This window comes from Lentzea sp. NEAU-D7 (genome assembly GCF_026242055.1).
Classification (GTDB): Bacteria; Actinomycetota; Actinomycetes; order Mycobacteriales; family Pseudonocardiaceae; genus Lentzea.
The window spans coordinates 1-57,151 of record NZ_JAPJDL010000028.1 but is presented as its reverse complement, the minus strand read 5'-3'; the positions used below and the strand labels follow the sequence as shown (position 1 = coordinate 57,151).

Below are 57,151 nucleotides of genomic sequence, written 5' to 3'. Positions count from 1 at the left end.
GCGAAGTGCTGGAAGGGGTTGGTGGAGGCGTACGGGCGGGTGCCTGATCCTCCGCGCGTGATGGCCTACGCGCTGTTGCACGTCTACTCCAACATGCCGAAGTACATGCGTGAGATGCCTGAAGGGGATTCGTACGACGAACTCGCCGTGCGGTGGTTCGGGCAGTGAGTGAGCCAACCGGCTGTATCGGGGACGGATCCAGTGAACGACCTCGTAGACTGGACCGAACGCGAGAGGAGGTCGCCATGTCACAGCCGTATGTCGTGCGGTACGTCGGCGGTCCCCTCGACGGCAGGGTCGACTCGCTGCCGTCCACGCCCGAGGATCCGAAGCAGACCGTGACGTACGTGCACCTGCACGGCGGGCCCAAGATCGTGCATGTGTACGACCTGTCGTACGCCGTCGAGTACGGGTGCGAGTACCGGCTGCGCGTCGTGGAGATCGAGCAGGCCGAAGAAGCCTGAGAGCGCTCTCACGCCTCGTCCGGCCTGATGATGATCTTGTTGCCGACCCTGTGCTCAGAATTGTCGGGGGTGTAGGGCATGCTGGGGCACAGGTGTTCGAACGGGGAGGCAGCGCGATGGCGAAGAAGAGCGGGCTGTCGGCGGAGGACGTCGTCGACCTGCGCTCGCAGTTGGACGGCGGCAGTCAGCCGATGGTGTGGTTCACAGCGGCCGCGGTCGGCATGGAGGAGGGCAGGTCGGCGAAGCTGCTGGCCGTCACCGACCCTCCCGAGGGCGACTTCATCCAGGTCCGGCCCACCGGCTCGAAGGACGAGATGTCCTTCTCCCCGGCCGAGCTGACGCTGGAGAAGCCGCCGCCCCGCAAGAAGCCGGCGACCCCGCCCCCGGCGCAGCCGGAGCCGCCGCGGGAGACTGAGGTCATCCACCCCTACGTCCCGGAGGCGCCGGTGAAACCCGCGGCCCCCAAGCCGAAGCCCGCACCCGCTCCCGCCGAGCAGGCGCCCGCGAAGCCCGCCGCCCGCAAGCAGTCCGCGAAGACCACCTTCCCCGAGGTCACGATCACGCTGGTGACGACGGGCGAGGGCGAGTGGGCCGTGGAGGTGCTGCAGGGCACCCGCAGGACTGTTCGCCCGACACCGGTGCCGCCCGCGCAGGTCGCCCAGGCCGCGAAGCTGCTCACCCCCGAGGTCTCCGAGATCGTCGAGGGCGTTCTGAACGCGGCGCGTGCGCAGCAGCTCGCCCGCGTGGAGCAGCTGCGCGCCGAACTGGAGGCAGCCCAGAAGGCCCTGGAGGAGCTGGGCGCGTAGCGCGATCACGTGCTGCGACGCCCCGGTGGTTGTCCGCACGCGTTCGGGTGAGAGGGGTTCCCAGGGCTGGTGCCGGGGCGGACCGTGAGGTGCGCGGATGTCCCGCGCAGGTCCGGCTTGGAGGACGGGGAGGCCCTGATGGGTACGTGTGGGTGCTGTTCCGGGTGCACGGGGCCCGGCTGCGGCTGCTGTTCCAGCTGCTGACACGAAGATTCGCGCGGGGAGCTGTTCGCGTCGTGGTCGCGCGAGCGGCTCCCCTCTACGTTTTCGGCGCAGCCTTCACGCCTCTTCCGCGCCCGGACTCGAGTCGGTGTGGCCGAGCGCCTGAAGCTGCCGGCTCACGTCCGCGGCTTGGGGTGCGCCGAGATCGTCGAGGATGGCGAGAGCGTCCGTCCACGCCTCGCGCGTCCTGCCGGTCCTGCCGGTGCGAAGCATGATCTTCCCGAGGCAGTGGAGGATCTCCGCTTCTCCGCGCCGATCACCGATCTCCCTGCGCACGACCAGCGACTGCTCGTACGCCTGCGTGGCGTCGTCCAACCGGCCGAGTTGCTCGTAGGTGGCTCCGATGCTGTGGAGGGCGAAGCCCTGTCCGTGCAGATCGCCGATCTCCCGCCTGAGCGCGAGCGACCTGGTCAGGTGGTCGAGGGACTCCTCGAAACGCCCGAGATCGCGATAGGTCGAGCCCAGCCTGTTCAGCGTGACGGCTATGCCGCGCTTGTCGCCGCGTTCGAGCCGGATCGCGAGCGCTTCCCGATGGCAGTCCAGCGCGGCGTCGCAGCGTCCCTGCTTGCGATAGGTGGAACCGAGCATGTCCAGACTGCCGGGAGTGCTGGCGATGTCCCCGATGCGCCGGCGAACGGCCAGGGACTCCGAGAAGAGCGCGGCTGCCTGCTCGTAGTGCTGGAGGTCGTAGTGCGCCACGCCGAGCGATCGGACGATCCAGGAACGGTTGACGTCGTCGCCCGTCAGCCGGGCTGATGCCATCCCGATCTCGTAGGTGGCGATCCAGTCGGTCCAGGGTTTGCGCAGGTCGTAGTAGCTCCACAGAGCTCGGGGGAACTGCGCTGCCAGCGCGTGTTCGCCGAGCTGGGCCGCGTGGCGGACCGCCGCCGACAGGTTGGCGGCCTCGGTCTCGCACCACGTCAGTGCCTCGTCCCGGGAGTGGAAGGGCGGAGCGGTGACCGGCGGTTCCGGCAGCTCGGCGATCGGGGCCGTGAACAGCGGCAGGAGAAGACGGTCAGCGGTGCGCGCTGAGTGGAGGTAGAAGACGAGCATCCGGCGAGCCGCCTCCAGGCGCACCTCGATCGGGTCTTCCGTCTCGGCGAGTTCGGTCGCGTAGAGGCGCAACACGTCGTGGAATCGGTATCTGCCGGGAGCGCTCGCCTGGATCAGATGCGAGCCCGCGAGTGTCTGCAGGAGCCGCTTCGCCTGTGGCAGGTCCACATCGGCGAGCGCGGCCGCCACTGGCACGCCGAAGTCGGGTCCGGGGTGCAGTCCGAGCAACCGGAAAAGCCGGGAGACGGGCTGCGCCAGACTGCGGTACGACCAGGAGAAGACCGCGCGGACGGCGGTGCTCTCGTCCTGGCCGTCGTCGCTCGCCAGCCGGTCGAGGCGGCCTCGCTCGTCTCTCAGTTCGTCGGCGAGCTCGCTCAGGGGAGACCGGGTTCGGCCGCGGCCCGCTCGCCCGCCACTCGCAGCGCCAGGGGCAGCCGGCCGCACTGGTCGACCAGCGTCGCGGCCGCGTGCGGGTCGGCTTCGACGCGTCGGGCACCCGCGAGATCCCGAAGCAGGTCGAGGGAGTCGTTGTGGGACAACAGGTCCAAGGTCAGTCGCTGTGCGCCGTTGCGAGCGACGAGACCGGCGAGGCCGCTGCGGCTGGTGATGAGGGCGAAGCAGGTGCCGGAGCCGGGGAGGAGAGGGCGCACCTGGTCCGGGGAACTCGCGTTGTCGAGCACCACGAGCATCCGGCGGCCGTCCAGCAGCGACCGGTAGAGAGCAGCCTGGTCGTGAAGTCCCGGCGGAACGGCGTCACCGGACACGCCCAGAGCGTGGAGAAAGCCTTCCAGTGCCCGAGACGGCAGGACCGGTGCGTCCGACGAGTATCCGAGCAGGTCGACGTACAGCTGGCCGTCGGGGAAGCGGTCGCGGACGCGGTGTGCCCAGCGCACGGCCAAAGCGGTCTTGCCGACACCCGCGGTGCCGGCGATCGCGCAGACGACCACGGCCGCAGGCGCCGCGGGCTCGTCGTGCAGCAACGCGTCGAGCTGCCGCAGTTCTTCTTCCCGTCCGCTGAACTGCCGGATGTCGGCTGGAAGCTGATGCGGTGCCACCAGGCGGATGGACGGCTGGGGCTCGTGCAGGTACAGATCACCGTGCACGTCGTGGATCTGCATGACGTTGCTCGCGCGACCACGGAACTGGTTCACCGGCGCATCGCCCATGCCGCAGCTCCGATCCTGACCGCCGCCCGCCCGCGGGGTCGCGTTCCTGCCGAGGTTACGGAGTTCCCGGCACCACGCCGAAGGCTCTCACCGCTGATCAGCCATGTGGCGGATCAGCGGTGGCGCGGACGTCCGGGGAGCCTCGGTCAGGGCGGGCAGACGGTGCCGTTCGACGGCACCTTCGCGTCGATCAGGTAGTCGCGCACCGCCGTGGTCGCGCAGCCGGACAGGGTCAGCGCGCCGTGCCCGCTGCCCTGCCACCCGATCAACGACGACCCAGGCAGCCGCTGCGCCGTGTGCTCGGTGCCGGGCGCGGGGGTGGAGAGGTCGTTGGCCGTGCTCAGGACCACGATCGGCGGCGCGCTCTTGAGGGCGTCGACCTTCTCGGCCTTGGGCGGCGGGAACGGGTTGCAGTGCAGCAGCATGCGGGCGAACACGGCGCCGAACATCGCGTGCTTCGACTGCCAGTCGGCGGTGAGGGCCTTCACCCGATCCGGTGGGATGCGGGTGGCGGTGTCGTTGCAGCCGATGATCAGGCCGGCGTCGAAGCGCGGCGGGTTCTCGTCCAGGTCGTTGACCAGCGGTTCCAGCAGGGCGAACAGGCCCGTGCTGTCACCGGCGCGGGCCTTCACCACGGCGTCGGCCAGTGCGGGCCAGCGGGCCCGGTCGGCCAGGCCCGCCAGGATCGCGTTGAGGGCCGAGCCCGGGGTCAGGTCCACGTACTCGCCGCGCACGCGGCCGGTCCGCAGCTGGGTCAGGAGCGCCATGACGTCCTCGCGCGGGTTCGCGAGCGCGCAGCCCCTGGTCTTGCAGTCGCGGGCGAACGCGTCGAACGTCGCCTCCGCCGCGACGGCGCGGGACTCCAGGACGCCCACCTGGTCGAGCGCCGGATCCGGGGCGCCGTCGAGGACCGTCCGGCCGATGCGGTTCGGGTAGCGCTGGGCGTAGGTCGTGATGACGCGCGAGCCCTCGCCCAGGCCGATGGCGTTGAGGCGGTCGGTGCCCAGGTAGTCGCGGAGGCGTTCGAGGTCGGCGGCCGCGCGCCACGAGTCGAACGCGGTCAGCCGCCCTTCGAGGTCGAGCACGCACTCCTGCGACGCCTCGCCCGCGGCGACCACGAGGGTCGACTGCTCGGCCTCGGCCGGGTCGTACTCGACGAGCTGTGCGCGCGTGGCCTGCGGTACGCACGCCATGCCGTCCGAACGGCCCGTGCCCCGCCGATCCACACCGATGATCGTGAACGTGCTGAGGAGCTCCTTCGGCAACGCCGCCGCGAGCCGCGCGGCCTTCAGCGTGCCGGGCTCACCGCCGGGGTCGTTGACCACGACCAGCGCGCTCTTGCCCGTGCCGACGCGCGTCAGCGCGATGCCGATCGTGCCGCGGCCGGGGCGTCCCGGCGGGTCGAGCACGGTGGTCATGCGCGCGCATTCGTACTTCAGGTCGCCCTGCGGGGCGTCGGCGCCGAAGCGGTCCTTCATCTGCTCGTCGCACGGCGACCACGGCAGCGAGTCCGTCCTGTACTCGCCCAGCGGGGGCACTGGCTGGGGCCCGGCGAGCGTGCTCTGGTCGACGGGCTGGTCGCCTTCGCCCTTGACCGCGATCACCGGCCTGGTCGAGGGCCCCGCGCTGCACGCCGTCAGCACGCTCACTGCCAGTAGGGCCAAGGCAGCGCGACGCACAGATTTCCTCACTCTCGTTCACACTCCGGGAAGCTGAGCCTCGCACGCCACAGGTGAGAATCCAGTGAGTCAGGATGGGTGCATGGCTCACGCTGATCGGCTTCCCGTCGCTCGTCTCATGGGCGGCATCCCGCCGACGGCGCTCGTGCTCCTCGGCATCGTCAGCGTGCAGGTCGGCGCCGCGTTCGCGAAGCAGTTGTTCACGGTCGCGGGTGCGGCGGGCACGGTGACGTTGCGCCTGGTCATGGCCGCCTTGGTGCTGGTCGTGATCTGGCGTCCGTCCATCCGGCTCGACCGCCGCACGCTCGTCACCGTCGCCACCTACGGCGCGGTGCTCGCGGCGATGAACCTCTGCTTCTACGCGGCGCTCGACCGCATCCCGCTCGGCGCGGCCGTCACGATCGAGTTCCTCGGGCCGCTCGCGGTGGCCGTCGCGGGCTCACGGCGCTGGCTCGACGGCGTGTGGGTGTTGCTCGCGGGCATAGGCGTGGTGCTGCTCACGGGCGTGCAGGGCGGTCTGTTGTGGACAGGTGTGCTGTTCGCGCTGGCCGCGGGCGCGTGCTGGGCCGCGTACATCCTGGTGACGGCCAAGCTCGGCAGCCAGACGACCGACGGCAGGGGCCTCGCGCTCGCGATGGTGGTCGGGGCGGTGATCGCGCTGCCGTTCGGCGTCGGCTCGGCCGGCACGGCGATGCTGGACCCGGTGGTGCTCGCGGCGGGGTTCGCGGTCGCGCTGATGTCGTCGGTGATCCCGTACTCGCTGGAGCTGGAGGCGTTGCGCCGCATGCCGCCGCGCGTGTTCGGGATCCTGATGTCGATGGAACCGGCGGTCGCCGCGGTCGCGGGTCTGCTGTTGCTCGGCGAACACCTCAAACCGGCGCAGTGGGCCGCCGTCTGCTGCGTCGTGATCGCGTCGATCGGTGCGACCCGCTCGGCCAGGCCGGACGTCTAACGGGCCCGGAGCTCGCCCTTCAGCACCGACGCCACGTCGTAGCGGGCCGGGACCTCCAGCTGGTCGTAGCGGCACGACAACGGCTCGCGATCCGGCCGCCACCGCGCGAACTGGCCGTTGTGCCGCAACCGCACCGGCTGCTCGCCCTCGGTCTGCGTGTAGTGGATCTCCAGCACCCTCTCGGGACGCAGCGCCACGTACTCGGCCTGCTTGCCGCGCCACCGGTTGATCTCACCGGGAATCCGCTGACCCGGCGCGGGATTCGCCCACGGGTGGTCTCCCGTGGTGATCAACGGCGCCAGCTCGGCCGCGAGCTCCCTGCGTTCGGCGGCCTTGAACGAGCCGCAGACGCCGATGTGGTGCAGCACGTCGTCCGAGTCGTAGACGCCGAGCAGCAGCGAGCCGACCGCCGTGCCGGGCTCGGTGTCCTTGTGCCAGCGCAACCCGGCGAGCACGACGTCGGCGGTGCGGGCGTGCTTCACCTTGATCATCGAACGCTTGCCCGGCGTGTACGGCCCGTCCGACGGCTTGCCCATCACACCGTCCAGCCCCGCGCCCTCGAACAGCGTGAACCACTGCCGCGCCGTCTCGACGGACGTCGTCGCGGGCGTCACGTTCAGCCCGGGCAGCTTCAGCAGCGCCTCGCGCCGCGCGATCGTCGGCGACTCCAGCAGCACCTCGGACCCCAGCGCGAGCAGGTCGAAGGCGACGAACGTGGCCGGGGTCGACTCCGCCAGCATCGTCACCCGCGAGGCCGCCGGGTGGATGCGCTCGGACAGCGCGTCGAAGTCCAGCTCGTCGTTCTTCGCGACCACCAGCTCGCCGTCGACGACCACGCGGTCCGGCAGCACGTCCAGCATCGAGGCGACGACCTCGGGGAAGTAGCGGTTGAGCGGCTTGCCGCTGCGCGACTGCAGCAGCACCTCGTCGCCGGAGCGGAACACCACGCAGCGGAACCCGTCCCACTTCGGTTCGAAGAACAGGTTCGCGTCGTCCGGGATCCCGTCCACCGCGGCGGCGAGCATCGGCTGCAGAGGTGGCGTCAGCGGTAGGTCCACGCGCACATCCTGCCTCTTCAGCTGGAATTCCGCCGCTGGTACCGCAGCAACAGCACGTCGTCCGCGCGCAGCACCGACGCCAGTGCGAGATCCACGGGCGGGATCACCGGACCGTGCGCGATCCGCGCCGAGTCACCCACCGCGAGCAGGGGCGACACCGTCAGGTTCAGCGCGTCCACCAGGCCGGCGGCCACCATCGACCCGAACAGCCGCGGCCCGCCCTCGAGGTCGATCCGGTGCAGTCCCCGTGCCGCGAGCTCCTCGACCGCCACGCCCAGGTCCACCTCGGTCTCCCCGGCGATGATCACGTCGGCGGGCAGCGCGGGCATCCGGGCGGCCTCGGTCGTGATCACGATCGGCGGCACGGCGGTGTCGGTGAACAGCGGCAGGTCCGGCGTCAGCGACCCGCGTGCCGTCACCACGGCGATCGGCAACGGCCTGGCGCGCCTCGCGCCCCGGTAGCCCTCGGCCAGCACGGTCGCCGAGCCCACCAGCACGACGTCGGCGAGTTCTCGCCCGAGCAGGTAGATCCGCCGGTCCGCGGGCGAGCCGAGCCCGGCGGACCGGCCGTCGACCGACACCGCGCCGTCCACGCTGGACACGAAGTTCGCGGTGACCCAGGTCCGGTCGGGGGGATAGCCGTACAGCGACTCGAGGGCTGTGTCGGTCATCTCAACGCCTGGTGAGGGCCACAACATCTCCACCGGGCCATCCCATCACGCCGATAAGCTGCGGGCATGCGCTTGTCCGACCGGGATCCCCAGATCGGTGCCGACGAACTGATCGAGGGCCTGGTACCGCCACCGAGGTTCGACTCGGTCAGCTTCGACACCTACATCCCGAACCCAGAAGAGCCCTCGCAGGCCGCCGCGGTCGAGGCGGGCCGCCTGTTCGCCGCGCAGGTCAGCACGCGTCGCAGGAAGTGGTCGCTGTTCGGGTCCAGGGACTCCGACGAGGGCAAGCTCGGCCTCTACCTCGACGGCGGCTTCGGCGTCGGCAAGACCCACCTGCTCGCCTCGCTCTGGCACGCCGTGCCCGGCCCGAAGGCGTACGGCACGTTCGTCGAGCTGACGAACATGGTCGGCGTCCTGACTTTCCCCGAGGCCGTGAAGAGGCTGTCCGGCCACAAGCTGCTCGCCATCGACGAGTTCGAGCTCGACGACCCCGGCGACACGATGCTGGTCACGCGCCTGATCAAGGAGCTGATCGCGGCCGGCGTGCACGTCGCGGCCACCTCGAACACGCTGCCGGACAAGCTCGGTGAGGGCCGGTTCGCCGCCGCCGACTTCCTGCGCGAGATCCAGTCGATGTCCTCGAAGTTCGACGTCGTGCGCGTTGACGGCCCCGACTACCGCCACCGCGGTCTGCCCGAGGCCCCGGCGCCGATGTCGGACACCGACCTGGTCGTCAAGGCCTCGAACACCGAGGGCTCGACCCTCGACGACTTCGACGACCTCTGCAAGGCGCTCGCCCGCATCCACCCGTCGAAGTACGGCCGGCTGCTCGACGGCGTCACCGCCGTGCACCTCAAGGACGTCAAGCCCGCGCCCGACCAGAGCGTCGGGCTGAGGCTCGTGGCGTTCGGCGACCGGCTCTACGACCGCGACATCCCGGTGGCGGTGTCGGGGCAGCCGCTCTCGGAGCTGTTCACCGAGGAGATGCTGCGCGGCGGTTACCGCAAGAAGTACCTGCGTGCCGTCAGCCGATTGGTCGCGCTTTCTCGGGTTTGACTCCGGCGGCGTTCGAGTATCCACTGGGTGGCGGGCGGGAATGATGACGTCCCGACGTCCTCCGGAGGCACTGATGCTGAGTGAAGCCGAACGCCGCTCGCTCGAGGAGATCGAACAGCGGCTGCTCGCGGACGAGCCGAGACTCGCCCGCACGATGAACCGCCAGGTGCGCCCCTGGCTGTTCTACTCCCTCCTTGTCGTCTTCGGCGGTCTCACGGTGCTGCTGACGGTGATCGGCGCGCTCGGCCCCGCCTTCCAGTGCCTGCTGGTCACGTCCGGCGTGCTGGTGCTGCGCAGGTACCCGCTCCGCCTGCGCTGATCGGAAACTCGCTGGCGTTCCCGTTCGGCGACCCCGACCATCACGGGCGTGGGTTATCTGGAGGCGAACGGCCTCGCGTACGTCCTGCCCGACGGCAGGGAGCTGTTCCGCGACGTCTCGTTCAAGGTGAGCGGCGGGACCGTGGTCGCGCTCGTCGGCGCGAACGGTGCCGGCAAGACGACGCTGCAACGGATCCTGTCGGGGGAGCTCGCCCCGAAGCAGGGCAGCGTGCACGTACAGGGCGGGCTGGTGGTGATGCCGCAGTTCATCGGCTCTGTGCGCGACGACTCGCTGGTGCGCGACCTGCTGCTGTCGGTCGCCCCCGAAGCGTTGCGAGTGGCGGCGAAGGAGCTCGACGACGCCGAGCTCGCGTTGATGGACACCGACGACGAAGCCGCCCAGATGCGGTACGCGAACGCCCTCTCCGGCTACGGCGAGGCGGGCGGGTACGACATCGAGGTCCTCTGGGACACCGTCACCGTCGCCGCCCTCGGCCTGCCCTACGACCGGGCCCGGTTCCGCGAGGTCCGCACGCTCTCCGGCGGTGAGCAGAAGCGGCTGGTCCTGGAGACCCTGCTGCGCGGCCACGAGCAGGTCCTGCTGCTCGACGAGCCCGACAACTACCTCGACGTCCCCGGCAAGCGCTGGCTGGAGGACCGTCTTCGCGCCACCGACAAGGCCGTTCTCGTCGTCAGCCACGACCGTGAGCTGCTGTCCACCGCCGCGACGCACGTCGTCACGGTCGAGGCGCGTTCCGCGTGGACGCACGCGGGCTCGTTCGGGACGTGGCACGGCGCCCGGGCGAAACGCATCGACAGGCTGCTGGAAGACCACCGGCGCTGGAACGAGGAGCACGAACGGCTCAAGGACCTCGTCCGCACGCTCCAGCAGCTGGCCAAGTCCTCCGAGGTGATGGCTCAGAAGTACCGGGTCATGGCCGCGCGCCTCGAACGGTACGAGCAGGCGGGCCCGCCGCCGGAGATCCCTCAGGACGAGAAGGTCACCCCGCGCCTGAAAGGCGGCCGCACCGGCGTTCGCGCGATCACGTGCGAGGACCTGGAGCTGACCGGGCTGATGAAGCCGTTCTCCCAGGAGATCTTCTTCGGCGACCGGGTCGCGGTGCTGGGCGCGAACGGCTCCGGCAAGAGCCACTTCCTGCGGCTGCTCGGCGGCGACGACGTGAAGACCACCGGCAGGTGGAAGCTCGGCGCACGGGTCGTGGCGGGCCTGTTCGCGCAGACGCACGAGCACCCGGAATGGCTCGGCCGCACGCTCGTGGACATCCTCTGGCACGGCGAGGGCCAGCGCGGCGGCAAGGACCGGGGCGCGGCGATGTCGGTGCTGCAGCGCTACGGCCTGCACCAGGCGGGCGACCAGCGGTTCGAGAACCTCTCCGGTGGGCAGCAGGCGCGGTTCCAGATCCTGCTGCTGGAACTGTCCGGGGCGACGCTGCTGCTGCTCGACGAGCCGACGGACAACCTCGACCTCGCCTCGGCGGAGGCCTTGCAGAACGCGCTGAACGACTTCGAGGGCACGGTCGTCGCGGTCACGCACGACCGGTGGTTCGCGAAGTCTTTCGACCGGTTCCTGCACTTCCGGGCGGACGGCCTGGTGTCCGAAGTGGACGAACCGGTCTGGACGTAGCGGACCTATGTGCAACTCCGCTTGTCGATCGTCAGCCTGCTCGCGGTGGTGGTGAGCCTCCTCGGCTTCGCCGCTCCGGCCTCGGCGGTCAATCGGATCCTCGATCAGGGGGTGTGCGACGCGCGCACCGACTTCACCGCGTTCTTCCGCCACCACGACGTGAAGGACAAGTACTGCTACAACAACTCGGGCCCGGACATGCTGTTGCTCGAGCTGGACGGCATCACGTGGTTCAACGCCGGTGCGAACAGCGGCTGGTTCACCTTCTGGGACGCCGCCGACGGCCAGACCAAGGTGCACACCTTCAACAAGGGTGATCAGACCGGCTGCACGCAGTGCAGGATCGAGTACCTGTACCTCACCAAGTGACAGGCGGGGAGGGGCGAAGTCGACGCGGTCACAGCTCCCAGCTGACGAAGGCGCCGTCGTCGACCGCCCCGCCCGCCTTCCGGTAGGTCGCCTGCGCCGCCGTGTCCCCGGCGGCGGTACCGGTCCACATCGCGTAGCAACCCCGTTCCACCGCAAGGACCTTCAACGCCTCGACCAGCGCGGTGCCGATGCCGCGGCGCAGGAACGCGTCGTCCACGCCCAGCTCGTAGAGGAACATCTCGGTGCCCTTGTCCGGGTGCGTGGTCTCCACCCCGGAGACGAACCCGGCGGGCTGGTCGCCGATGTAGGCGATCAGCAGGTGGCTGTGATCCTGCGCCAGGAACCGGGCGGTCGCGTCCGGCCGCGGCGGCGCGTCGAACAGGTGCGCGGCGGCGAACACGTCGTCGGCGGAGGCGGCGCGGCGGATCTTCATACCGCCAGGCTAGGTCAACTCCGGAGTGAGGGCCTGAAGGCGCGTCAGCGGACCTCGGCGGTCGCGGGCAGCTTCCCGTTCTTGACCAGCCTGGCCAGCTCGGCGTGGTCCGCCTCGGTCTGGTCGGCGTAGTCGAACGCGTACTTGGCGAAGGCCTCGTCCAGGTCGTCGCCGTCGCCGTTCTGGAAGTACCCGGCCAGCAGCCGCGGGTCGAGGGACCGGGTATGCGCGCGGGCCAGCAGCGCGCCTGCGAAGCGGCCGTAGTCGTCGAGGTCGTCGCGCTTCAGCGTGGTCGCGTCGATCTCGCCCTTGCGGTTGCGGAACTGCCGCACGATGAAGTGCCGGCCCTCGATCGTCGTCCAGCCCAGCAGGATGTCGGTCTCCGCCTGCACGAGCCGCGCGCCGTGCACGATCCGCTTGCCCTCGTGCTTGGCGGGCTCGGCGGGCAGGAACGGTTGCAGCGCGGACGGCCTGGCCTCCTTGGCCTGCAGCACCAGGGCCTCGGAGCCGTTGCCGTGCAACAGGATCAGGTAGTTGCGCAGGCCGACGCTGCCGGTGCCGACGACGCGGAACGCCACGTCCGACACGCCGTAGCGCATGATCAGGTTCGTCCGCGACTCGCGCAGGGTGTCCACGTAGGACGGCAGCGCGGCGATCACGGCCGCCTTCGTCGGGGGAGTGGCCTCGGTGAACGTGGGCGGGTTCGTGACGAAGCGCCACTTCTCGCCGTCGTGCGTGGTCCACTTGGCCGCGAACCTCGCGCTGGTGTTCCTGCGCGACTTCTCGGCGGCCTTGGAGAAGTCGTTGAGCAGGTCGTCGGCCTTCACCTTCGACAGCGTGGACTCGTCGCCCAGAGCGGTCCACGAGTCCATGAACGGGATCTCGGCGAGGTGCCGGATCGTGCCCCGGTACGCCCTCACGGCGTCCTCGGCGGCGTCGCGGCAGCCCTTGTCCGACACGCCGCCCACGCGCCCGGCCAGCACCAGCGAGGCGACGAGCCGCTTGAGGTCCCACTCCCAGGGACCGGGCAGCGTCTCGTCGAAGTCGTTGATGTCCATGACGATCTGGCCCTCGGGCGTGCCGTAGAGGCCGAAGTTCGCTGCGTGTGCATCACCGCACAGCTGAGCGTGAAGGCCCGTCGAGCAACCGGCGGCGAGATCGCCCGCCTGCAGCCCGGCCGCGCCGCGGAAGAACGCGAACGGGTTCTGGAGCATCCGGCCGACCCGCAACGGGACGAGGTGCTCCAGCCGGCCCTCGTTGCTGGCGCGCATGAACTCCAGCACGGACGGTCGCGAGCGCGCCAGCGACATCGCTCGGTGCGCCTTGAAGTCCACTGAGGACCGCAGTGCGCGCCCCTCGGCGTAGACCTCTTCCGGCTCAACCCATCTGCCCAGCGCGGCAGCGGCCTCAGCACGCACCCGTTCACCCATAAGAGTCATGATGCATGCGGCGGACGGCCCAGGTGGCCCGTCCGCCGCATTTGTGACCTGGCTATGAGTAGAAATCACCCTAAACGGGACGAACAACCTCGGCGATCGCTCGCACACCCAGGTCGATCTCGTCCCGCGTGATCACCAGCGGCGGCGCGACGCGCAACGTCGAGGCGTGCGTCTCCTTGCAGAGCACGCCGCGCGTCGCCAGAGCCTCCGACGCGGCGCGGCCGACCGGGCCGCCGGGCGCGATCTCGACGCCGGCCCACAGCCCGCGCCCGCGCACCTCGGCCACGCCGTGACCGACCAGCTTGTTCAGCTCGGCGTGCAGGTACGCGCCCATCTCCCGCGAGCGCTGCTGGAACTCGCCGGTCGCCAGCAGCCCCACGACCGCGCGGCCCACGGCGCACGCGAGCGGGTTGCCGCCGAACGTCGACCCGTGCTCGCCGGGCTTCAGCACGCCCAGCACCGCGCGCGACCCGACCACCGCGGACACCGGCAGGATGCCGCCGCCCAGCGCCTTGCCGAGCGTGTACAGGTCGGCGCGCACGCCCTCGTGGTCGAGAGCGAACAGCTCGCCGGTGCGGCCGAGGCCGGACTGGATCTCGTCGGCGATCATCAGCACGTTGTTCTCGTCGCACAGGCGGCGGATCCCGGCCAGGTACCCGGCGGGCGGCACGACGACGCCGGCCTCACCCTGGATGGGCTCCAGCAGCACGGCGGCCGTGCGCGGCGAGATGGCGGACTCGATCTCGTCGAGCGCGCCGTACTTGACGACCTTGAAGCCGGGGGTGAACGGGCCGAAGTCGTTGCGCGCGGTCTCGTCGGTCGAGAACGACACGATCGTCGTGGTGCGGCCGTGGAAGTTGGAGCCGGCGACGATGATCTCCGCCGTGCCCTCCGGCACGCCCTTGACCTGGTACGCCCACTTGCGCGCGACCTTGATCGCGGACTCGACGGCCTCGGCGCCGGAGTTCATCGCGAGCACCATCTCGGTGCCGGTCAGGGCGGCCAGCTCGCGGCAGAACGGGCCGAACTGGTCGTGGTGGAACGCGCGGCTGGTGAGCGTGACGCGGCCGAGCTGCTCGACGGCGGCGGCCACCAGGGCGGGGTGGCGGTGCCCGAAGTTCAGCGACGAGTAGCCGGACAGGAAGTCCAGGTAGCGGCGTCCCTCGACGTCGGTGACCCACGAACCCTCGCCGTGCGAGATGACCACCGGCAGCGGGTGGTAGTTGTGCGTGCTCCATTCCTCGTCGAGGGCGATGTAGTCAGCGCTAGCCAGGTTCATGGTTCCCGCGGTGTGGTGGGCAGCGATGGCGGTCATCCTCCAAGGCTAAGGGGGTCTACAAGCGATATCGACCGTGAAGCGTTGCGCACTGCATCAGTTTGTTGCGTAGATTCATCAATCAGTGGTTGTTGCTTGCACAGCGGGCGGAATCAGCGGTGAATCGCTACGGTCAGATGATGGCGAAGAAGTCGGTTCGTGACGCGCTGCGACTCGAAGAGGTGGATCTCTCCACCCTCGACCCCGCCGGCCGGCCCGTCGGTCCCGGGAACAAGAAGGAGGCGGCCGAGGACCTGGCCGCCACCGGGGCCGAGCTGGACGGGCTGCAGGAGGCGCTCTACGCGGAGAACTCCCGCGCGGTCCTGCTCGTCCTGCAAGGCATGGACACCTCGGGCAAGGGCGGCGTGGTCCGCCACGTCCTGGGCCTGGTGAACCCGCAGGGCGTGCGCATCGCGTCGTTCAAGAAGCCGACCGCCGCCGAACTGCGCCACCACTACCTCTGGCGCATCCGCAAGGTCCTGCCGGAGAAGGGCCGCCTCGGCGCGTTCGACCGCTCGCACTACGAGGACGTGCTCGTGCCGAAGGTCGAGCGCCTGATCACCGCCGCCGAGCTGCGCACCCGCTACAAGGAGATCAACACGTTCGAGCGCGAGCTCGCGGACTCCGGCATCACGCTGATCAAGTGCTTCCTGCACATCTCGCCGGAGGTCCAGAAGGAACGGCTGCTCGCGCGGCTGGACGACCCGAGGAAGAACTGGAAGTACAACCCGGCCGACATCGACGTCCGGTCGAAGTGGTCCAAGTACCAGGACGCGTACATCCAGGCGTTGAAGAACTGCCGGGACACGCCCTGGTACGCGATCCCGGCCGACCGCAAGTGGTACCGGAACTGGGCGGTCAGCAGGCTGCTGCTGGAGACCCTGCGCGAGATGGACCCGAAGTTCCCGCCGCCCGCCTTCGACCTCGAGGCCGAGAAGGCCCGGCTGATCGCGAACGACCCGTTGCGCTAGACGCAATCTTGATTGCACCTATTGCCTGACCGCAGTGGTCTGGGCCAGTGTGGGCTGCACCGCCGCCGCAAAGGTACATCCGGAGGTGCGGACGTGGGTGTGGACCGGCGACGTTTTCTCGGAGCCATGGGCATGGGAGCTGGACTGCTGATGACCGGAGGAACCGCTGAGGCGGCAGCCGCCACGCGGAGAGTGTTCTTCGGCGCCTACACGACGTGGAGCGGCGGCGCCAAAGGCATCGGCATCGGCACCTACGACAGCGTGACCGGGCAGCTGAAGTCGACCGGCGTGATCAGCGGCGTGGTCAACCCGTCGTTCGTCATCGAGTCGCGCGACGGCAGGTTCCTCTACGCCGTCAACGAGAACACCCAGGGCGAGGTCACCGCGATCAACGCGGCCACGCTGAAGGTGATCAACAAGCAGGCCACCGGTGGCGCCGACCCGTGCCACCTGACGCTCGACCCGTCCGGGAAGCACCTGATCACGGCCGACTACTCGTCCGGCTCGCTCAGCGTGTTCCCGGTCAACGCGGACGGCAGCCTCGGCGCGCGCACGCAGAAGGTGCAGCACAAGGGGTCCGGGCCGAACAAGGAACGCCAGGAAGGCCCGCACGCGCACCACATCGTGTTCGACACGGCCGGCAGGTACGCGGCGGCGGTCGACCTCGGCGCCGACTCGGTGTTCGTCTACTCGTTCACCGGCGGGAAGCTGACCCAGGTCTCGCAGGCCAAGGTCAAGCCGGGCGCCGGGCCGCGGCACATCGCGTTCCACCCGGACGGCAAGACCGCCTACGTGGCGAACGAGCTGGACTCGACGATCGTGACCTGCGCCTACGCGAACGGGACGCTCACGCCGGGCCAGGTGCTCAAGACCGTGCCGTCCGGAGGCCCGACGAACTACCCGGCCGAGGTGCTGGTCTCGGCGGACGGCAGGTACGTCTACCTGTCGAACCGCGGGCACGACAGCATCGCGCTCTTCGCGGTCACCGGTACGGGGCTGACGATGGCCGGCACCACCGCCGTCGGCGGCAAGTACCCGCGGCACATCACGTTCGACCCGACCGGGTCGTTGTTGTTCGCGGCCAACCAGAACTCGAACAACGTGACGTCGTTCGCGGTGGACAAGGCCACAGGCAGGCTGACCCCGTCCGGCACGCCGCTGCAGACCGCGATCCCGGTCTGCGTGCTGCCGACACGACTGGGTTAACGCACTTCAGGTCCACCGTCCACAGTGGTACTCCGGGTTCATGGGTCTTGTGGCTGGAGTACTCGCTGTCGCTTTGCTGGCGCCCGTGCCGGTCGCCCCGGAGTACGTCGCACTCGGCGACTCCTACGCGTCCGGCGCGGGCGCCGGTTCCTATGTGGACGGCTCGTGCCGCCGCAGCGCCCACGCCCACCCGGCGTTGCAGGGCGAGGAGTTCCCGTCGTTCAAGTTCGTCGCGTGCAGCGGAGCGACCACGAGGTCGCTCAGGTCCCAGGTCCGGGCGCTGACACCGAACACCACGTTCGTCACGATCACCATCGGCGGCAACGACCTCGGGTTCGCGGACGTGCTGACGACCTGCACCCTGAGCGGTGACAGGGCCTGCGCCGAGAAGGCCGGCACGGCGGTGGAATTCATCCACGCGCAGTTGCCCGGCCGGCTCGACACGACCTACGCCACGATCAAGGAGGCGGCACCGCACGCCAGGCTGGTCGTGGTCGGCTACCCGCGGCTGTTCACACCGGCCGACGACTGCCGGACGATGTCGAGTGCCAAGCGCGCGGTACTCAACGACGCCGCCGACCAGCTGTCCGACGAGATCGCGAAGGCGGCCGGACGCGCCGGCGCGCGGTACGTCGACGTGAGGGAAGCGTTTGCGGACCACGGTGTGTGCGCGGACGAGCCGTGGATCACCGCGCTGGTCGACCCGACCGCCGACTCCTACCACCCGAACAGGGCCGGGCAGGCCGCCTACTTCAGGGCGTTGACTTCCGGCCTCGGGTGAGTGCGCACTCGTCGTTCGTGGAGGCCCACCGAACGGCGTTCGCGGCGCTCAGCGCCCCGACCCGCGTCGAGGCCCCAGGGCACGGTGAAGGCCTGGGAGCCGCCGGTGCGCCTGCTCGCCTGGCACCTGGGTGGTGACCGGGATCACGACCCGCACCCGGCGCGCGACGGTGTGGGCGGGCTGGGGCGGAATCCTGCTCGGCTTCCAGGCGGTCTTCGTGTGATCATGCGCCAGTGGATGTGGCAGGGAGTTCTCTGAGAGAGGTCACGGCCACCCGGTACGTGACGCCGTTCCGCGAGGGCGGGTCGATGCCGGGGCTGGTCGAGGCCGACGACCTGGGTATGTACGTGGTGAAGTTCCGCGGCGCGGGGCAGGGCGTGAAGGTCCTCGTCGCCGAGGTCGTCGTCGGCGAGCTCGCCCGGCGGCTGGGCTTCCGCATACCCGAGATCGTCCTGGTGCACCTCGACGCGGAGCTGGCACGCGCGGAACCCGACCAGGAGGTCCAGGAGCTGCTGCGCGCGAGCGGCGGCCTCAACCTCGGGCTCGACTACCTGCCTGGCTCGTTCGACTTCAACCCGGTCGTGCGCGACCCCGGCGCCAACCTCGCGACGAGGCTGCTCTGGTTCGACGCGCTGGTGCTCAACGTCGACCGCAGCTGGCGCAACCCGAACATGCTGCTGTGGCACCGCGAACCGTGGCTGATCGACCACGGGGCCGCGCTGTACTTCCACTACTCGTGGAGCGAGGAACGACCGGCCACGAAGGACTACCGGTACGACTCGTCCGACCACGCGATGCTGCCGAACGCGGGCGCTCTGTCCGAAGTGGACGGCGAGATGGCCGGGAAGGTCACGCCGGAGCTGCTCGACGAGGTGCTCGCGCTCGTTCCCGACGAGTGGCTCGAAGGCGATCCGGCCGAACTGCGCCGGCGCTACAAGGACTTCTTCACCTACCGCCTGACCAACCGCGGCTGGGTCGACTCGCTGGAGGCCGCGCGTGCCGCACGTGTTTGAGTACGCGCTGCTGCGGGCGGTACCGCGGCAGGAGCGTGGCGAGTTCATGAACGTCGGCGTCATCGTCTACTGCGCGCCGCTGGGCTTCCTGTGTGCGAAGACCTATGTGGACGGTGAGCGGCTGCGGGTGCTGGACCCGCACCTCGACGTCGAGGTGCTGGAGAGCAGCCTCGCGCACCTGACGAACTCGTGCGACGGCAGCGCCGCCGCCGGTCCGGTCAGCCGCACGACGGTGGGGCAGCGCTTCCGCTGGCTGACCGCGCCGCGCAGCACGATCGTGCAGACCTCACCGGCTCACACGGGCTGGACCGACGACCCGTCGGCCGAGGTCACCCGGCTCTTCGAGGCGTTGGTGCTGCCGCCCCGGTAGGTTCCTCGCAACCTGAGACGGCGAACGACGTCCTCAGTTGCAAAGCGAAACTAATGCGATCGGGGTTGGCGACACATGAGCGCTGGGTATCACCACGGCTACCAGCAGCCGCGGCGTCCCATGCCGCCGCAGCGGCCGATGAGGAAGAAGAGGCGTCCGGGACGCGTCATCCTGGTGCTGCTGCTCGTCCTGGTTCTGGGCACCGTCGGCTTCGGGTTCTACGTCGACTCGACGCTGACGCGGATCAACGCGCTGCCGGACTACGAGGGCCGTCCCGCCGAGACGCCGGGCACCACCTGGCTGCTCGTCGGATCGGACGCGCGAGAGGGCCTCACCCAGGAGCAGAAGGACGCGCTGGCCACCGGTGACGCCGCCGGACGGCGGACCGACACCATCATGATGCTGCACCTGCCGGACAACAGCGCCGCCAAGCCGGTCCTGCTGTCGATTCCGCGCGACTCCTACGTCTCGATCCCGCAGAACGGCCGCAACAAGGTCAACGCGGCCTACGCGTTCGGCGGGCCGCAGATGCTCGTGCAGACCGTCGAGGGCGCGACCGGCGTGCGGATCGACCACTACATGGAGATCGGCTTCGGCGGGTTCTCCGACATGGTCGACGCGGTCGGTGGCGTCGACATCTGCCTCGACCAGCCGATCAAGGACCCGCTGGCCGGCATCGACCTGCCCGCGGGCTGCCAGGAGCTCGACGGGCCGCAGGCGCTCGGGTTCGTGCGGACCCGCGCGTTCGCGACCGCCGACCTGCAGCGCGTGCAGAACCAGCGCAAGTTCCTGTCGGCGCTCTTCGAGAAGGTGAAGAGCCCCGCCACGCTCGCGAACCCGTTCCGCGTCATCCCGCTGATGAACGCGGCGTCCGGCTCGGTGTCGGTCAACGAGGACGACCACGTGTGGCACCTGGCGAGCGTCGCGCTCAACATGAGCGACGCGACGAGCGGCACGGTGCCGGTCGGTGGCACGCCGACGGTGCCCGGTGCGGGCTCGGTCGTGCAGTGGAACAAGGAGAAGGCGTCGCAGCTGTTCGACCTGATCAGCAAGGATCAGCCGGTCCCCGCCGAGCTGATCGCGCCGCCGAAGTAGTCCCCGTTACGACTTGACGGGCTCGGGAGTGGGCTCCGAGCTGGTCGAACCGGCCTCCTGTGCGATGCCTTCGAGCTCGCGCAGGAGGTCGTCGTAAATAGGCGTTGTGGACATGGTGTAGCCCCCTCTTGCGGATCTTCCCCCGTTCAGGTGACGGGAGCTTACGCCCCTGTACCCCGTCCATTCGCCAGATATGCCTCCAAGACGCTAAATGTTGGCTAAAGCCATCTTGTGACCAGGCGTTATGTGGGCCTGCCACATGTTGATCACCGCGGGTGACGCCTACCGTTTCCGGCATGTCGAGTGTCACGGGTCACAGCGCGCTGGTCACCGGAGCCGCGAGCGGCATCGGCCTGGCCTGCGCCCGCGCACTGGCCTCCGCGGGTGCCAAGGTTCACCTGGCCGACCGCGATCCCGGAGTTCTGGCGGTGGCTGAAGAACTCGGCGGTGTCGGCCACGTGCTCGACCTCACCGGTTCCGTGGCCGCGTTGCCCGGCGAGATCGACATCCTGGTCAACAACGCCGGCGTGCAGCACGTCGCGCCCATCCACGAGTTCCCCGCCGAGCGCTTCTCGGCGATGGTCGAGCTCATGCTGGGGGCCGCGTTCCGCCTCACCCGGCACGTGCTGCCGCACATGTACTCACGGGGCTGGGGACGGCTCGTCCACATCTCCAGCGTGCACGGGATGCGCGCGTCCGCGTTCAAGTCCGCCTACGTCGCGGCCAAGCACGGCCTGGAGGGCTTCTCCAAGGTCGCCGCCCTGGAAGGCGCTCCGCACGGCGTGACGTCGAACTGCGTGGCGCCCGGCTACGTGCGGACCCCGCTGGTGGAGAAGCAGATCGCGGACCAGGCCAGGGTGCACGGCATCTCCGAGGCGGACGTCTCGTCGCAGATCTTCCTGCAGCGCAGCGCGGTGAAGCGGCTGATCGAACCCTCCGAGGTCGCCGACGCCGTGCTGTGGTTGTGCGGCAACAGTTTTGTCACCGGTACGTCGTTGGCCGTCGATGGCGGCTGGTCAGCTCAATGAGGAGTTGTCGATGATCAAAAAAGTGGTAGGCGCCTCGCTCATCGGGACGACCGTCGAGTGGTACGACTTCTTCCTCTACGGGTCGGCCGCCGCCCTGGTGTTCAACAAGCTGTTCTTCCCGACCGCGGACCCGCTGACGGGCACGCTGCTCGCGTTCACCACGTACGCGATCGGCTTCCTGGCACGGCCGCTGGGTGGTCTCGTCTTCGGCCACTTCGGGGACCGCCTGGGGCGCAAGAAGCTGCTGGTGTTGTCGTTGCTGCTGATGGGTGGCGCGACGATGCTGATGGGCGTGCTGCCGACGTACGCGTCGGTCGGTGTTCTGGCGCCGTTGCTGCTGACCTTCCTGCGGCTCGTGCAGGGCTTCGCGCTCGGCGGCGAGTGGGGCGGGGCCGTGCTGATCGTGTCGGAGCACGGCGATCCCGCGCGGCGCGGGTTCTGGGCGTCGTGGCCGCAGGCCGGCGTGCCGTGCGGCAACCTGCTCGCGACCGGTGTGCTGGCGGTGCTGGCGGCCGTGCAGTCGGACGCGGACTTCCTCGCGTGGGGCTGGCGGATCCCGTTCCTGCTCTCCGGTGTGCTCGTGGCGATCGGGCTGTGGATCCGGCTGTCGGTGTCCGAGTCGCCGGTCTTCCTGGCGGCACAGGAGAAGGCGGCGAAGGAGAGGGGCCCGGAGCCGGAGAAGGCGCCCGCGCTGGAGCTGCTCAAGCACAACTGGCGCGAGGTGCTGATCGCGATGGGCGCGCGGTTCGCCGAGAACGTGTCGTACTACGTGATCACGGCGTTCATCCTGGTCTACGTGGTCACCGGCCTCGGCCTGTCGAAGTCCGTGGGCCTCAACGCGGTGCTGATCGCCTCGGCGGTGCACCTGGTGACGATCCCGGTGTGGGGCCACCTGTCCGACCGGTTCGGGCGGCGGTCGATCTACCTCGTCGGCGCGGTCGGCATGGCGGCGTGGATCTTCGCGTTCTTCGCGCTGCTCGACACCAGGGACCCCGTGCTGATCACGGTGGCGACGACGGTCGGCCTGGTGCTGCACGGCGCGATGTACGGGCCGCAGGCGGCGTTCTTCTCGGAGCTCTTCGGGACGCGGGTGCGGTACTCGGGTGCGTCGGTGGGCTACCAGCTGGCGTCCATCGTGGCGGGCGCGCTGGCACCGTTGATCGCGACGGCGCTGCTGCAGGCGTACAGGTCGTCGTTCCCCATCGCCGTCTACGTGTTGATCACCTGCGTGATCACCGTGGTCGCGATCGCGCTCGCCCGCGAGACCCGTGGTGCGGACCTGGAGGAACATGACAGGGTTGGGGTGTGACACGACGGCGTGAGGCCGAACTGGCGGCGTTGTTCGAGACCGCGTCCGAGCTCGCGGGCATGCGCGACCCGGACGCGGTTCTCCGCTCGATCGTGCGCAGGGCCAGGACCCTGCTCGGCACGGACGTCTCCTACCTGTCGATGAACGACCCGGCCGGCACCTACATGAGGGTGACGGACGGGTCGTTCTCGCCGTTGTTCCAGAAGGTCAGGCTGGGGCTCGGCGAGGGCCTGGGCGGGCTCGTCGCGCAGACCGCCCGGCCGTACGCGACGTCCGACTACTTCGCGGACGCCCGGTTCAACCACACGAACCCGATCGACTCGGCGGTGCGCGACGAGGGCCTGACGGCGATCCTGGGCGTGCCGCTCAAGCTCGACTCGAAGGTCATCGGCGTGCTGTACGCGGCCGACCGGACCACGCGCGAGTTCCCCGCCGAGGAGGTCGCGCTGCTGCAGTCGCTGGCCGACCACGCGGCGATCGCCATCGACACGGCGTCGTTGTTCGCGACGATCCAGTCGCACAACGAGGCCATGAAACGGGCGGAGGAGGCGCACGACCGGCTCACGGACCTGGTGCTGCGCGGTGGTTCCTCGGCCGAGGTCGCGGCGGCGGTGGGGGAGCTGCTCGGCGGGCCGGTCGAGGTGCTCGACGCCGTGCCTCCCGCCGCCGTGCGGGCGAACGGGCGGGCGGTGTTGCTGTCCGGCGTCTGGGTGTGCGCTGTGCTGGCCGGCTCGGAGCTGCTGGGCGGGATCGCCCTCTCGGGCCGCCCGGACCTGTCCGACGCGGACCGGCGGGTGTTCGAGCGGTCGGCGGCGGTGACGGCGTTGTTGCTGCTGCTGCGCCGGACCGTGGCCGAGGCGGAGAACAAGGTCCGCGGCGAGTTGATCACCGACATCCTGGACGGCCGCGACGCCGCCGGGCTGCTCGCGCGGGCGCGCCGGGTCGGCGTCGAGCTGAGCGACCCGCACGTGGTGCTGGTGGCGGACGGGAACCTGTCCGGAGCCACCCACTACGCCTCCGTCCACAGGGGACTGGCCGGGTCGCGCGGCCGGGACGTCGTGCTGGCGTTGCCGTCGGTGTCCACGCACGTCGCCCGCGAGGTGGCGAAGGCGCTGGACGCGACGGTGGGCGCCTGCGGGCCGGTCGCGGGGCCGGTGGCGATCGCGGCGGCCTACGAGGAGGCGCGGCGGTGCCTGAAGGCGTTGCGGCAGCTGGGCCGGGACAAGGACGCCGCGACGATGGCCGACCTGGGGTTCGTCGGCGTGCTGCTGGGCGACAGGGCGGACGTGTCCGGGTACGTGCGTTCGGTGCTCGGGCCTGTCCTCGACTACGACTCCGAGCGCGGCACGGACCTGGTGCACACGCTGGAGGTCTACTTCCGCTGCGGCGCGAACCTCAGCCGTGCCAAGGCGGAGCTGCACCTCCACGTCAACACCGTCACGCAACGGCTCGACCGGGTCTCGTCGTTGCTCGGCGACTGGCAGTCGCCGGACCGCGTGCTGGAGGTGCAGCTCGCCCTGCGCCTACTTCGCCTGCAGGGGTAGCGGCTCCCCGGCCGGCACCGCGTCGCCCGCCGCCGCGTCGGAGTTGCCGAACGGCTTGGCGATCAACATGTAGACCAGGCCGATGCCGACCACGAGCGCGCCGCTGAGGATCACGACGTAGTTGTCGTACCAGGGCGCGTCCGGCGTGCGCGGCCACACCATGTTCACCATCGCCGCGACGCCGTACGCGAGCGCCAGGACGTTGACGGCCAGGCCCCACCGGCCGAGCGTGAACTCGCCGGACGGCGTCCAGCCCTTGAGCCGCGCCCGCAGCGCCGCGAACACCACCATCTGGAAGCCCAGGTAGATGCCGAGCGTCGCGAACGACACGATCTTGTCCAGCGCGTTCGTGGACAGCATCGACGCGAACACGATGACCACCGGGACGACCCCGGCGAGCGCGAGCGCGTACGGCGGGATGTGGCGCTTCGGGTTGAACTTCGCGAGCGCCCGGTGCCCGAAGATCATCTTGTCGCGGGCGTAGGAGTACGTGAGACGGGACGCCGCCGCCTGCAGCGACATCGTGCAGGACAGGAACGAGATCAGCACGACGGCGATCACGATCTTGTAGCCGACCGGGCCGAACGCGTTCGTCAGGACGTTCGTGACCGGGTCGGCGTCCTCGCCGCTGATGACCTTGCCGAAGTCCGGCACCGCCAGCAGCAGCGACAGGCACGCGAACGTGGCCGCCGCGCCACCGATGTAGATGGTGCGGCGCATGGCCTTCGGGATGACGCGGCCGGGGTCCTTGACCTCTTCCGCGGTGTCACCGCACGCTTCGAAGCCGTAGTACTGGTAAAGACCGATGATGCCGGCCGCGAAGAACGCCGGCAGGTAGCTGCCCGACCCCTCCGCGCCGAAGCTGTCGAACAGCACGCCCAGGCCGTGCACGCGGTTGTCGACCAGCAGCCAGACGCCGACCACGAGCGCGCCGACGATTTCCGCGGCGAACCCGAAGATGGCGGCCCACGACAGCACCTTCGTGCCCGCGTAGTTGATGAGCGTGGAGACCACGACGATCGCGATCGCGCACAGCACGGTGTTGCCGACCGTGGCCGTGTACCCGAGAAGCGTTGCCAGATATGGACCCGCGCCGTAACTGACGGACGCGATGGTGACCAGCAGGGCGATCATGTACACCCAGCCGGTCATCCACGCCCAGCGCTTGCCCCACAGGCGGCGTGCCCAGGGGTACACGCCGCCGGCGACCGGGTACTGCGCCACGAGCTCGCCGAAGACGAGCGCGACCAGGAACTGGCCGATGCCCGCGACGACGAAGCTCCAGATCATCGGCGGCCCGCCCAGGGCGAGGGCGACACCGAACAACGTGTACGTGCTGACCACGGGGGAGAGGTAGGTGAAGCCCAGCGAGAAGTTCGCCCAGGGACTCATGTCCCGCTTGAACTCCGAGGTGTAGCCGAGATCCTTGAGCCTGTCTTCCGCTGTCGCCGTCACTCACGCCTCCTTGATCAGGTCCGCGGCGCGTTCTCCAATCATGAGCACCGTGACCATGGGGTTCACGGTGGGCATGGTCGGGAACACGGACGCGTCGACGACCCGGAGGCCTTCGAGTCCGATGACCTTCAGGTCACCGTCCACAACGGACCCGATGGCGCAGGTGCCCGCCGGGTGGTAGACGGTGTGGGCCGCTTTCCGGCCGTACTCGGACAGCGCCTCGTCGCTCGTGACGTCCGGGCCCGGTGCGATCTCCCGCTTGAGCCACGACTTCAGCGGCTCCTGCTCGGCGATCCGGCGCGCGATCCGGAAGCCGTCGACGAGGGTCTGCTCGTCGTAGCCGTCGGGTTCGGTGAAGTAACCGAAGTCGAGCGCCGGCTTCTCCGCGGGGTCGCTGGACTTCAGCCACAACCTGCCCCTGCTGTGCGGCCGGGGGATGTTCGGCGTCATGCACACCCCGTGCTCCACCTTCGGGTAGCCGAGGCGTTCCGTGTTGGTGGTGAACGGGATCTGGTAGAAGTGGAACATCAGGTCCGGTCGCGGGTCGGACTCGTCGCGCCGGATGAACAGACCGGCGTCGGAGTCCATCACCGAGTTCTCCGGCAACGGCTTCGTGGTCTCCCAGACGATGACCGACTCGGGGTGGTCGAGCAGGTTCTCGCCGACACCGGGCAGGTCGTGCTTCGGCTCGATGCCGATGCTGCTCAGGTGCTCGGCGTCGCCGATGCCCGAGAGCATCATCAGACGCGGCGTGTCGATCGCGCCCGCGCAGAGCAGAACCTCCTTGTCGGCCTCGACGTAGCCCTTGTCGGTGTGCACGCCGATCGCGCGGGTGCCGTCGAACTCGATCCTGCTCGCCCAGGTGTCGAGCAGCAGCGTCAGGTTCCTGCGCTCCAGGACCGGGTGGACGTAGGCGGTGCTGGCGCTGGACCGCTGGTTGTTCTTCTCCGGGTGGTAGGCGATGGAGAAGAAGCCGACGCCGTCCTCGAAGGGCCGAGCGTTGAAGTCGTCGATCTCCGGGACGCCCGTGGCCTTCTTCGCGGCCGCCACGAAGTCCTTGGCGATCGGGTTCCTGTCCTTCTCCACCACCGGGATGATGTTGAGCTGGACCTTGTCGTAGTACGGGCCGACCGCGTCCCACGTCCAGCCGTGGCCCCAGCCGTCGAGGTCCTGCGGCAGCGGCTGGAAGCAGATCAGCGTGTTGTGGCTCGAACACCCGCCGAGCACCTTGGCGCGGCTGTGCCGGATGTGCGAGTTGCCGCGCGGCTGCTCGACCGTCGGGTAGTCGTAGTCGTACTCGGTCTCCAGCAGGTTGATCCAGTTGCGCAGGTTCAGGATCTTCTCGTCGCCGACGTCGGAGGGACCGCCCTCGATGACCGCGACCGTGACGTTCTCGTCCTCGGTGAGTCGTGCCGCGAGCACGCAGCCCGCCGTACCGCCGCCGACGATCACGTAGTCGTACGCGGTCACTTGGAGTCCCTTCGCGCGAACCAGTTCTGGGCTTCAGGCTTGAGGTTCTGGTACACGTGCTTGGGCTCGGTGTACTCGTGCAGGCCCGCAGTGCCGAGCTCGCGGCCGACGCCGGAGCGCTTGAAGCCGCCCCACTCCGCCTGCGGCAGGTACGGGCCGAACTCGTTGATCCAGACCGTGCCGTGGCGGAGCTTCTTCGCGACGCGCTGCGCCTTGTCCAGGTCCTGGCTCCAGACGCCGCCGGCGAGGCCGTACTCGGTGTCGTTGCCGAGCGCGACCGCCTCGTCCTCGGTCTCGAAGCGCTCTGCGGTGATGATCGGGCCGAACGTCTCGTCCTGGACGAGCTTCATGTCCCTCGTGCAGTCCGCGTAGACCGTGGGGCGGAAGAAGAAACCCTTCTGCAGCTCGGCTTCCTCCGGACGCCCGCCGCCCGCCTTGAGGGTCGCGCCCTCCTGCCTGGCGACCTCGACGTAGCTCTCGACCTTGGCCCGGTGCTCGGCGCTGACGAGGGGACCGGACTCGGTGTCCTCGTCGAACCCGTTGCCCAGCTTGATGAGGTCGGCCCGGCGCGCGACCTCGTCCACGAAGTCGTCGTAGACGCTGGAGTGCACGACGAGCCTCGTGCCCGACGAGCAGACCTGGCCGGCGTGGAAGAACGCTGCGGTGAGCGCGTAGTCGACGGCGACGTCGAGGTCGGCGTCCGCGAAGACGATGTTCGGGTTCTTGCCGCCGAGCTCGAGCGCGACCTTCTTCACGGTCTTCGCGGCCGACGCCATGATCCGCTGACCGGTCGCGAGGCTGCCGGTGAACGAGATCAGGTCGACGTCGGGGTGCTCGGACAGCGGCGCGCCGACCTCCTGGCCGGTGCCGAGGACGAGGTTCGCGACCCCGTCGGGCAGCCCGGCCTCCTGCAGCAGCTCGAACAGCTTGATCGTCGTGAGCGGGGTGATCTCACTGGGCTTGGCCACGATCGTGTTGCCTGCCAGCAGGGCGGGCGCGACCTTCCAGGAGATCTGCAGCAGCGGGTAGTTCCAGGGCGCGATCAGGCCGCAGACGCCGACGGGTTCGTAGTCGATGCGGCTGATGACGTCCGCCGGGACGCCCTGGACGATCTTCGGGTGCAGCAGGCCGGCGAGGTTGCCGTAGTAGCGGAACACGGCGGCGACGTCGTCCACGTCGATGCGGCTCTCGACCAGCGTCTTGCCGGTGTCGAGCGTCTCGGTGCGGGCGATGTCCTCCTTGTCGCGTTCCAGGAGGTCCGCGACGCGGTTCAGCACGGCGGCGCGGTGCTCGGGGCTGGAGTGCTGCCAGTCGCCGTGGTCGAAGGCGGTTCTCGCCCTGGCGATCGCCGCCACGGCCTGGTCGCGGGTCTGCTCCTCGACCTCGGTGATGACGCTCTGGTCGAAGGGGTTGATGATCTGCCGCACCGGCGACACGGACTGCCTCCCTGAATCAAGTGTCCATGAAGGACATTCGGGTGTATCCGGTCGCCGGTGGCGGTAAACCGTGACGACCGTTACCTCAGACTCCGGCGGAGCCGGGTGAAGAGTCGTGCGTTGCTCATGGCCACGATGCCGACGACGGCGTCCGGGTCGGCACCGTCTCGGTAGGTCGCTACGAACTTCCTGTCCTCGATGGACCCATCTTCTACGCGAACGTCCTCCGTCGCTCGCCCGATGAACTGAATTCGCACGCCGTACTGGTCGGACCAGACGTAACCGCCGTGGGTGTGCGTCGCGACGGTCTCGCCCGCGAGCAGGTTGCGGGTGGCGACCTGTGCCTGTTCGGTCGCGCTCGTCCAGTGCTCGGCGCGGTGCCCGGCGCAGTTCGCGACGTCGCCGACCGCGACGACGTTGCGCAGGTTCGTCACGCCGCCCGCGTCGCACAGGACGCCGTTGCCGATGTTGACCGGTCCGCCGGTGAGCCAGTCCGTCGCCGGGCGCGCGCCGATGCCCGCGACGACGACGTCGGCGCCGACGACGCGGCCGTCCGCGAGGTTGATCCCGCCGTCGACGTTGACCGAGTCAACGTTGATGCCCGTGATCAACGTTGATCCGTGGTCGCCGTGCAGGTGTCCACATGCGGCACCCATCTCGGGGCCCAGCACGCGGGTGAGAGGCGCGGGGAGCGCCTCGACGACGGTGACGTCCTTGCCCAGAGCGCGTGCGCTGGAGGCGATCTCGGCCCCGATGAAGCCGGCCCCGATGACACCGATGTGCTGCGCGCCGCCGATCGCCTCGCGGAGCTTGATCGCGTCGTCCAGCGTGCGCAGGACGTGCGTGCCGGGGATCGTGCGCGGCAGGCCGCCCGTCGCGATGACGATGCCGTCGGCCTCGACCGTCGTGTCGTCGCTGAGCGAGATCTCCCGGCCGGAGAGCAACCCGGTTGCCCGCACGCCCAGCCGCCACTCCGTGCCCAGCGCGTCGAGGTCCTCCTGGTCCGCGAGCGGCACCGCCTCGACCTTGCCGAGGAGGAAGTCCTTCGAGAGAGGAGGCCGGTCGTAGGGGAGGTGGACCTCGTCGCCGACGACGACGATCCGCCCGTCGAACCCCTGCTGGCGCAGTGCCTGCGCCGACCTCAGACCGGCGAGTGAGGCGCCGATGATCGCGATCGTCTTCACGCCACGTCCCTGTTCACTTCGGCATCGACATAGACCTCTCCATCTTTCACGTGGACGGAGCGGGGCCTCACCGGTCTTCTGGCGGGCGGACAGGCCGGCTCACCGGTGCGAAGGTCGAAGCTCGCGGCGTGTGAGCGAGGACCGACGATGCGAACCGCCTCCCCTGGGGGCAGGTCCACGAGAGCGCAGGCGCGGATCATCGTCGGCCTCCGTTGCGTAAAACGGCACACGTTCCGAATGACGCAACACAATGTGCGACTCGAACGACCCGCCGTCAAGAGTCCGACCGGTTGTTTTGCCTGCCGGTTACTGTTGCGCGATGAGCAACTCCGACTCGGCAGCTCAGGTGCAGTCCGTGGACAGGGCCATCAGCGTGCTCGAACTCCTGGCGCAGGGCGAGGCCGGTATCACCGAAATCGCTGGTGAGCTGGGTGTGCACAAGTCCACGGTGTCCAGACTCGTCTCCGTGCTGGAATCGCGCGGCCTGGTGGAGCAGCTCGGTGAAAGGGGCAAGTACGCCATCGGTTTCGGGGTGGTGCGCCTGGCCGGCGCCGCCACCGGTCGCATGGACCTGACCAAGCTCGGCCAGCCCGTCTGCCAGAGCCTCGCGGACTCGTTCGGCGAGACCGTCAACATCGCCGTGCACGACGCCGGCGTCGCCATCAACATCACGCAGGCCCGCGGCTCCGCGGCCGTCTCCGCCGTGAACTGGATCGGCCAGCGCACACCCCTGCACGCCACCTCGTCCGGCAAGATCCTGCTCGCCCACCTCCCGCCGGACGAGCGCAAGCGCTTGGTGTCGTTGCCGCTCGACTCCTACACCGAGAACACGGTCGTGGACGGCGACCGGCTGCTGGCCGAACTGGAGACCGTCGCGTCGCAGGGGTTCGCGGCGTGCTTCGAGGAACTGGAGCTGGGCCTGCACGCCGTCGCCGTCCCGGTGCGCGGGCACCGCGGCGAGGTCGTCGCGGCGATGAGCGCCTCCGGGCCGTCGTACCGGCTGTCGCGGCAGCGGGTCCAGGAGATCGTGCCGGCGATGTCGGCGGCGGCGGCCGATCTCTCGGCGCAGCTCGGGTACTTCGCCGGCTAGTACCAGTCGGGAGCTGTCCAGAGCCAGTCGTCGAGGTCCGGCCAGAGGGCCCGCAGACGGGGGACCAGCGTGCCGCTGACCTCCACCGTCCAGTGGTGCGACGCGTAGACGACCCAGTCGAGCGTCTCGTCGGTCCACACGGCCTCGACGCCGGTGTAGAACGGTTCGACCAGGTCGGAGTCGATCAGGGAGCCCGAGGTGCCGGGTTCCCTGATCTCGATCACGCGGCGCGGTGCCCTCTCCCGCAGGGCCCCGCGCATCGGCTCGACCCCGGGACCGTCGTCCCACATGGCCGGGGTCTGCAGCACCAGCAGGCCCTCCGGCACGTCGCCGTCGATCTGCGGCACCCACAGCGGCCGCCCGCCGCCCCAGCGCTCCTCGATCCGGCGGGTCCAGGCCGCGGCCTCCTCCTCGCCGAACACGCGGCGGTACGGCAGCGGCTCGACCACGAGGTCGCGGCCGGCCCAGCTCCTGACCGACTCGCGGAACCGCTCGCGTTCGGCGCTGACCGCCTCCCGCTCACCGCTGTCGGCGGGCCAGTGGTCCAGTGGGGCCGCCGCGGCTGCGGCGAGAACGGCGGCGAGCGTCCCGGGCGGCGGGAGGTCGTCGCGGTCGAGGCGGTCGACCGCCTTCTGGATCGTCCGCGCGGCGGTGGTTCCGCCGTGCCCCGCCGGCAGCTTCTCGATGCGGCTCATCAGGTACCGGCGCGCCATCGTGTGCAGGCTGACGGAGTCCATCCGCGGATTGTGCTGCACGTTCCTGTCGCCGACCTCCCTGTTTGCCCGGTTTCACAGGCCTTCCGGCGCCACCCGCGCGAACGGCGGTATTGACAGCGGGACCCGCTGGCCGCAATTTGTTGCTGATAGCGGAACGAGTTCTGTTACCCGCAACTGCGGCGAAGGGGTGTCCTGATGCCTGGTGCAGTGCCTCGCGTGGTGCTCGTGGGGGCGGGGATCGTCGGGTGCGCGCTGGCCGACGAGCTCACCGAACGGGGCTTCACCGACGTCACGGTCCTCGACCAGGCAGCGGGCCTCGCGGCCGGCGGGTCCAGCGGGCACGCGCCCGGCCTGGTCTTCCAGACGAACCCGTGCCGCAGCATGACGGGCTTCGCCCGCTACACCGTCGAGAAGTACACGGCGCTGGGCTGCTTCGACCAGGTCGGCGGCCTGGAGATCGCCACCGGTCCCGAACGGCTGGCCGACCTGTTCCGCAGGCACGGCTGGGCCACGTCGTGGGGCGTGCCGAGCCGGCTCGTCGACGCGGACGAGGTGGCGCGGCTGCACCCGTTGCTCGACCGGGAGCAGGTGCTCGGCGGGTTCCTGATCCCGAGCGACGGCCTCGCGAGGCCGGTGAAGGCCGCCGAGGTCCAGGCGGAGCGTGCGATCGGGCGCGGGGCGCGGTTCGCGTTCGGGCAGAAGGTCGTCGCGGTCGAGACCTCGGGCGACCGGGTCACCGGGGTGCGGACCGAGACGGACCTGTTCCCGGCCGACGTCGTGGTCTCGTGCGCCGGCATGTGGGGGCCGCTGCTGGGCGAGATGGTCGGGCTGACCGTGCCGCTCGTGCCGATGGCCCACCAGTACGCGTTCACCGGCGACCTGAACGCCGACGCGGAGGCGTTGGCACGCCAGCCGATCCTGCGGCACCAGGAAGCCGACCTGTACTTCCGCTCGCACGGCAAGGCGCTGGGCATCGGCGCGTACGGGCACCGGCCCATGCCGATCGCGGCGCGCGACATCACCGGCTCGGAGCTGCCGTTCACCAAGGAGGACTTCGAGGCGTCCTGGGCGTCGGCCGTCGAGCTGATCCCGGCGCTGGCGGAGGCCGGGGTGGAGCGCGGGTTCAACGGGCTGTTCTCGTTCACCAGCGACGGGATGCCGTTGCTGGGCGAGCACCCGGCGCTGCGGGGCTTCTGGGTGGCGGAGGCGGTGTGGATCACGCACTCCGCGGGGGTGGCGCGGTCGATGGCCGAGTGGATCGTGGACGGGCAGCCGGAGATGGACCTGCACTCCAGCGACCTCAACCGGTTCGAGCAGGTGCAGCTGGCGCCCGACTACGTGCTGGAACGCAGCTGCCAGAACTTCGTCGAGGTCTACGACGTGCTGCACCCGTTGCAGCCCATGGAGAGCCCGCGCCCTATCCGCACGAGCCCGTTCTACGGCCGGCAGCAGGAGCTCGGCGCGTTCTTCCTGGAGGCGTCGGGCTGGGAGCGGCCGCACTGGTACGAGGCCAACGCCGGCCTGCCCGAGGTCGCCGAGGTGCCCGCGCGGGGCGAGTGGGCGAGCCGGTTCTGGTCGCCGATCTGCGGGGCCGAGGCGCTGGTGACGCGCAAGCGGGTCGCGCTGTTCGACATGACGCCGCTGAAACGGCTGGAGGTGAGCGGGCCGGGAGCGCTGGAGTTCCTGCAGCACATGACGACCAACAACCTCGCCCGCAAACCAGGCGCCGTCGTCTACACGCTGCTGCTGGACGAACAGGGCGGCGTGCGCAGCGACCTGACGATCGCCCGGCTCGGCGCGACGACGTTCCAGGTCGGCGCGAACGGCAACCTCGACCTCGACTGGCTCACCCGGCACGCGCCGGACGACGTCTTCATCAGGGACATCACGGCCGGAACGTGCTGCATCGGCCTGTGGGGCCCGTTGGCGCGCGACCTCGTCAACGACATCCCGCACACCCTGGACACGCGCAAGGGGTACTTCACCGCTCAGAGGGCGTTCATCAAGAACGTTCCGGTGACCGCCCTGCGACTGTCCTATGTGGGCGAACTGGGCTGGGAGCTCTACACCACCGCCGATCTCGGCCCGAAGCTGTGGGACACGCTGTGGGAGGCCGGGCAGCGGCACGGGGTCATCGCCGCCGGGCGCGGAGCCTTCACCAGCCTGCGCCTGGAGAAGGGCTACCGCTCGTGGGGCACGGACGTGACGACCGAGCACGACCCGTTCGAGGCGGGGCTCGGGTTCGCGGTGCGCCAGGACAAGGAGTTCCTCGGCAAGGGATCGCTGCACAACCTCACCTCGACCAAGAAGCTCACCTGCCTCACGATCGACGACCCGCACAGCGTCGTGCTGGGCAGTGAACCCGTTTTCCACCAGGGAGAACCGGTCGGCTACGTCACGAGCGCGGCCTACGGGTACACGACCGGCCTCAACATCGCCTACGCCTGGCTGCCCAGCGAGATCGACGACGAGGTCGAGATCGAGTACTTCGGGCAGAAGGTCAAAGCGCGTCCGGCGCGGGAGCCGTTGTTCGACCCCGAGATGAAGCGGCTCCGCGCGTGACCTACGACGTCGTCGTCATCGGCCTCGGCGGCATGGGCAGTGCCGCCGCGTACCGGCTCGCCCAGCGCGGGCGGCGAGTGCTGGGACTCGAGAGGTTCACGCCCGCGCACGCGCTGGGGTCGAGCCACGGCGGGTCGCGCATCACGCGGCAGGCGTACTTCGAAGACCCCGCGTACGTGCCGTTGCTCCTGCGCGCGCACGAGATGTGGGACCAGATCGAGCGGGACAGCGGTGAACGGATCTTCCACCGCGTCGGCGGGATCATCGTCGGCGCTCCGGACAGCGGCGCCATCACGGGCAGCCGGGCGAGGGGGGGGGGGGGGGGGGGGGGGGGCGGCGGGGGCCGCGGCCCCCCCCCCGGCCGGGGGGGGGGCCCCGGCCCGCGGGGGGCGGGCCGCCCTGTGCGGTCGGGCACCCCACCGGCCCCCCGCGTCCCAGATCCGCGAGCGCTTCCCCGCCCTGCGGCCGGCGCCGGACGAGATCGGGCTGTACGAACCCGGCGCGGGCTTCGTCGTGCCGGAGGCGTCCGTCGAGGCCCACCTGGCGCTCGCCCGGCGCGCCGGTGCCGACCTGCGCTTCGAGGAGCCGGTGACGCACTGGGAACCCGGCAGGGTCACCACGGCGCGCGGGACCTACGAGACCGGGCACGTGGTCCTGTGCCCCGGCCCGTGGGCGCCGGAGTTGCTGGGAGACCTGGGAATCCCGTTTGAGGTCGAACGCCAGGTCCAGTTCTACTTCACCCCGGACGAGACGCTGGCCGGCTACCCGGTCTACATCTGGGACCGCGACACCGGCTTCTACGGCTTCCCCGAGCACGACGGCGCGGTGAAGGTGGCGTTCCACCACGGCGGCGAGATCTGCACGCCCGAGACCGTCGACCGCACGGTGCGCGCCCACGAGGTCGAGGCGATCGCGAACGCCACCAGGTCCCCGATGCCGGGCCTCGCCGGCACGTTCCAGCGCGCCGCGACCTGCATGTACACCAACACCGCCGACCGGCACTTCGTCATCGCCCGCCACCCGGAGCACGACGACGTGACCGTGGCGTGCGGCTTCTCGGGGCACGGCTTCAAGTTCGCGCCCGTCGTCGGCGAGATCCTCGCCGACCTCACGATCGACGGGGCCACGCGGCACCCGATCGCCCTGTTCGACCCTGCTCGCTTGAGAGGCGGAGCATGACAGGCAGCCTGATCCCGACCCTCGAAGGCCGCTACTACACCGACCCCGCGATCTTCGCGCAGGAGCAGGCGGCCCTCTTCGAGAAGATGTGGTTCTGCGCGGTCCGTTCCGGCGACCTCCCGAACGCCGGCGACTTCCGCACGGTGCAGGTCGGGCGGGAGAGCGTGCTCATCGCGCGTGACCGCAAAGGCGGCCTCAACGCGTTCCTCAACGTGTGCAGGCACCGCGGCGCGCGCATCTGCGTCGAGGAGGCTGGCAGCGTCAAACGGGCGTTCCAGTGCCCTTACCACGCCTGGACCTACGCGTTGGACGGCAACCTGATCGCCGCACCCAATCTCACCTCAATGCCGGACGTCGATCGCGTTGCGTACGGGCTCACCAAGGTGCATGTGCGCGAATGGCTCGGCTACGCCTGGGTGAACCTCGCCGAGGATCCTCCGAGCTTCGAGGACGACGTGCTGAGCGCCGTCACCGAACGTTTGGGCACGCTCGACGCCATCGACGGCTACGAGATCGACCGGTTGTCCGTGGGCAAACGAATCGTCTACGACGTCAAGGCCAACTGGAAGCTCATCGTCGAGAACTTCATGGAGTGCTACCACTGCGCGACGATCCACCCCGAGCTCACCGAGGTGCTGCCCGAGTTCGCCGACGGCTACGCGGCGCAGTACTACGTCGGGCACGGCGCCGAGTTCGGTGACGAGATCAAGGGTTTCACCGTGGACGGCGGCGAGGGGTTCGGGAAACTCTCGGCGCTGGAAGAGGATCGCGACAGGAAGTATTACGCCATCACCATCAAGCCGCAGGTGTTCATCAACCTCGTGCCGGACCACGTGATCCTGCACCGCATGTACCCGATGGCCGCGGACCGGACGGTCGTCGAGTGCGATTGGCTCTACGCCAAGGAAGTGGTCGACACCGGCCGTGACGTCTCTCGCTCGGTCGAGCTGTTCCACCGGGTGAACGAACAGGACTTCGAAGCCTGCGAGCGATGCCAGCCGGCGATGGCCTCACGCGCTTACGCACATGGTGGGGTGCTGGTGCCCTCGGAGCACCACATCGGCGGTTTCCACGACTGGCTCGTCCGAAAACTGGAATCAGCCGACTAGGGGATCGACTGGTCACCCGTGCACGCGAAAGCTTGCACGGGTGATGGAGCAGACCGACTTCCTGTTCCCGGACGGGGAACACGAGCATTTGCGCCGCATCCGGCTTCTGGCCGAGCGCGCGGAACGGACGGCACACGACAGGTCCAACTTCGTCGGACCACCGCCGTCGCAGGAGCACCTCGACATCCTCGCGGAGATCAAGAAGCTGACCGCCGAGATGACGGCGGCCGCCGCGAAGCCCGCGAAAGCCAGACGGGCCGAGACGTTGCCCCGGCCCGCCAGACCCGCCGACGACCTCATCGCCGGCGGGAAGAAGTGATCGTCAGCGGCGCTGCCCGCGGACCATCTTGACGAGACCCTTCATCGACTCCTCCAGTCCGGAGCCGAACGGGTTGTCGTGCACCAGGTAAGTCCACGTCGAGCTCGGGCGCTTCACCCCGGCGTCGGCGAGGTCGTAGCCGTCGTCGGTGATCTTGGCCGCCTCGTACTTCTCCGAGGTGCGCTCCCACGACTCCGGCACGATCTTGTTGAACGCCGGGATGGCCTCGCGGTGGAACTCGTCCAGCGGGTTCTGCCGGGCCAGTGCGCGCAGGTGGATGCCCTCGCGCAGGTCCGACAGGAACGTCAGGTGGTGCGTCCACAGGTCGTCCAGGAAGAACAGCGTGATCTTGCGGGCGGCCTCGGCGGCCACCTCGTCGGACACGCCCTCCTTCTTGCCGACCTTCTCGAACGCCGCGTCGGTGCGCAGCACCACGTCGCGGTGCTTGAGCAGGATGTCGCGCTGGTGCTCGATCAGCTTGTTGTAGCGCCAGGTGTTGCGGTGGATCTCCAGGTTCACGCCCTCGGCCACGCGCTGGGCGTGCTCGAAGGTGTGCAGCAGGCCCTTGTCGTGCACCCGGCCGTCGTTGTCCACTTCGGACGGGTCCTCGGCGTCCGGCGCGTACTGGGTGATCAGCTCGTCCTGCATGGACGAGAAGAACACCGAGCCGCCGGGGTCGCCCTGACGGCCCGCGCGCCCGCGCAGCTGGTCGTCCAGCCGTGACGACGAGTGCCGCCCGGTGCCGATCACGTACAGGCCGCCGAGCTCGGCGATCCGGTCGTGGTCCTCGCCCTCGTGGCCACCGAGGCGGATGTCCGTACCGCGACCGGCCATCTGGGTCGAGACCGTGACGCGCTGGTAGGAACCGGCGTCGGCGATGATCGACGCCTCCTCGGCGTCGTTCTTCGCGTTGAGCACCACGCACTCGATGCCGGCGGCGCGCAGCTTGGAGGAGATCCGCTCCGACTCGGCGACGTCGAGAGTGCCGACGAGGATCGGGCGACCCGTCTCGTGGACGGTCTTGATTTCCTCGACGATGGCGTCTTCCTTCTGCTCCAGCGTCGCGTAGAGGCGGAAGTGCTCGTCCTCGCGGATGTTCTCCTTGTTCGGCGGGATCACGAGCACTTCCAGCTCGTAGAACTCCCGCAGCGTCTCGGCGACGGCGACGGCGGTACCGGTCATGCCGCAGCGCGTCGGGTAGCGCGACAGCAGCGCCTGCACCGTCATCGAGTCGAGGATCTCGCCCGACTCGGTCGTCTGGACGTTCTCCTTGGCCTCGACCGCGGCCTGCAGGCCGTCCGGCCACCGCTGCAGCTTCGCGACACGGCCGCGGGTGTCGTTGATCAGGTGCACCTTGCCGTCGCGCACGATGTAGTCGACGTCGCGGTGCAGCAGCACCTGCGCGTGCAGCGCCACGTTGACCTTCGACAGCGTGGACGTGACGTGTTCCTGCGAGTACAGGTCGATCTCGCCGAGCGCCCGCTCGACGGCCTCGGAGCCCGCGCCCGTGAGGAAGACGTTGCGCTCCTCGTCGTCGATCTCGTAGTGCAGGTTCTGGCGCAGCCGCTTCACCAGGTCGGCGATGACGGGGTCGGCCGCCTCCGCGCTGGTCGAGCCGGCCAGCACCAGCGGCACGCGGGCCTCGTCGACGAGCACCGAGTCGGCCTCGTCGATGAGCGCGACCTCGGGCTCGGGCACGATCAGGTCGTCGGGGCTCGTGACGATCCTGTCGCGCAGGATGTCGAAGCCGATCTCGCTGACCGGCGCGTACGTGACCTCGCGCTGGTAGGCCTCGCGGCGCTCCTCGGCCTTCGAGCTGCCGTTGATCCAGCCCACGGTGACGCCGAGCAGCCCGTACAGCGGGCCCATCCACTCCGCGTCGCGCTGGGCGAGGTAGTCGTTGACGCTGACCACGTGGACGCGCTTGCCCTTGATCGCGAAGCCGGCCGCGGCCATGGCGCCCGCGAGCGTCTTGCCCTCACCGGTCGCCATCTCGACGACGAGCCCGCTGAGCATGCCGAGCGCACCCAGGACCTGCACGTCGAACGGGCGCTGCCCGATGGCGCGCTCGGCGGCCTCCCGCGTGAGGGCCACGAGCTCGGTGTCCGTGCTCTCCTCGCGCAGCTTCACGGCGTGTGCCGTCAGCTCCTCGTCGCTGAACGCCTTGAACTTCTCGGCGTGTTTCTCCACGTCCGCGAGCATTGCCTGGAACGGGGCGAGGTCGACTGAGCCCGGTTTCTGCGCGAACCTGCGCATCCGCTGCTTGAAGCGCGCCATGAGAGTGGTCACGACGCGCCAACGTACGGCATCGGCCGCAGGTTCCGCAGAGGTCTTGACTGTGAAGGCCCGATTTGTCCGTTAGGCCGGGCCTTCACAGCCTCTGATCAGGCCCGTTCCGGCTGGTGCGTCTCCGGCAACTTGATCACCGATACCAGCGTGCACAGACCCATGACCAGCAGGAACGCCGACACGGACATCGAGGTCCCGGTCGCGCCCAGCAGCGCCGTCATCACGAACGGCGTGCCGCCGCTGACCAGGATCGACGCCAGTTGGTACGCGAGAGAAGCACCCGAGTACCGCACGTGCGCCTCGAACAGTTCACCCAGGTAGGCGGCGATCGGCCCGTACACGAGAGAGGACGCGATGCCTCCGACCGTGTTCGCGACGAACAGCAACAGCAGCGAGGCCGTGTCCACGAGCAGGAAGTACGGGAACGCCCACACGATCATGCCGACGGTGCCCGCGATGATCAGCGGACGGCGCCCGAGGCGGTCCGACGCGTGTCCGGCCCACAGGATCACCGGGATGCTCACGAGGGACGACAGCAGGCTGACGACCAGCACCGACTCGCGCGCCAGGCCGAGCGTGGTGGTCGCGTAGGACAGCACGCCCGCGATCGACACGTAGAAGATCGCGTTGGACGCGAACATCAGGCCCGCCCCGAGCAGGATCGGCTTGCGGTGGGTCCGCAGCGCCTCCTTCAGCGGTGCCTGTGCCACGACCGGTCCCGACGCACGGCGTTGCTGCAACTCGCGGAAGACCGGGCTGTCCTCGACCTTGAGCTGGATGAACAGCACCACGGGGAACAGGAGCGCGCTCGCGAGGAACGGCACGCGCCAGCCCCACGACGCGAACGCCTCGGGCGAGAGGGCCGTCGTGGCGCTGATGAAGGCGACGTTGCCCAGCAGCACGCCGATCGGAACACCGGCCTGACCGAACGTGCCCGCGAAGCCGCGCTTCTTCGGCCCCGCGGTCTCGGTCAGCAGCAGGACCACGCCGCCCCACTGCCCGCCGACCGCGATGCCCTGCAGGAAGCGCAACAGCACCAGCAGGACCGGCGCCCCGACGCCGATGGACGCCGTCGTGGGCAGCAGGCCGATGAGGAACGTCGCCGCCGCCATCAGGCCGAGGCAGATGACCAGCGCCGGCTTGCGGCCGACCTTGTCGCCGACGTGCCCGAACACCAGGCCGCCGACCGGGCGCGCGATGAAGCCCGCCCAGAACGTGCTGAAGGACAGGAGCAACGCCACGATCGGCGTCGCCTCGGGGAAGAACAGCTTCGGGAACACCAATGCCGCGGCGGTCGCGTAGATGAAGAAGTCGTACCACTCAAGACTCGAACCGACGAGCCCGGCTGCCATGAGCCGACGTAAGGTCTTCTGTTCCGCAGGGGCGACGCTGACCACGGATTCTCCTCACCACGTGTCGATGAACGGGCGTTTCTTCCCTTGTGAGCGGGAAGTTGCGGGGGCCAGCGCCGTGGCGATCCAGCGGCGCGTGTCGGCCGGGTCGATCACGTCGTCGATCTCGAAGACCGAGGCGACGTTGAGTGCTTTGCCGTGCTCGTAGGCCATCGCGACCATCTGGTCGTAGCGCTGCTTGCGCTCGTCCGGGTCCGCGATTGCGTCGAGCTCTTTCCGGAAGCCGAGCTTGACGGCGCCTTCGAGGCCCATCGGGCCGAACTCGCCAGTGGGCCACGAGACGGTGAACTGAGGCACCTTCAGGCTGCCTGCCGCCATGGCCTGGGCGCCGAGCCCGTAGGCCTTGCGCAGGACCACGAGTCCGAAGGGGACGGTGAGGTTGGAGCCCGTCACGACCATGCGGGTGAGGTGGCGGACGGTGGCGGTGCGCTCGGCGTCCGGGCCGACCATGAACCCCGGGGTGTCGCACAGGGACACGACCGGGAGGTCGAACGCGTCGGCGAGCTGGAGGAAGCGGGCGCACTTGTCGGCGGCGTCGGCGTCGATCGCGCCGCCCAGGACGCGGGGGTCGTTGGCGATCAGGGCGATCGGGCGACCCTCGACGCGGACGAGAGCCGTGACGACGGCCTTGCCGAAGCCCTGGCGGAGCTCGAGGACGCTGCCGGTGTCGGCGAGGGTGGTGATGAGCGCTCGGACGTCGTAGGCGCGCAGGCGGTTCTCGGGGACGGCGTGGCGCAGCAGGCGCTGGTCGGCGCAGTTCCACTCGGCCGACGAGCCCTGGAAGTACGACAGGTACTTCTTCGCGACCGCGACGGCCTCCTCCTCCGAAGGCACCGCGATGTCCACCACGCCGTTGGGCACCTGCACGTCCAACGGGCCGATGTCCTCGGGCCGGAACGTGCCCAGCCCACCGCCCTCGATCATCGCCGGCCCGCCCATGCCGATGTTCGCGCCCTCGACCGCGATGATCACGTCGCAGGTGCCCAGCAGCACCGCGTTGCCCGCGAAGCACCGCCCCGCCACCACGCCGATCAACGGCACCTGCCCGCTCAGCTGCGCGAACGCGTGGAACGAGCCGCAGTCCAGCCCGCTGACCATGCTGTGGTCGGTGTCGCCGGGCCGTCCACCGCCGCCTTCGGCGAACAGCACCACGGGCAGGTTCTCCTGCTGTGCCAGAGCGAACAGCCGGTCCTTCTTCTGGTGGTTGCGCATGCCCTGCGTGCCGGCCAGCACGGCGTAGTCGTAGGACATCGCCACGACACGTTGGCCGTTCACGACGCCGATGCCCGCCACCATGCCGTCCGCGGGCGTGCGTTCGATCAGGTCCTCGAGCGACCGGCGCTGGCGTTGGGCGGCGATCGCGAGGCCGCCGTACTCGACGAACGAGGAACAGAGGTCCGCGATGTTCTCGCGGGCGGTCCGCCCACCCCGCGCGTGACGACGCGCGGCGGCTTCGGGCCGGTCGAAGTCGTGACGTGCCAGCACTTCCGCCAGATCGGGCCGGACGTGCTCCGGGTCCACCTCGGCGACGTCCTCGGCCGACTCGCCGGCGCCGGAGGCCAGCAGCTGGCCCTCGGTCACCGTGTCGCCGACGGACACCAGCACGTCGCCGGACACCCGCACGACGTGCTGCATCTTCATGGCTTCCAGCACGACGGAACCGGCGTCGACGGCGACCACCGTGCCCGCCAGCGGCGCTCGCATGCCCGAGACCGGCTCCTCGGTCACGAAGTCGGTCGTCGCGCCGACGACGTCCTGCTCCAGCAGGGTCTTCAGGAACTCCAGGTTCGTCGAGACGCCCTCGACCCGGAACTCGCGCAACGCCCGCCGCGCCCGGTTCAGGGCGACGTCCAGGTCCTCGCCGTGCACCACGAGCTTCGCGAGCAGCCCGTCGTACCGCGTGCCGACCCGGTAGCCGACGTACCCGTGCGTGTCGACGCGGACGCCGGGGCCGGCGGGCAGCCCGAACGACGACAGCACGCCGCCCGAGGTCTGGTTCAGGCGCACCTGCACGGCCGCGCCGCGGTCGTGGGGCGTGAAGTCCACGTCGCCGCCCCAGGCGAGCAGCAGCTGGGTGCGCACGAGGTCCACTCCGGACACCATCTCGGTCACCGTGTGCTCGACCTGCAGCCGCGGGTTGACCTCCAGGAACGCGAACGAGTCGCCCGACACCAGGAACTCGACGGTGCCGACGCCGGTGTAGCCCGCCGCGACGGCCAAAGCGGCGGCCGCCTCGTGCAACGCCTTGCGCAGCAACGGGTCCAGCAGGGGAGCGGGGGCGATCTCCACGACCTTCTGGTGGCGCAGCTGCAGCGAGCAGTCGCGGTCACCGATCACCGTCGTCCCGACGAGCTGCACCTCGATGTGCCGGGCGGAGGGCATCAGTCGTTCGAAGTAGACGTCGCCCACCCCGAACGCCGCCAGCGCCTCCGCCCGGCACGCCTCGACCGCACTGTCGAGGTCCTCGGGCCGCAGCACGGCCCGCATGCCCTTGCCGCCGCCCCCGGCGACCGCCTTCACCATCACCGGGAACTCGCCGGGTGCCGCGTCCAGCACCGGAATCCCCAGCGACGCCGCCAGTTCCCGTGCTCGCCGCTTGTCACCGAGCAGTTCCAGAACGTCAGCGGACGGCCCGACGAACGCCAGGCCGCGCTCCGAACACGCCCGGGCGAACGCGGCGTTCTCGGACAGGAACCCCCACCCCGGATGCACGGCCTGGCACCCCTCGGCCGCGTCCAGCAGCTGGTCCACGTCCAGGTACGGCGACGGTCCACGCAGCGCCACCGCGCGGTCCGCGAGGGTCACGTGGAGCGACGAAGCGTCGTCCTCCGCGTACACCGCCACGGTGCGAATCCCCAGTTCAGCGGCGGCGCGCAGGACGCGGACAGCCACCTCACCCCGGTTGGCGACGAGCAGCACGGGCAACCTCCTGAGCGACCGCTTAGTATGTGACGGCGGTCGCATGTTGCCATCTGAAGTCAACGGAAGTCCATACGGAACCGATCGGGGTACTGAGGCGTCAACGGAACACTTCGCCGCAAACGGGCGATCCAGTTGGCAGACTCCCCGCAAACAGCAAGGGCTTCAGGAGGCCGCAGTGGTGTTCAAGAGGATGATGCGCGCGTTCGGCGTGGGCGGGCCGACTGTCGACACGGTGCTGACGAACCCCAACGTCAGGCCCGGCGAGGTCCTGTCGGGTGAGGTGCGCATCGCCGGCGGCGACCACCCGGCCGAGATCGACCACGTCACGCTCGCGCTGCTCACCCGCGTCGAGGTCGAGAGCGGCGACAACGAGTACAACACCAACATGGAGTTCCACAAGTTCTCCGTGGGCCAGCGGATCGTCGCCCAGCCGCACCAGAACCTCTCGCTGCCGTTCCAGGTCCCGGTGCCGTTCGAGTGCCCGCTCAACGTCGTGGGCGGCATGCAGCTCAACGGCATGCAGCTGGGCCTGCGCACCGAGCTGGAGGTGCGCGGCGCGGTCGACCCCGGTGACCTAGACCCGATCTGGGTGCACCCGCTGCCGTCGCAGGACGCCGTGCTCCAGGCGTTCGGGCAGATGGGCTTCCGCTTCACCAAGGCGGACAACGAGCGCGGCCGCATCCACGGCGTGCCGCAGCAGCTGCCGTTCTACCAGGAGATCGAGTTCTACCCGCCGCCGCAGTTCGCGGGCCGCGTCAAGCAGGTCGAGCTGACCTTCGTCACGACGCCGGGCGAGCTGCACGTGGTCCTGGAGGCCGACAAGCGCGCCGGGCTGCTCCGCGCGGGCGGCGACGCGTACGGCCGGTTCGCCGTGTCGCACCAGCAGGCCGTCGGCACCGACTGGACCGCGACCATCAACCAGTGGATGAGCCAGGTCTCCGGCAGCCGCTGGTAGTCATCGGCATCCGGGTGTACCGCTCGGCGATCTCGAGCTGCGGATCTTGCCGGGTGACGGGATGATTTTCTTCCGCAGTTCCTGGGTATGACGGGGACAAAAGGAGGAGGCGACCGTGACCATCGAGAGCATCATCGGCGCGCTCATCATCGGCTTGATCCTGGGCCTGCTCGGCAAGCTGTTCGCACCGGGCAAGCAGGCCATCCCGATCTGGCTGACCATCCTGGTCGGCATAGCGGCCGCGTTCATCGGGTCGTGGATCGCGCGGCTGCTCGGCGTGCAGGACACGCCGGGCATCGACTGGATCGAGGTGATCGTCCAGATCGTCGTCGCCGCGGTCGGTGTGTCGGTCGTGGCAGGCGTGTACGGCAGGAAGTCGGTCAGGTAGCCGGGCGGACCATCCTGAGGACGAGGTCGGCGTACATCGCGCCGATCTCGTCCGGGGTCCGCTTGCCTCCGGGCTGGTACCAGCGCGCGACGTCGATGCACAGCGACAGCACGGCCAGGGTCGCGCCCTTGAGGTCGGGGACGTCGAACACGCCCTCCTCGACGCCGGCCGCGATGTAGGACCGCATCCGCTGCTCGATCTGCCGGCGCAGCTCCGCCACCTCCGCGTGGTGTTCCGGGGAGAGCGCGCCGAGCTCGTACTGCACCACCCGCGCCGTCGTGTGGAACTCGGCGTGCCAGCCCGCGAACGCCGACACCGCGTTCTTCAGCCGCTGCACCGCGCCGTCGCCCTGGATGCTCGACAGCAGCGCCAGCGACGTCTCGTGACCGACGAGCGAGATGTTGAAGAGCAGCTCCTCTTTGGACCGGTAGTGGATGTACACGGCCGCGGGCGACATTCCGGCCAGAGAAGCGATGTCACGGGTGGTCGTGGCGTGATATCCCTTGCTCGCGAACGCCTGGACGGCGGCGATGAGCATCCGGCGGGCGGCGTCCGGGGTCACGGCGCGCCAGGTCTCGTCGAGCAGTGAGAACCCGTCCAGTCCGGTCGTCGTCATCGGGCCGCTCCTCGCGTGTTGACAGGTGATGGATCGTACTGCACGCTAAGCGGGCGCTTAGCTCTAAGCAACCGCTTAGTATGGAGGTAGTCGTGCAGCGGACGCTGTTCAACGAGGATCACGCCGCGTTCCGGGAGTCGGCGAAGGCGTTCGTCGAGCGCACGATCACGCCGAACGTCGAGAAGTTCATCGAGCAGCGGGTGATCGACCGGGACGTGTGGCTCGAGGCCGGGCGTCAGGGCCTGCTGGGCCTCGAGATCCCCGAGGAGTACGGCGGCAGCGGCGCGAACGACTACCGGTTCAACACCGTGTTCGCCGAGGAGCTGTGCCGGGTCAACGCCGCGGTCGCCTCGTCGCTGGGCATCCACGGCGACGTCGTCGCGCCGTACCTCGTTGACCTGTGCACCGAGGAGCAGAAGCAGCGCTGGCTGCCCGGCATGTGCACCGGCGAGATCAAGACCGGCATCGCGATGACCGAGCCGTCCGGCGGCTCCGACCTCGCCGCGCTGAAGACCAACGCCGTGCGCGACGGTGACGACTGGATCCTCAACGGCTCCAAGACGTTCATCACCAACGGCTACACCGCGGACATGATCGTCGTCGCGGCCCGCACCGACCCGTCCAAGGGCGCGCGCGGCATCACGCTGTTCGCCGTCGAGAACGGCATGCCCGGCTTCGAGCGCGGCCGCAAGCTCGACAAGGTCGGTCAGCACCCGTCCGACACCGCGGAGCTGTTCTTCTCCGACGTGCGGCTCTCGCAGGAGCACGTCATCGGCGAGGAGGGCCAGGGCTTCATCTACATGATGGAACGCCTGCCGCAGGAGCGGATCGGCGGCGCCATCTCGAACCTGGCGCACGCGCAGGGCGTCTTCGAGGAGACGCTGGAGTACGTCAAGGAGCGCAAGGCCTTCGGCCAGGCGATCGGCAAGTTCCAGCACAACAAGTTCCTGCTCGCGGAGCTGCGCACCAAGCTGGACGTCTCGCAGGCGTTCATCGACACCCTGACCATGCAGCACGTTCGCGGCGAACTGAGCTCGGTCGAGGCGGCGCAGGCGAAGTACTGGAGCGCCGACATCGAGAACGAGGTCATCGACGCCTGCGTGCAGCTGCACGGCGGCTACGGCTACATGACCGAGTACCGCGTCGCCCGCGCGTGGATGGACGCCCGCGTCACGAAGATCTGGGCGGGGTCCAACGAGATCATGAAGGAACTCATCGGCCGCGACCTGGGCCTGTAGGAGGATTTCCATGGCTGAGGCAGTCATCGTCTCCACGGCCCGGTCGCCGATCGGCCGCGCCCGCAAGGGTTCCCTCGTCTCGCTGCGGCCGGACGACCTGGCCGCGCAGGTGATCTCGGCGGCGCTGGGCGACATCCCGGCGTCGGAGATCACCGACCTGCACCTCGGGTGCGCCGAGCCGCAGGACGAGCACGGCCAGAACATCGCACGCCGCGTCGCCGTGCAGCTGGGCCACGACAACCTCCCCGGCACGACCGTCAACCGGTTCTGCGCGTCCTCGGTGCAGACCGCGCGGATGGCCTTCCACGCCATCAAGGCGGGGGAGGGCACCGGGTTCGTCTCGGCCGGCGTCGAGTGCGTCTCCCGGTACATGCACTCGGGCGTGCCCTCGTTCAACCCGCTGTTCGACGAGGCCCAGCAGCGGACCCAGGACACGGCCGCGTCCAACGCTCCGTGGACCGACCCGCGGCTCGACGGCAAGCTGCCCGACTACTACATCGCTATGGGCCAGACGGCCGAGAACGTCGCGACGCAGATGGGCATCTCGCGGCACGACCAGGACGAGTTCGGCGTGCGGTCGCAGAACCTCGCGGAGAAGGCGATCGCCGACGGGTTCTTCGCCCGCGAGATCACGCCGGTCACCCTGCCCGACGGCACCGTCGTCTCGGCGGACGACGGTCCGCGCGCGGGTGTCACCTACGAGGCCGTCTCCCAGCTGAAGCCGTCGTTCCGGCCCGAGGGCACGATCACGGCCGGCAACTGCTGCCCGTTGAACGACGGCGCGGCCGCTGTCGTGATCATGAGCGACGTGCGGGCCCGTGAGCTGGGCCTGACCCCGTTGGCGCGCATCGTGTCCACGGGCGTCTCCGGCCTGTCGCCGGAGATCATGGGCCTCGGCCCCGTCGATGCCACGAAGCAGGCGCTCGGCCACGCCGGCATGTCCATTTCGGACATCGACCTGGTGGAGATCAACGAGGCGTTCGCCGTCCAGGTGCTCGGCAGCCAGCGCGCGCTGGGCATCGACATCGACAGGCTGAACGTGCACGGCGGCGCGATCGCGCTGGGCCACCCGTTCGGCTCGACCGGCGCGCGGATCATGACGACGCTGATCAACGGAATGCAGGCCCGCGACGCCCAGTTCGGCCTCGAGACGATGTGCGTCGGCGGCGGTCAGGGCATGGCGATCATCCTGGAAAGGCTTTCGTAGTGGGAATCCTGGACAAGTTCCGCCTGGACGGCAAGGTCGCGATCGTCACGGGCGCGTCCTCCGGCCTCGGTGTCGCGTTCGCGAAGGGTCTGGCCGAGGCCGGTGCGGACGTCGTGCTCGCGGCCCGCCGCGCGGACAAGCTGAAGGACACGGCCGCTCTGGTCGAGGCCGCAGGTCGGCGCGCCCTGGTCGTGCAGGCCGACGTGTCCAAGCCCGAGGACTGCCGTGAGGTCGCTCGTGCGGCGGCGGAGTTCGGCACGGTGGCGGTGCTCGTGAACAACGCCGGTGTCGCGTCGGCGGTGCCGGCCTCGCGGGAGACGCCGGAGGAGTTCCTCGGCGTCATGGACGTGAACCTCAACGGCGCCTACTGGATGGCCCAGGCCGCCGCCTCCGTCATGAAGTCCGGTGGCTCGATCATCAACATCTCGAGCGTGCTCGGCCTCGTGACCGGCGGTATTCCGCAGGCCGCGTACTCCGCGTCGAAGGCGGGCCTGCTCGGCCTGACCCGCGACCTGGCGCAGCAGTGGACCGGGCGCAAGGGCATCCGGGTCAACGCGATCTGCCCCGGTTTCTTCGCCTCCGAGATGACCGACCAGTACCCGCCGGGGTACCTGGAGAAGATCCAGGCGACGCTGCCATCCGGGCGAATCGGTGATCCGGAGGAGCTCGCTTCCGCCGTTGTCTTCCTGGCCTCGCCCGCGGGCGGTTACGTTACTGGCGAGACGCTCGTCGTCGACGGTGGTGCAGTGATCGTCTGACTCCAGGGGGAGCCGTGCGGGAGCCCGAGTTCAAGGTCGTCGACCCGCGAAGACGGTTCCTGCTGTGGTTCGTCCCGCCGCTGGCGGTGTTCGTGACCGGGCTGGTGGTGTTGCTCGTCTCGGGGCACATCACCGGCCCGTTCCGTTCTGTCACGGTGGTGCGGGCGCTGTTCGCCTCCAAGCGCGACTTCTTCCAGGACGAGCAGGTCAAGCGCATCCTGATGGCGCGCGGGTACCAGGTGCACGTGACGCCGATCGGGTCGCGCGACCTGGCGGACAAACCCGACCTCGACTCGTACCACTTCGTGTTCCCGTCGGGGCACGTGGCGAACGAACACGTGAAGACGCGCCGCGCGGGCAAGCACGTCGTGCCGTACCGGCCGTTCTTCACCCCGGTCGTGCTCGCCACGTTCCGCGAGTACGCCGAAGCGCTGAAGCGGGCGGGGGTCGCGAAGCCGCACGACTCGAGCGAGAAGCCGCTCTACTACAACCTCGACATGGCCAGGCTCAAGGAGCTGGCCGACGCCGGCAAGAGGTGGAACGAGCTCGGCCTGACCAACGGCAACCGGGTCATCGTGCAGTCGCCGGATCCCTGCAAGGCCTACTCGGGCGCGACGCTCGTCGGCTTCTTCGCCACCGCGTTCGGCGACGAACCGCCGCAGACCGTCGAAGCCGCGGAGAGGCTGGCGCGGGAGGTCAAGCCGTACGTCGACGCGCAGGGCCAGGCCGGCGAGGACATGGCCCCGAAGTACTTCGTGCCGGAGGGCCGCACGCACGCCGTCATCGCGGTGATCTACGAGCACCAGTACATCGCGTACCAGCTGCGGCAGAAGAGCGTCGACTCCGACCGCGTGCTGCTCTACCCGACGAAGCAGCACCAGAGCACGCCCGAGCTGATCTCGTTCACGCCGGAGGGCGACCGGATCGGCGAGCTGATGATGAACGACCCGGACCTGCGCCGGCGTGCGGTCGAGCTCGGTTTCCACTCGCTGGGCTGGAACGGGGAGTCCGCCGACGACTTCGGCACCTACATCGCGGGCCGCGGGCTGCCCGAACCGCCCGCCGGTGAGGCGGGCAGGGTGCAGCTGCCCAAGGCGGAGCTGTTCGAGCGGATGCTCGACGTCGTCGGCGAGTGCAGATGAGGGTGCTGGCGGCGGTTCTGCTGCTCCTTCTCACCGCGTGCACGTCGAGCACGCCCCCGCCGGTCCGCCTGAAGGTGCTGGCGAGCACGGAACTGGCCGACCTCGGGCCGGTGCTGGCGGAGCTGAGGAAGGCCACCGGGGTCGAGCTGGCGGTGGAGCACCGCGGCACGGTCGAGGCCAGCGGATCGCTCGCCGGGTTCGACCTCGCGTGGTTGTCCACCACCAGGTTCCTGCGGTTGCGGGGTGCCGAGCCCGAGCTGGCGTCGAGCGTCATGACGTCGCCTGTGGTGCTCGGGGTGAAGCGCGGCAGCCGTGCCGTGCTGGGCGAGCGGCCGACGTGGGCGGACGTCGCCGACCGGGCCGCGCTGGGCCAGTTCCGGTACGGCATGGCCGATCCGCGCGTGTCCGGCGGTGGCATGGCCGCGCTGATCGGCGTCGCGACGGCGGCCGCGGGCACCGGAGCGCCGCTGCGGCCGGAGGACGTGAGTTGCGACCGCCTGCAGGGGTTCCTCGCGGGACGGGCGTTCGACGTGCCCGACCCAGTAGGCGAGTTCGCCCGCAGGTCCGATGTGGACGGCTTGGTCGCGCACGAGTCGGAGTTGTTGTCCCTGAACGCTTCCGGGCGTCTGGCGGAACCGCTGGAGATCGTCTACCCGCGTGACGGCATCGTGCTCTCGGACTACCCGCTGATGCTCGTCGACCCCGCGGACCGGGCCGCCTACGACCGCGTCGTGGACTGGCTGAGGTCGCCGGTCGCGCAGCAGATGATCGCCGACCGCACCTGGCGCCGGCCCGTCGACCCCTCCGTGACGCGCGACGCGAAGCTGCGGGCCGACCTCGGCACCGCGCTCTACTTCCCGGACAGCTCCGAGGTGATCGACCGGTTGCTGCTGTTCCACGACCGCGCGGGCGACGGCCGGCAGGTGGTCTTCGTGCTGGACTACTCGACGTCCATGCGAGGTGAGCGGCTCGCCGGCCTGCGCGAGGCGTTCGCGTCGCTCAACGGGTTCGACCGCTTCTACGTCGGCGAGACCGTGACGATCGTCCGGTTCGCGGGCACCGTGCTGGAGGAGCGTTCGATCACCGTGCGCGGACGGGAGGACCTCGACGCGCTGCTGGCCGTCGTCGCGTCTGAGGACCTGCGGGACAACACCGCGATCTGGAGTGCCTTGGAGCGCGGGTTGCAGCTGGCCAGAGGGGAGACGGCCGTGGTGCTGATGACCGACGGCGAGAACAACGCGGGCCCGTCGGTGGACGAGTTCCTGCGGGTCGGCAGGGGAGAGGTGCCGGTGTTCCCGATCCGGTTCGGCGAGGCCTCCACGGCGGAGCTGGACCGGGTGGCGCAGGCGAGCGGCGGCCGACTGGTCGAGGCGGGCGCGAAGTCGTTGCTGGAGGCGGTGAGGGAGATCCGTGGCTGTCGATAGAGGGCTCTGGTGGTCCGTCTCGTGGGGCTGGATCCTGCTGTGGGTGGCGACGCTGATCGCGCTGGTCGTGGTCGTCGTACTTGCCTGGCGGTGGCTGCGCCGCCGCGACCAGGGCCCCGAGGTGCCCGGACTGCTGTTCTACGTGCACGGCCGGCGGATGATCAACCTCTGCAAGGTCGGCCGCTACGACGACGCGGTCACCCGGCAGTTCGTCAAGCAGATCACCGTCACCAAGAACGGCAAGCTGCAGGTCGGCCCCAGCGAGTTCGGCATCGGCGTCGACGGCTCGGTGGTCGAGCAGAACACCGACACCTACGAGAAACCGGCCACGGAGATCGACGTCATCGGCGTCGTCCTGGCGGGCCTGCGCGCGGGACACGGCGTGGTCGAGGTCGACCTGACGACCGCCACGATCAAGGCGGACGAGGCGTGGCGGCGGGGAAGGGCGCGGCGGCTCAACGACATCCGCGACTACGTGTCGCTGCACGGCAGGTTCGAGGTCGGTGACGGCGACGACCCGGCGGTGCTGCTGGCGCCGGTCGGCGAGCACCGGGTGCGGGTGGAGTGCGACCGCGCGAGCCTGCGCGACACGTTGCCACCGGGCCAGTTCAACGCCCGCTGCCTGGGCAAGGTCCAGTCGTGGAACGCCGCGACCGGCGAGATCGTCGTGCTGCCCGTCGTCGTATTCCAGTAGACGGGCGGGGGACGATCATCACGTGATCGCGTTGGACGAGGTGCTGGTGGTCGACGTCGAGTCGACCTGCTGGGAGGGAACGCCGCCTCCCGGCGAGGTCTCGGAGATCATCGAGATCGGGATCTGCCCGCTCTCGGTGGCGTCCGGGATCTGTGGTGAGCGCAGGTCGGTGCTGGTGCGTCCGTCCCGGTCGTCGGTCAGCCGTTTCTGCACCGAACTGACGACGCTGACCGCCGACCAGGTCGCCGGCGGCGTCTCGTTCGCCGAGGCGTGCGCGCTGCTGCGCAAGGAGTTCCGGTCGGACCGCAGGGTGTGGGCCTCGTACGGCGACTACGACCGGAAGATGTTCGAACGGCAGTGCGCCGACTTCGGCGTCCGGTACCCGTTCGGGCCACGGCACCTCAACGTGAAGACGTTGTTCGCGCTGGTGCACGCGTTGCCGCGGGAGGTCGGGATGGCTGAGGCGGTGCGTCTCGCCGGGCAGAGGCTCGACGGCACGCACCACCGCGGCCACGACGACGCGTACAACATCGCGGGCCTGCTGGCAGGACTGCTCAGAAGGTGATCACGTCCGCGCTGTCCGGGCTCGCCTTGCCCGACAGCACGTCCTGCCACACGCCGACGAGCTCCTCCGGCCCGCTGTGCCGCACGACGGCGACCCGGTCACCGGCCTGAGCGGTGAAGCCCCGCCAGGCCTCGCCGAAGCGCTGAGCCAGGCCAACGGATCCCCAGTCGGCAGTGCGCTTGCGCAGCTGGTCGGGCGCGAAGAAGAACTCGGAGCGCGTGTCCCGTGCGGCCGCCTGGTGCGTGAGGCCGATCGAGATGTCCTTGACCAGGTCGGCGCCGAGCCGGTCGTGCAGCGCCGACCGCACGCCGGCCGACCCGCTGAAGTCCAGGTACACCGAAGGTTCGACGTCCACCGAAGCGTCGTAGGGCAGCACGGTGTCGTAGAGACCCAGGCTCCGGGTGAACTCCACGTTGCGGGGCGATGTCAGGCCCACCAACCGGACGCCCTCGCCCTTCAGGCAGTGGGCGGTGCCGAACGCGGTCTTGCTGGACGCCGAGGAGACCACGACCGTGCGGGCGCCGTGGAAGTCGTTGTCCGCCAGCCGGTCGGCCAGCAGGAACGACGTGAGGAACAGCGGCCGGTACAGGACCTGGAGGTCCTCCAGCCGCTCGTCGTAGGCGGGGTCCTGGCTGGTGACGAGGTAGCTGTTGTAGACGGCCGGGAGTGCGGCGCGGTGGTCGGCGGTGTCCAGGAAACCGGCCGAGGTCAGCTTGGCGCGCACGACGAGGTGGCTGGCCATCGGCAGGTAGCCGTAGACGCGGGTGCCGGGAGGCAGAGCGTCCATTGTGGAGTCGACGACGTCGGCGAAGCCCCACAGCGGGATCACGCCCTGGCCGGGGCCGCCGGCCGGGAAGAAGTCCCAGTAGCCGATGACGTCGCCGATCACGCCGTAGGTGACGTTGTTGGCGGTCAGCCCGACGCGGCTCACGCGGAGCAGCACCTCGCAGTCGGAGAGCTCCGACGACTCGGGCAGTTCGTCGTGCAGCACTTCGGTTTCGGTGAGGTCGTCGCGGTCGACGACAACGGTCCAGCGACTGATCATTGCCTGGCTTCTCCTTGGTCGGGAGGTACGCTCCGGTCGTGACCGTGCCTGAAAGACTGATCGACGCCGCCACCCGCCTGTTCGCGGACAAGGGGTACGAGCGCGTCGCCGTGCAGGAGATCGTGGAACACGCCGGTGTCACCAAAGGCGCCATGTACCACTACTTCGGGTCGAAGGACGACCTCCTGCACGAGATCTACGGGCGGTTGCTGCGCTTGCAGACCGAACACCTGGAGAAGATCGCGTCGAGCACCGGGCCGGTCGAGGAACGGCTGCGCGAGGCCGCTGTCGACGTGATCGTCACGAGCGTCGACGACTTCGACGCCGCCAAGGTGTTCTTCCGCTCGATGAACCACCTCTCGGAGGAGAAGCAGCGGGAGGTGCGGGCGGAGCGGCGGCGCTACCACGAGAAGTTCCGCGGCCTGATCGAGGAGGGACAGCGCAACGGGACGTTCCGCGACGACGTGCCCGCCGACGTCGCCACCTACTACTTCTTCGGCTCGTTGCACCAGCTCGGCACGTGGTACCGCCCGGACGGGGAGATCCCGGCCGGGCGGCTGGCGGAGCACTACGCGGACCTGCTGATCCACAGCCTCACGGCACGATCACGCTGACGATCTCGGCGACGCACGCGGGCTTGTCGCTGCCCTCGATCTCGATGACGACCTTGGTCACGAGCTGCTTGCCCAGCGCGATGTCCGTGACGTCCAGCAGCTCGACCCCGCCGCGCACCCTGGAGCCGACCAGCACCGGCTGCGGGAAGCGGACCTTGTTGCTGCCGTAGTTCACGCCCATCTTGATGTTCTTGACGGTGTAGACGTCCCGCACCAGGTACGGCACCAGCGACAGCGTCAGGTACCCGTGCGCGACAGGTCCGCCGAACGGGCCCTTCTTCGCCTTCTCGACGTCGATGTGGATCCACTGGTGGTCCAGCGTCGCGTCGGCGAACAGGTTGACCTGCTCCTGCGTGACCTCGTGCCACTCGCCGAACCCGAGGTGCTCGCCCTTGGCGGCGACCAGCTCGTCGATGTTCTCGAACGCGCGCATGCTCAGTCCTTCGGTCCGCCGGCGACGTAGATGACCTGGCCGGACACGAAACCGGCGCCTTCACTGACGAGGAACGACGCGGTGTGCGCGATGTCCTCCGGCTGGCCGACGCGCGCGACCGGGATGGTCTGCGCCGCACCCTTGAGGAAGTCGTCGAACGAGATCTTCATGCGCTCGGCAGTTGCCTTGGTCATCTCCGTGGCGATGAAACCGGGCGCGATCGCGTTGACCGTGACGCCGAACTTCCCGAGCTCGATCGCGAGGGTCTTGGTGAAGCCCTGCAGACCGGCCTTGGCGGCGGAGTAGTTGGCCTGGCCGCGGTTGCCGAGGGCGGAGGTGGAGCTCAGGTTGACGATGCGGCCGAAGCCTTCCTTCGTCTGGTAGGCCTGCACGGCCTTGCTCATCAGGAACGCACCGCGCAGGTGGACGTTCATGACCGTGTCCCAGTCGTCGGCGGTCATCTTGAACAGCAGGTTGTCGCGCAGCACGCCGGCGTTGTTGATCAGCACGGTCGGGGCGCCGAGGGCCTCGGCGACCTTCGCCACCGCGGCGTTGACCTGCTCCTCGTCCGCCACGTCGACCTTCAGGCCGATCGCGCGCCCACCGCTCGCGACGATCTTGTCGGCGCCGTCGAGCACGCCCTGCTCGTCGAGGTCGAGCAACGCGACGGCCAAGCCGTCCGCGGCGAGGCGCTGCGCGACCGCGGCGCCGATGCCACGAGCCGCGCCGGTGACGATCGCAACCCTGTCGGCCACGGGTCCTCCTTCGGTGAGGGGATGGTGAGCTAAGCAAGCGCTTAGTAACGTACCTATCAGTCCGCTTGACGTCCAGGCCTGTGCGGACGACCATACCGACTGGTCGGAATGTGGCAATTCGAGGAGGAAGATGCCCGTGGACTTCACCGGCAAGGTCGCGCTCATCACCGGCGGATCCAACGGCATCGGCGCCGCGTCCGCCCGGCGGCTGGCATCGCACGGCGCACGCGTCGTCGTCGCGGATGTGGACGCCGACCAGGGCAAAGCCGTCGCCGATGAGATCGGCGGCGTGTTCGTGCGCTGCGATGTGACGGTGCCTTCGGACTCCGCCGAGGCCGTCGCCCTCGCCGTGAGCGAGTTCGGCGGGCTCGACATCGCGTTCCTGAACGCCGGCATCGGCACCGGGTGTTCGCTGGGCGACGACTTCGACGTCGACGTGTACCGGCGCGCGATGGCCATCAACCTCGACGGCGTCGTCTACGGCGCGCACTACGCGCTGCCCGAGGTGCGCAAGCGCGGCGGCCAGATCATCGCCACGGCCTCGATGGCCGGCCTCATGCCGATGCCGGGCGATCCCGTCTACGGCGCGAACAAGGCCGCCGTCGTCGGTCTCGTGCGCTCGCTCGGTGGCGCCTATCCCGACGTGCGCGTGAACGCGCTGTGCCCCGCGTTCGCCGACACCAACATCATCGGTCCGCTGCGCTCGACGCTGGAGGAGATCGGCATGCCGATCCTGCCCGTGTCGGCCGTCGTGGACACCTTCATGTCCATCGTGGAGGGCTCGGGGACCGGCGAGGCCTGGTTCGTGCAGGCAGGCCGCTCGTCGGAGCCGTTCGGGTTCCGCAACCCGCCCGGACCTCGTGCCGCTGACGGCTCGCGCATCGAGGCCGCCCGCAAGGACCCCGTTTCCATCGCGCTTGAGGAGAACTGACGTGCGTGCCATCCAGATCACCGAGTTCGGCGGGCCCGAGGTGCTCCAGCAGGTGGAGCTGCCCGACCCCGTCGCGGGCGAGGGCGAGGTGCTGATCAACGTCTCGCGCGCCGGCCTGAACTACGCGGACACGCACCAGGCGGAGAACTCGTACCTGGCGAAGATGGAGCTGCCGCTGGTGCCCGGCGGCGAGGTCGTCGGAACCACTTCGGACGGGCGCCGGGTCGTCGCGCTCACGAAGAACTCCGGCGGGTACGCGGAGAAGGCCGTGGCGCCTTCGCTGACCACGTTCGACGTTCCTGACGGTGTCGACGACCTGACCGCGCTGTCGTTGATCGTGCAGGGTGCCACCGCCTGGCTGTTGCTGCGGAAGTCCACGCACATGGAGCCCGGTGAGTCGGTCGTCGTCCATGCCGCCGCCGGTGGTGTAGGGACGATCGCCGTTCAGCTGGCCAAGCTGTGGGGTGCTGGGCGGGTGATCGCCACTGCTTCGTCTGAGGAGAAGCGGAAGCTGGCGCTGGACCTCGGGGCCGATGTCGCGGTTGATTCTCGCGCCGCCGACATGACCGCCGCGTTGAAGGAAGCCAACGGCGGGCGGCGCGTTGACGTCGTGCTGGACATGACCGGAGGAGCTGTCACTGACCAGTCGTTGGTCGCGTTGGCGCCGTTTGGGCGGCTTGCGTTTTATGGCATGGCCTCGCGGGAAAGGCCGAAGCCGGTTGACCTCGGGGCGCTGTTGGTGCACTCCACGGCCGTTGCGGGTATGTGGCTGCCCCATGCGTTGAAGGTTCGGGACGCCGAGCACGGGACTTTGGCCCACCGGGCCATGGCTGAGCTGTTCCAGCTTGTGGTGGATGGTCAGCTGAAGGCCGTTCCTGGTGGGGAGTACGGGCTTGGGGAGGTTCGGCAGGCTCACGAGGACCTTCGGTCTCGTCGGACTGCTGGGAAGTTGTTGCTGGATCCTTCTCGGTAGGTGCTTGGGGGTCGGGCGCGACTTTCGCGGTCGTTGGGTTGCGGGCGGCGACCTTGGGTTGCGTGCTTCTCCTGGGGGCGCTGCCCCCAGACCCCCGGCAATCTGATCAGGGGGCCCGCGCCGTGCGTGGGTTGATGGCACGCCTGTTGCGTTGGGCGGCTGCCTGTTGCGTAGCTGGGCGCGTTGGCGGTGGGGTCCCATCACGAGCCGAGCCAAGAGCGGGCCACATGAGAGAAGGGGTGTCAAGCGGACGAAAAGCGTGTCCGCTTGACACCCCTTCTCTCATGCAGCAAGTGCTGTGGCG

At 69.5% G+C, this 57,151-nt stretch carries 54 protein-coding genes and 1 pseudogene (1 of these 55 cut by a window edge); 35 read left to right on the top strand and 20 right to left on the bottom strand.

The features are described 5' to 3' along the window. From ORI60_RS38760 to ORI60_RS38750, 3 genes are all read left to right on the top strand, one after another. A protein-coding gene (locus tag ORI60_RS38760) for a phosphotransferase family protein (protein WP_266043006.1) crosses the window boundary here: on the top strand, positions 1-168 show its end. 648 nt of this gene lie to the left of the window's left edge; only the last 168 of its 816 coding nucleotides appear in the window; its start codon lies off the left edge, out of view; it ends in the stop codon at positions 166-168. A gap of 77 nt (positions 169-245) precedes the next feature. Continuing rightward, the gene (locus ORI60_RS38755) at positions 246-464 is read left to right on the top strand and encodes a hypothetical protein (protein WP_266043005.1); all 219 of its coding nucleotides are present in this window, start codon (positions 246-248) and stop codon (positions 462-464) included. A gap of 116 nt (positions 465-580) precedes the next feature. Continuing rightward, entirely contained in the window at positions 581-1,270 is a 690-nt protein-coding gene (locus tag ORI60_RS38750; RefSeq protein WP_266043004.1) for a DUF6319 family protein, read from the top strand. 279 nt (positions 1,271-1,549) lie between these two features. Here the strand turns inward: ORI60_RS38750 and ORI60_RS38745 are convergent, their stop codons facing one another. From ORI60_RS38745 to ORI60_RS38735, 3 genes are all read right to left on the bottom strand, one after another. Next, complete coding sequence (locus tag ORI60_RS38745; RefSeq protein WP_266043003.1) at positions 1,550-2,989, bottom strand: tetratricopeptide repeat protein; 1,440 nt, start codon at positions 2,987-2,989, stop codon at positions 1,550-1,552. Then, the gene (locus tag ORI60_RS38740; RefSeq protein WP_266043002.1) at positions 2,920-3,696 is read right to left on the bottom strand and encodes an NB-ARC domain-containing protein; all 777 of its coding nucleotides are present in this window, start codon (positions 3,694-3,696) and stop codon (positions 2,920-2,922) included. The genes ORI60_RS38745 and ORI60_RS38740 overlap by 70 nt, the downstream gene beginning before the upstream one ends. Positions 3,697-3,857: 161 nt before the next feature. Then, a complete protein-coding gene (locus ORI60_RS38735; protein ID WP_266043001.1) occupies positions 3,858-5,360 on the bottom strand; it encodes an alpha/beta hydrolase in 1,503 nt (500 codons plus the stop codon). 112 nt (positions 5,361-5,472) lie between these two features. Here ORI60_RS38735 and ORI60_RS38730 point away from each other — a divergent pair, with 112 nt between their 5' ends. Continuing rightward, positions 5,473-6,342, top strand: a complete 870-nt coding sequence (locus ORI60_RS38730) for an EamA family transporter (RefSeq protein ID WP_266043000.1) — start codon at positions 5,473-5,475, stop codon at positions 6,340-6,342. On the opposite strand, the gene ORI60_RS38725 is transcribed toward ORI60_RS38730, so the two are convergent. After that, positions 6,339-7,400 carry an ATP-dependent DNA ligase gene (locus ORI60_RS38725; protein ID WP_266042999.1) on the bottom strand — a complete coding sequence of 354 codons (1,062 nt, stop codon included), beginning with the start codon at positions 7,398-7,400 and terminating at the stop codon, positions 6,339-6,341. The two genes, ORI60_RS38730 and ORI60_RS38725, sit on opposite strands and share 4 nt — an antisense overlap. Positions 7,401-7,417: 17 nt before the next feature. Then, complete coding sequence (locus tag ORI60_RS38720; RefSeq protein ID WP_266042998.1) at positions 7,418-8,071, bottom strand: dihydrofolate reductase family protein; 654 nt, start codon at positions 8,069-8,071, stop codon at positions 7,418-7,420. Positions 8,072-8,137: 66 nt separating this feature from the next. Here ORI60_RS38720 and zapE point away from each other — a divergent pair, with 66 nt between their 5' ends. The 4 genes from zapE to ORI60_RS38700 all read left to right on the top strand — a co-directional run bounded on the left by zapE (position 8,138) and on the right by ORI60_RS38700 (position 11,462). Next, positions 8,138-9,130 (top strand): cell division protein ZapE, encoded by a 993-nt coding sequence (gene zapE / locus ORI60_RS38715; RefSeq protein ID WP_266042997.1) that lies wholly within the window; start codon positions 8,138-8,140, stop codon positions 9,128-9,130. Positions 9,131-9,203: 73 nt separating this feature from the next. Then, a complete protein-coding gene (locus tag ORI60_RS38710; protein WP_266042996.1) occupies positions 9,204-9,449 on the top strand; it encodes a DUF3040 domain-containing protein in 246 nt (81 codons plus the stop codon). 48 nt (positions 9,450-9,497) lie between these two features. Continuing rightward, positions 9,498-11,093, top strand: coding sequence for an ABC-F family ATP-binding cassette domain-containing protein (locus tag ORI60_RS38705; protein WP_266042995.1), 1,596 nt, complete (start codon positions 9,498-9,500; stop codon positions 11,091-11,093). A 9-nt stretch (positions 11,094-11,102) separates the two neighbouring features. Beyond that, entirely contained in the window at positions 11,103-11,462 is a 360-nt protein-coding gene (locus ORI60_RS38700; RefSeq protein ID WP_266042994.1) for a hypothetical protein, read from the top strand. Between the two features lie 28 nt (positions 11,463-11,490). On the opposite strand, the gene ORI60_RS38695 is transcribed toward ORI60_RS38700, so the two are convergent. The 3 genes from ORI60_RS38695 to rocD form a co-directional block, all read right to left on the bottom strand. Continuing rightward, entirely contained in the window at positions 11,491-11,895 is a 405-nt protein-coding gene (locus tag ORI60_RS38695) for a GNAT family N-acetyltransferase (RefSeq protein WP_266042993.1), read from the bottom strand. 44 nt (positions 11,896-11,939) lie between these two features. Further along, positions 11,940-13,325 (bottom strand): DUF2252 domain-containing protein, encoded by a 1,386-nt coding sequence (locus tag ORI60_RS38690; protein ID WP_266042992.1) that lies wholly within the window; start codon positions 13,323-13,325, stop codon positions 11,940-11,942. A 79-nt stretch (positions 13,326-13,404) separates the two neighbouring features. Next, positions 13,405-14,649 (bottom strand): ornithine--oxo-acid transaminase, encoded by a 1,245-nt coding sequence (gene rocD, locus ORI60_RS38685; protein WP_323055991.1) that lies wholly within the window; start codon positions 14,647-14,649, stop codon positions 13,405-13,407. 140 nt (positions 14,650-14,789) lie between these two features. On the opposite strand from rocD, the gene ORI60_RS38680 reads away from it, so the two are divergent. The 9 genes from ORI60_RS38680 to ORI60_RS38640 all read left to right on the top strand — a co-directional run bounded on the left by ORI60_RS38680 (position 14,790) and on the right by ORI60_RS38640 (position 23,966). Beyond that, positions 14,790-15,620 (top strand): PPK2 family polyphosphate kinase, encoded by an 831-nt coding sequence (locus ORI60_RS38680; protein WP_266042991.1) that lies wholly within the window; start codon positions 14,790-14,792, stop codon positions 15,618-15,620. A 126-nt stretch (positions 15,621-15,746) separates the two neighbouring features. Beyond that, the gene (locus ORI60_RS38675; RefSeq protein WP_266042990.1) at positions 15,747-16,826 is read left to right on the top strand and encodes a lactonase family protein; all 1,080 of its coding nucleotides are present in this window, start codon (positions 15,747-15,749) and stop codon (positions 16,824-16,826) included. 40 nt (positions 16,827-16,866) lie between these two features. Next, complete coding sequence (locus ORI60_RS38670) at positions 16,867-17,607, top strand: SGNH/GDSL hydrolase family protein (RefSeq protein ID WP_266042989.1); 741 nt, start codon at positions 16,867-16,869, stop codon at positions 17,605-17,607. A 233-nt stretch (positions 17,608-17,840) separates the two neighbouring features. Then, the gene (locus ORI60_RS38665) at positions 17,841-18,620 is read left to right on the top strand and encodes a HipA family kinase (RefSeq protein WP_266042988.1); all 780 of its coding nucleotides are present in this window, start codon (positions 17,841-17,843) and stop codon (positions 18,618-18,620) included. After that, on the top strand, positions 18,604-18,990 hold the full coding sequence (locus ORI60_RS38660) for a DUF3037 domain-containing protein (protein ID WP_266042987.1): 387 nt from the start codon (positions 18,604-18,606) through the stop codon (positions 18,988-18,990). Before ORI60_RS38665 ends, ORI60_RS38660 begins: the two co-directional genes overlap by 17 nt. Positions 18,991-19,065: 75 nt before the next feature. Then, positions 19,066-20,085, top strand: a complete 1,020-nt coding sequence (locus ORI60_RS38655) for an LCP family protein (RefSeq protein WP_266042986.1) — start codon at positions 19,066-19,068, stop codon at positions 20,083-20,085. Between the two features lie 296 nt (positions 20,086-20,381). After that, positions 20,382-21,113 carry a 3-hydroxybutyrate dehydrogenase gene (locus tag ORI60_RS38650; RefSeq protein ID WP_266042985.1) on the top strand — a complete coding sequence of 244 codons (732 nt, stop codon included), beginning with the start codon at positions 20,382-20,384 and terminating at the stop codon, positions 21,111-21,113. A 10-nt stretch (positions 21,114-21,123) separates the two neighbouring features. Then, the gene (locus ORI60_RS38645; RefSeq protein WP_266042984.1) at positions 21,124-22,422 is read left to right on the top strand and encodes an MFS transporter; all 1,299 of its coding nucleotides are present in this window, start codon (positions 21,124-21,126) and stop codon (positions 22,420-22,422) included. Then, on the top strand, positions 22,419-23,966 hold the full coding sequence (locus ORI60_RS38640; protein ID WP_266042983.1) for a helix-turn-helix domain-containing protein: 1,548 nt from the start codon (positions 22,419-22,421) through the stop codon (positions 23,964-23,966). The genes ORI60_RS38645 and ORI60_RS38640 overlap by 4 nt, the downstream gene beginning before the upstream one ends. Here the strand turns inward: ORI60_RS38640 and ORI60_RS38635 are convergent. From ORI60_RS38635 to ORI60_RS38620, 4 genes are all read right to left on the bottom strand, one after another. Continuing rightward, entirely contained in the window at positions 23,946-25,421 is a 1,476-nt protein-coding gene (locus ORI60_RS38635) for an APC family permease (RefSeq protein ID WP_266042982.1), read from the bottom strand. The genes ORI60_RS38640 and ORI60_RS38635 overlap by 21 nt on opposite strands. Next, on the bottom strand, positions 25,422-26,891 hold the full coding sequence (locus ORI60_RS38630) for a GMC family oxidoreductase (protein ID WP_266042981.1): 1,470 nt from the start codon (positions 26,889-26,891) through the stop codon (positions 25,422-25,424). Continuing rightward, a complete protein-coding gene (locus ORI60_RS38625) occupies positions 26,888-28,327 on the bottom strand; it encodes an aldehyde dehydrogenase family protein (RefSeq protein ID WP_266042980.1) in 1,440 nt (479 codons plus the stop codon). Before ORI60_RS38625 ends, ORI60_RS38630 begins: the two co-directional genes overlap by 4 nt. Before the next feature lie 80 nt (positions 28,328-28,407). Next, on the bottom strand, positions 28,408-29,511 hold the full coding sequence (locus ORI60_RS38620; protein WP_266042979.1) for an NAD(P)/FAD-dependent oxidoreductase: 1,104 nt from the start codon (positions 29,509-29,511) through the stop codon (positions 28,408-28,410). Between the two features lie 319 nt (positions 29,512-29,830). Between ORI60_RS38620 and ORI60_RS38610 the strand changes: the two genes are divergently transcribed. Beyond that, the gene (locus ORI60_RS38610; RefSeq protein WP_266042977.1) at positions 29,831-30,601 is read left to right on the top strand and encodes an IclR family transcriptional regulator; all 771 of its coding nucleotides are present in this window, start codon (positions 29,831-29,833) and stop codon (positions 30,599-30,601) included. Here ORI60_RS38610 and ORI60_RS38605 read toward each other — a convergent pair. After that, on the bottom strand, positions 30,598-31,338 hold the full coding sequence (locus ORI60_RS38605) for a hypothetical protein (protein WP_266042976.1): 741 nt from the start codon (positions 31,336-31,338) through the stop codon (positions 30,598-30,600). The two genes, ORI60_RS38610 and ORI60_RS38605, sit on opposite strands and share 4 nt — an antisense overlap. 174 nt (positions 31,339-31,512) lie before the next feature. Between ORI60_RS38605 and ORI60_RS38600 the strand changes: the two genes are divergently transcribed. The 5 genes and pseudogenes from ORI60_RS38600 to ORI60_RS38580 all read left to right on the top strand — a co-directional run bounded on the left by ORI60_RS38600 (position 31,513) and on the right by ORI60_RS38580 (position 36,486). Continuing rightward, positions 31,513-33,879, top strand: coding sequence for a GcvT family protein (locus ORI60_RS38600; protein WP_266042975.1), 2,367 nt, complete (start codon positions 31,513-31,515; stop codon positions 33,877-33,879). Positions 33,880-33,911: 32 nt separating this feature from the next. Continuing rightward, a pseudogene (locus ORI60_RS38595) lies at positions 33,912-34,094 on the top strand (FAD-dependent oxidoreductase); the annotation flags it as partial. 16 nt (positions 34,095-34,110) lie between these two features. Further along, positions 34,111-35,058 (top strand): N-methyl-L-tryptophan oxidase, encoded by a 948-nt coding sequence (gene solA, locus ORI60_RS38590; RefSeq protein ID WP_266042974.1) that lies wholly within the window; start codon positions 34,111-34,113, stop codon positions 35,056-35,058. Continuing rightward, positions 35,055-36,167, top strand: coding sequence for an aromatic ring-hydroxylating oxygenase subunit alpha (locus ORI60_RS38585; RefSeq protein WP_266042973.1), 1,113 nt, complete (start codon positions 35,055-35,057; stop codon positions 36,165-36,167). Before solA ends, ORI60_RS38585 begins: the two co-directional genes overlap by 4 nt. A 43-nt stretch (positions 36,168-36,210) precedes the next feature. Then, positions 36,211-36,486, top strand: a complete 276-nt coding sequence (locus tag ORI60_RS38580; RefSeq protein ID WP_266043069.1) for a hypothetical protein — start codon at positions 36,211-36,213, stop codon at positions 36,484-36,486. Positions 36,487-36,489: 3 nt separating this feature from the next. On the opposite strand, the gene secA2 is transcribed toward ORI60_RS38580, so the two are convergent. The 3 genes from secA2 to ORI60_RS38565 all read right to left on the bottom strand — a co-directional run bounded on the left by secA2 (position 36,490) and on the right by ORI60_RS38565 (position 43,106). Further along, the gene (gene secA2 / locus ORI60_RS38575; RefSeq protein WP_266042972.1) at positions 36,490-38,775 is read right to left on the bottom strand and encodes an accessory Sec system translocase SecA2; all 2,286 of its coding nucleotides are present in this window, start codon (positions 38,773-38,775) and stop codon (positions 36,490-36,492) included. Positions 38,776-38,870: 95 nt separating this feature from the next. Further along, positions 38,871-40,127 (bottom strand): MFS transporter, encoded by a 1,257-nt coding sequence (locus tag ORI60_RS38570; RefSeq protein WP_266042971.1) that lies wholly within the window; start codon positions 40,125-40,127, stop codon positions 38,871-38,873. Positions 40,128-40,181: 54 nt separating this feature from the next. Then, positions 40,182-43,106 carry a carboxyl transferase domain-containing protein gene (locus tag ORI60_RS38565; protein WP_323055990.1) on the bottom strand — a complete coding sequence of 975 codons (2,925 nt, stop codon included), beginning with the start codon at positions 43,104-43,106 and terminating at the stop codon, positions 40,182-40,184. Positions 43,107-43,284: 178 nt separating this feature from the next. On the opposite strand from ORI60_RS38565, the gene ORI60_RS38560 reads away from it, so the two are divergent. Both ORI60_RS38560 and ORI60_RS38555 read left to right on the top strand, forming a co-directional pair. Then, the gene (locus ORI60_RS38560) at positions 43,285-44,064 is read left to right on the top strand and encodes a sporulation protein (RefSeq protein WP_266042969.1); all 780 of its coding nucleotides are present in this window, start codon (positions 43,285-43,287) and stop codon (positions 44,062-44,064) included. A 115-nt stretch (positions 44,065-44,179) separates the two neighbouring features. After that, complete coding sequence (locus ORI60_RS38555; protein WP_266042968.1) at positions 44,180-44,452, top strand: GlsB/YeaQ/YmgE family stress response membrane protein; 273 nt, start codon at positions 44,180-44,182, stop codon at positions 44,450-44,452. Here the strand turns inward: ORI60_RS38555 and ORI60_RS38550 are convergent. Beyond that, entirely contained in the window at positions 44,445-45,068 is a 624-nt protein-coding gene (locus tag ORI60_RS38550; RefSeq protein WP_266042967.1) for a TetR/AcrR family transcriptional regulator, read from the bottom strand. The genes ORI60_RS38555 and ORI60_RS38550 overlap by 8 nt on opposite strands. Positions 45,069-45,160: 92 nt before the next feature. On the opposite strand from ORI60_RS38550, the gene ORI60_RS38545 reads away from it, so the two are divergent. Genes ORI60_RS38545 through ORI60_RS38515 form a run of 7 tightly spaced genes read left to right on the top strand, consistent with a single transcriptional unit; the run spans position 45,161 to position 52,096 of the window. Further along, positions 45,161-46,306: an acyl-CoA dehydrogenase family protein gene (locus tag ORI60_RS38545; RefSeq protein WP_090069354.1), complete on the top strand. Its 1,146-nt coding sequence runs from the start codon at positions 45,161-45,163 to the stop codon at positions 46,304-46,306. A gap of 10 nt (positions 46,307-46,316) precedes the next feature. Next, positions 46,317-47,513, top strand: coding sequence for an acetyl-CoA C-acetyltransferase (locus ORI60_RS38540; RefSeq protein WP_266042966.1), 1,197 nt, complete (start codon positions 46,317-46,319; stop codon positions 47,511-47,513). Next, positions 47,513-48,271: an SDR family NAD(P)-dependent oxidoreductase gene (locus ORI60_RS38535; RefSeq protein WP_266042965.1), complete on the top strand. Its 759-nt coding sequence runs from the start codon at positions 47,513-47,515 to the stop codon at positions 48,269-48,271. Before ORI60_RS38540 ends, ORI60_RS38535 begins: the two co-directional genes overlap by 1 nt. Before the next feature lie 14 nt (positions 48,272-48,285). Next, the gene (locus tag ORI60_RS38530) at positions 48,286-49,413 is read left to right on the top strand and encodes a hypothetical protein (RefSeq protein ID WP_266042964.1); all 1,128 of its coding nucleotides are present in this window, start codon (positions 48,286-48,288) and stop codon (positions 49,411-49,413) included. Next, a complete protein-coding gene (locus tag ORI60_RS38525; protein ID WP_266042963.1) occupies positions 49,410-50,837 on the top strand; it encodes a vWA domain-containing protein in 1,428 nt (475 codons plus the stop codon). Before ORI60_RS38530 ends, ORI60_RS38525 begins: the two co-directional genes overlap by 4 nt. Further along, on the top strand, positions 50,824-51,531 hold the full coding sequence (locus ORI60_RS38520) for a hypothetical protein (RefSeq protein WP_266042962.1): 708 nt from the start codon (positions 50,824-50,826) through the stop codon (positions 51,529-51,531). The genes ORI60_RS38525 and ORI60_RS38520 overlap by 14 nt, the downstream gene beginning before the upstream one ends. Positions 51,532-51,553: 22 nt before the next feature. Next, positions 51,554-52,096 carry a 3'-5' exonuclease gene (locus ORI60_RS38515; protein WP_266042961.1) on the top strand — a complete coding sequence of 181 codons (543 nt, stop codon included), beginning with the start codon at positions 51,554-51,556 and terminating at the stop codon, positions 52,094-52,096. Here ORI60_RS38515 and ORI60_RS38510 read toward each other — a convergent pair. Then, the gene (locus ORI60_RS38510; protein ID WP_266042960.1) at positions 52,086-53,141 is read right to left on the bottom strand and encodes a DUF2855 family protein; all 1,056 of its coding nucleotides are present in this window, start codon (positions 53,139-53,141) and stop codon (positions 52,086-52,088) included. The two genes, ORI60_RS38515 and ORI60_RS38510, sit on opposite strands and share 11 nt — an antisense overlap. Positions 53,142-53,179: 38 nt before the next feature. Between ORI60_RS38510 and ORI60_RS38505 the strand changes: the two genes are divergently transcribed. After that, complete coding sequence (locus ORI60_RS38505; protein WP_266042959.1) at positions 53,180-53,755, top strand: TetR/AcrR family transcriptional regulator; 576 nt, start codon at positions 53,180-53,182, stop codon at positions 53,753-53,755. Here the strand turns inward: ORI60_RS38505 and ORI60_RS38500 are convergent. Together ORI60_RS38500 and fabG are read right to left on the bottom strand one after the other, a co-directional pair. Next, positions 53,736-54,188, bottom strand: coding sequence for a MaoC family dehydratase (locus ORI60_RS38500; RefSeq protein ID WP_266042958.1), 453 nt, complete (start codon positions 54,186-54,188; stop codon positions 53,736-53,738). The two genes, ORI60_RS38505 and ORI60_RS38500, sit on opposite strands and share 20 nt — an antisense overlap. Before the next feature lie 2 nt (positions 54,189-54,190). After that, positions 54,191-54,943 carry a 3-oxoacyl-ACP reductase FabG gene (fabG, locus tag ORI60_RS38495; RefSeq protein ID WP_266042957.1) on the bottom strand — a complete coding sequence of 251 codons (753 nt, stop codon included), beginning with the start codon at positions 54,941-54,943 and terminating at the stop codon, positions 54,191-54,193. 130 nt (positions 54,944-55,073) lie between these two features. On the opposite strand from fabG, the gene ORI60_RS38490 reads away from it, so the two are divergent. Both ORI60_RS38490 and ORI60_RS38485 read left to right on the top strand, forming a co-directional pair. Then, positions 55,074-55,874 (top strand): SDR family NAD(P)-dependent oxidoreductase, encoded by an 801-nt coding sequence (locus tag ORI60_RS38490; RefSeq protein ID WP_266042956.1) that lies wholly within the window; start codon positions 55,074-55,076, stop codon positions 55,872-55,874. Between the two features lies 1 nt (position 55,875). Further along, a complete protein-coding gene (locus ORI60_RS38485) occupies positions 55,876-56,847 on the top strand; it encodes a quinone oxidoreductase family protein (protein WP_266042955.1) in 972 nt (323 codons plus the stop codon). Positions 56,848-57,151 lie beyond the last annotated feature (304 nt).

Bases quoted from the DNA above. Each gene is read 5' to 3' on its own strand.
- ORI60_RS38680 (WP_266042991.1), top strand. From the start codon at position 14,790: ATGGCGAAGAAGTCGGTTCGTGACGCGCTGCGACTCGAAGAGGTGGAT.
- ORI60_RS38600 (WP_266042975.1), top strand. From the start codon at position 31,513: ATGCCTGGTGCAGTGCCTCGCGTGGTGCTCGTGGGGGCGGGGATCGTC.
- ORI60_RS38580 (WP_266043069.1), top strand. From the start codon at position 36,211: ATGGAGCAGACCGACTTCCTGTTCCCGGACGGGGAACACGAGCATTTG.
- ORI60_RS38525 (WP_266042963.1), top strand. From the start codon at position 49,410: ATGAGGGTGCTGGCGGCGGTTCTGCTGCTCCTTCTCACCGCGTGCACG.
- ORI60_RS38510 (WP_266042960.1), bottom strand. From the start codon at position 53,141: ATGATCAGTCGCTGGACCGTTGTCGTCGACCGCGACGACCTCACCGAA.
- ORI60_RS38655 (WP_266042986.1), top strand. From the start codon at position 19,066: ATGAGCGCTGGGTATCACCACGGCTACCAGCAGCCGCGGCGTCCCATG.
- ORI60_RS38720 (WP_266042998.1), bottom strand. From the start codon at position 8,071: ATGACCGACACAGCCCTCGAGTCGCTGTACGGCTATCCCCCCGACCGG.
- ORI60_RS38540 (WP_266042966.1), top strand. From the start codon at position 46,317: ATGGCTGAGGCAGTCATCGTCTCCACGGCCCGGTCGCCGATCGGCCGC.
- ORI60_RS38610 (WP_266042977.1), top strand. From the start codon at position 29,831: ATGAGCAACTCCGACTCGGCAGCTCAGGTGCAGTCCGTGGACAGGGCC.
- ORI60_RS38675 (WP_266042990.1), top strand. From the start codon at position 15,747: ATGGGCATGGGAGCTGGACTGCTGATGACCGGAGGAACCGCTGAGGCG.
- ORI60_RS38710 (WP_266042996.1), top strand. From the start codon at position 9,204: ATGCTGAGTGAAGCCGAACGCCGCTCGCTCGAGGAGATCGAACAGCGG.
- ORI60_RS38690 (WP_266042992.1), bottom strand. From the start codon at position 13,325: ATGGGTGAACGGGTGCGTGCTGAGGCCGCTGCCGCGCTGGGCAGATGG.
- ORI60_RS38585 (WP_266042973.1), top strand. From the start codon at position 35,055: ATGACAGGCAGCCTGATCCCGACCCTCGAAGGCCGCTACTACACCGAC.
- rocD (WP_323055991.1), bottom strand. From the start codon at position 14,649: ATGACCGCCATCGCTGCCCACCACACCGCGGGAACCATGAACCTGGCT.
- ORI60_RS38650 (WP_266042985.1), top strand. From the start codon at position 20,382: ATGTCGAGTGTCACGGGTCACAGCGCGCTGGTCACCGGAGCCGCGAGC.
- ORI60_RS38670 (WP_266042989.1), top strand. From the start codon at position 16,867: ATGGGTCTTGTGGCTGGAGTACTCGCTGTCGCTTTGCTGGCGCCCGTG.
- ORI60_RS38730 (WP_266043000.1), top strand. From the start codon at position 5,473: ATGGCTCACGCTGATCGGCTTCCCGTCGCTCGTCTCATGGGCGGCATC.
- ORI60_RS38490 (WP_266042956.1), top strand. From the start codon at position 55,074: ATGCCCGTGGACTTCACCGGCAAGGTCGCGCTCATCACCGGCGGATCC.
- ORI60_RS38645 (WP_266042984.1), top strand. From the start codon at position 21,124: ATGATCAAAAAAGTGGTAGGCGCCTCGCTCATCGGGACGACCGTCGAG.
- ORI60_RS38550 (WP_266042967.1), bottom strand. From the start codon at position 45,068: ATGACGACGACCGGACTGGACGGGTTCTCACTGCTCGACGAGACCTGG.
- ORI60_RS38695 (WP_266042993.1), bottom strand. From the start codon at position 11,895: ATGAAGATCCGCCGCGCCGCCTCCGCCGACGACGTGTTCGCCGCCGCG.
- ORI60_RS38570 (WP_266042971.1), bottom strand. From the start codon at position 40,127: ATGGCAGCCGGGCTCGTCGGTTCGAGTCTTGAGTGGTACGACTTCTTC.
- zapE (WP_266042997.1), top strand. From the start codon at position 8,138: ATGCGCTTGTCCGACCGGGATCCCCAGATCGGTGCCGACGAACTGATC.
- ORI60_RS38605 (WP_266042976.1), bottom strand. From the start codon at position 31,338: ATGGACTCCGTCAGCCTGCACACGATGGCGCGCCGGTACCTGATGAGC.
- ORI60_RS38755 (WP_266043005.1), top strand. From the start codon at position 246: ATGTCACAGCCGTATGTCGTGCGGTACGTCGGCGGTCCCCTCGACGGC.
- ORI60_RS38750 (WP_266043004.1), top strand. From the start codon at position 581: ATGGCGAAGAAGAGCGGGCTGTCGGCGGAGGACGTCGTCGACCTGCGC.
- ORI60_RS38500 (WP_266042958.1), bottom strand. From the start codon at position 54,188: ATGCGCGCGTTCGAGAACATCGACGAGCTGGTCGCCGCCAAGGGCGAG.